The 56330-nt window shown below is 61.8% G+C and carries 57 protein-coding genes and 1 pseudogene (1 of these 58 running past the window's edge); 18 read left to right on the top strand and 40 right to left on the bottom strand.

Annotated features, from left to right (window positions below):
• From NKJ81_RS18330 to NKJ81_RS18300, 7 genes are all read right to left on the bottom strand, one after another.
• Nucleotides 1-635: the 5' end (the start) of a TadA family conjugal transfer-associated ATPase gene (locus NKJ81_RS18330; protein ID WP_352541281.1), read on the bottom strand. The gene continues 874 nt to the left of window position 1, outside the view; the window shows 635 of its 1509 coding nt (coding positions 1-635); it begins with the start codon at nt 633-635; its stop codon lies beyond the left edge, outside the window.
• A 29-nt stretch (nt 636-664) separates the two neighbouring features.
• Complete coding sequence (locus NKJ81_RS18325) at nt 665-1948, bottom strand: CpaE/TadZ family protein (protein ID WP_352541280.1); 1284 nt, start codon at nt 1946-1948, stop codon at nt 665-667.
• Nucleotides 1949-2003: 55 nt separating this feature from the next.
• On the bottom strand, nt 2004-2738 hold the full coding sequence (locus tag NKJ81_RS18320) for a CpaD family pilus assembly protein (protein WP_352541279.1): 735 nt from the start codon (nt 2736-2738) through the stop codon (nt 2004-2006).
• Nucleotides 2739-2752: 14 nt separating this feature from the next.
• On the bottom strand, nt 2753-4279 hold the full coding sequence (locus NKJ81_RS18315; RefSeq protein WP_352448619.1) for a type II and III secretion system protein family protein: 1527 nt from the start codon (nt 4277-4279) through the stop codon (nt 2753-2755).
• Nucleotides 4276-5091, bottom strand: coding sequence for a Flp pilus assembly protein CpaB (gene cpaB / locus NKJ81_RS18310; RefSeq protein ID WP_023676931.1), 816 nt, complete (start codon nt 5089-5091; stop codon nt 4276-4278). The genes NKJ81_RS18315 and cpaB overlap by 4 nt, the downstream gene beginning before the upstream one ends.
• Before the next feature lie 189 nt (nt 5092-5280).
• Nucleotides 5281-5799 carry an A24 family peptidase gene (locus tag NKJ81_RS18305; RefSeq protein WP_352541278.1) on the bottom strand — a complete coding sequence of 173 codons (519 nt, stop codon included), beginning with the start codon at nt 5797-5799 and terminating at the stop codon, nt 5281-5283.
• A gap of 149 nt (nt 5800-5948) precedes the next feature.
• The gene (locus tag NKJ81_RS18300) at nt 5949-6119 is read right to left on the bottom strand and encodes a Flp family type IVb pilin (RefSeq protein WP_023676929.1); all 171 of its coding nucleotides are present in this window, start codon (nt 6117-6119) and stop codon (nt 5949-5951) included.
• Nucleotides 6120-6460: 341 nt separating this feature from the next.
• Between NKJ81_RS18300 and NKJ81_RS18295 the strand changes: the two genes are divergently transcribed.
• From NKJ81_RS18295 to NKJ81_RS18285, 3 genes are all read left to right on the top strand, one after another.
• Complete coding sequence (locus tag NKJ81_RS18295) at nt 6461-6883, top strand: pilus assembly protein N-terminal domain-containing protein (protein ID WP_352541277.1); 423 nt, start codon at nt 6461-6463, stop codon at nt 6881-6883.
• A gap of 151 nt (nt 6884-7034) precedes the next feature.
• Complete coding sequence (locus NKJ81_RS18290) at nt 7035-7595, top strand: TadE/TadG family type IV pilus assembly protein (protein ID WP_352541276.1); 561 nt, start codon at nt 7035-7037, stop codon at nt 7593-7595.
• Between the two features lie 30 nt (nt 7596-7625).
• Nucleotides 7626-8246: a TadE/TadG family type IV pilus assembly protein gene (locus tag NKJ81_RS18285; protein WP_023676926.1), complete on the top strand. Its 621-nt coding sequence runs from the start codon at nt 7626-7628 to the stop codon at nt 8244-8246.
• A 102-nt stretch (nt 8247-8348) separates the two neighbouring features.
• On the opposite strand, the pseudogene NKJ81_RS32655 reads toward NKJ81_RS18285, so the two are convergent.
• A pseudogene (locus NKJ81_RS32655) lies at nt 8349-8477 on the bottom strand (phosphate/phosphite/phosphonate ABC transporter substrate-binding protein); the annotation flags it as partial.
• 160 nt (nt 8478-8637) lie between these two features.
• On the opposite strand from NKJ81_RS32655, the gene NKJ81_RS18280 reads away from it, so the two are divergent.
• The 9 genes from NKJ81_RS18280 to NKJ81_RS18240 all read left to right on the top strand — a co-directional run bounded on the left by NKJ81_RS18280 (nt 8638) and on the right by NKJ81_RS18240 (nt 18201).
• Complete coding sequence (locus tag NKJ81_RS18280; protein ID WP_352541275.1) at nt 8638-9879, top strand: phosphopentomutase; 1242 nt, start codon at nt 8638-8640, stop codon at nt 9877-9879.
• Nucleotides 9872-10762 carry a bifunctional DNA-formamidopyrimidine glycosylase/DNA-(apurinic or apyrimidinic site) lyase gene (gene mutM, locus NKJ81_RS18275; RefSeq protein ID WP_352541274.1) on the top strand — a complete coding sequence of 297 codons (891 nt, stop codon included), beginning with the start codon at nt 9872-9874 and terminating at the stop codon, nt 10760-10762. The genes NKJ81_RS18280 and mutM overlap by 8 nt, the downstream gene beginning before the upstream one ends.
• Nucleotides 10763-10786: 24 nt before the next feature.
• Nucleotides 10787-11560: an enoyl-CoA hydratase gene (locus NKJ81_RS18270; RefSeq protein ID WP_352541273.1), complete on the top strand. Its 774-nt coding sequence runs from the start codon at nt 10787-10789 to the stop codon at nt 11558-11560.
• Nucleotides 11561-11720: 160 nt separating this feature from the next.
• A complete protein-coding gene (rpsT, locus tag NKJ81_RS18265) occupies nt 11721-11987 on the top strand; it encodes a 30S ribosomal protein S20 (RefSeq protein WP_023676922.1) in 267 nt (88 codons plus the stop codon).
• A gap of 916 nt (nt 11988-12903) precedes the next feature.
• Complete coding sequence (gene dnaA, locus NKJ81_RS18260; protein WP_023676921.1) at nt 12904-14376, top strand: chromosomal replication initiator protein DnaA; 1473 nt, start codon at nt 12904-12906, stop codon at nt 14374-14376.
• A 208-nt stretch (nt 14377-14584) separates the two neighbouring features.
• On the top strand, nt 14585-15703 hold the full coding sequence (dnaN, locus tag NKJ81_RS18255) for a DNA polymerase III subunit beta (protein ID WP_023676920.1): 1119 nt from the start codon (nt 14585-14587) through the stop codon (nt 15701-15703).
• 26 nt (nt 15704-15729) lie between these two features.
• Nucleotides 15730-16878: a DNA replication/repair protein RecF gene (gene recF / locus NKJ81_RS18250; protein ID WP_352455124.1), complete on the top strand. Its 1149-nt coding sequence runs from the start codon at nt 15730-15732 to the stop codon at nt 16876-16878.
• Between the two features lie 76 nt (nt 16879-16954).
• Nucleotides 16955-17716 carry a molybdopterin-synthase adenylyltransferase MoeB gene (locus tag NKJ81_RS18245; RefSeq protein ID WP_352541272.1) on the top strand — a complete coding sequence of 254 codons (762 nt, stop codon included), beginning with the start codon at nt 16955-16957 and terminating at the stop codon, nt 17714-17716.
• The gene (locus NKJ81_RS18240) at nt 17713-18201 is read left to right on the top strand and encodes a GNAT family N-acetyltransferase (RefSeq protein WP_352541271.1); all 489 of its coding nucleotides are present in this window, start codon (nt 17713-17715) and stop codon (nt 18199-18201) included. The genes NKJ81_RS18245 and NKJ81_RS18240 overlap by 4 nt, the downstream gene beginning before the upstream one ends.
• 64 nt (nt 18202-18265) lie before the next feature.
• Here the strand turns inward: NKJ81_RS18240 and NKJ81_RS18235 are convergent, their stop codons facing one another.
• Entirely contained in the window at nt 18266-19267 is a 1002-nt protein-coding gene (locus NKJ81_RS18235; protein ID WP_352470076.1) for a 2-hydroxyacid dehydrogenase, read from the bottom strand.
• 156 nt (nt 19268-19423) lie between these two features.
• Between NKJ81_RS18235 and NKJ81_RS18230 the strand changes: the two genes are divergently transcribed.
• On the top strand, nt 19424-19981 hold the full coding sequence (locus tag NKJ81_RS18230; protein WP_352541270.1) for an SH3 domain-containing protein: 558 nt from the start codon (nt 19424-19426) through the stop codon (nt 19979-19981).
• Between the two features lie 79 nt (nt 19982-20060).
• Here NKJ81_RS18230 and NKJ81_RS18225 read toward each other — a convergent pair whose 3' ends face one another.
• Both NKJ81_RS18225 and irrA read right to left on the bottom strand, forming a co-directional pair.
• Nucleotides 20061-20420 (bottom strand): DUF4260 domain-containing protein, encoded by a 360-nt coding sequence (locus NKJ81_RS18225; RefSeq protein ID WP_352541269.1) that lies wholly within the window; start codon nt 20418-20420, stop codon nt 20061-20063.
• Between the two features lie 9 nt (nt 20421-20429).
• Nucleotides 20430-20861, bottom strand: coding sequence for an iron response transcriptional regulator IrrA (gene irrA / locus NKJ81_RS18220; protein WP_023676913.1), 432 nt, complete (start codon nt 20859-20861; stop codon nt 20430-20432).
• A 240-nt stretch (nt 20862-21101) separates the two neighbouring features.
• Here irrA and fabA point away from each other — a divergent pair, with 240 nt between their 5' ends.
• From fabA to fabI, 3 genes are all read left to right on the top strand, one after another.
• A complete protein-coding gene (gene fabA / locus NKJ81_RS18215; protein ID WP_352541268.1) occupies nt 21102-21620 on the top strand; it encodes a 3-hydroxyacyl-[acyl-carrier-protein] dehydratase FabA in 519 nt (172 codons plus the stop codon).
• A 120-nt stretch (nt 21621-21740) separates the two neighbouring features.
• Complete coding sequence (gene fabB, locus NKJ81_RS18210) at nt 21741-22961, top strand: beta-ketoacyl-ACP synthase I (RefSeq protein ID WP_023676911.1); 1221 nt, start codon at nt 21741-21743, stop codon at nt 22959-22961.
• 13 nt (nt 22962-22974) lie between these two features.
• Entirely contained in the window at nt 22975-23787 is an 813-nt protein-coding gene (fabI, locus tag NKJ81_RS18205) for an enoyl-ACP reductase FabI (RefSeq protein WP_023676910.1), read from the top strand.
• A 36-nt stretch (nt 23788-23823) separates the two neighbouring features.
• On the opposite strand, the gene NKJ81_RS18200 is transcribed toward fabI, so the two are convergent.
• From NKJ81_RS18200 to rimP, 11 genes are all read right to left on the bottom strand, one after another.
• Nucleotides 23824-24837 (bottom strand): class I SAM-dependent methyltransferase, encoded by a 1014-nt coding sequence (locus NKJ81_RS18200; protein ID WP_352541267.1) that lies wholly within the window; start codon nt 24835-24837, stop codon nt 23824-23826.
• Nucleotides 24838-24926: 89 nt separating this feature from the next.
• The gene (gene pnp, locus NKJ81_RS18195) at nt 24927-27074 is read right to left on the bottom strand and encodes a polyribonucleotide nucleotidyltransferase (protein WP_023676908.1); all 2148 of its coding nucleotides are present in this window, start codon (nt 27072-27074) and stop codon (nt 24927-24929) included.
• 408 nt (nt 27075-27482) lie between these two features.
• On the bottom strand, nt 27483-27794 hold the full coding sequence (gene rpsO / locus NKJ81_RS18190; protein ID WP_280940423.1) for a 30S ribosomal protein S15: 312 nt from the start codon (nt 27792-27794) through the stop codon (nt 27483-27485).
• Nucleotides 27795-27934: 140 nt separating this feature from the next.
• Nucleotides 27935-29029, bottom strand: a complete 1095-nt coding sequence (gene corA, locus NKJ81_RS18185) for a magnesium/cobalt transporter CorA (protein WP_352541266.1) — start codon at nt 29027-29029, stop codon at nt 27935-27937.
• A gap of 146 nt (nt 29030-29175) precedes the next feature.
• The gene (gene truB, locus NKJ81_RS18180) at nt 29176-30129 is read right to left on the bottom strand and encodes a tRNA pseudouridine(55) synthase TruB (protein ID WP_352541265.1); all 954 of its coding nucleotides are present in this window, start codon (nt 30127-30129) and stop codon (nt 29176-29178) included.
• Nucleotides 30129-30554 (bottom strand): 30S ribosome-binding factor RbfA, encoded by a 426-nt coding sequence (gene rbfA / locus NKJ81_RS18175; RefSeq protein WP_352541264.1) that lies wholly within the window; start codon nt 30552-30554, stop codon nt 30129-30131. Before rbfA ends, truB begins: the two co-directional genes overlap by 1 nt.
• A 104-nt stretch (nt 30555-30658) precedes the next feature.
• A complete protein-coding gene (locus NKJ81_RS18170; protein ID WP_352541263.1) occupies nt 30659-31231 on the bottom strand; it encodes a hypothetical protein in 573 nt (190 codons plus the stop codon).
• A 16-nt stretch (nt 31232-31247) separates the two neighbouring features.
• A complete protein-coding gene (gene infB, locus NKJ81_RS18165; protein WP_352470067.1) occupies nt 31248-33815 on the bottom strand; it encodes a translation initiation factor IF-2 in 2568 nt (855 codons plus the stop codon).
• Complete coding sequence (locus NKJ81_RS18160; protein ID WP_352541262.1) at nt 33812-34462, bottom strand: RNA-binding protein; 651 nt, start codon at nt 34460-34462, stop codon at nt 33812-33814. Before NKJ81_RS18160 ends, infB begins: the two co-directional genes overlap by 4 nt.
• A 38-nt stretch (nt 34463-34500) precedes the next feature.
• The gene (gene nusA, locus NKJ81_RS18155) at nt 34501-36096 is read right to left on the bottom strand and encodes a transcription termination factor NusA (protein WP_023676901.1); all 1596 of its coding nucleotides are present in this window, start codon (nt 36094-36096) and stop codon (nt 34501-34503) included.
• Between the two features lie 47 nt (nt 36097-36143).
• Complete coding sequence (gene rimP / locus NKJ81_RS18150; RefSeq protein WP_352541261.1) at nt 36144-36776, bottom strand: ribosome maturation factor RimP; 633 nt, start codon at nt 36774-36776, stop codon at nt 36144-36146.
• Nucleotides 36777-37057: 281 nt separating this feature from the next.
• On the opposite strand from rimP, the gene NKJ81_RS18145 reads away from it, so the two are divergent.
• Nucleotides 37058-37222, top strand: a complete 165-nt coding sequence (locus tag NKJ81_RS18145) for a hypothetical protein (RefSeq protein WP_352541260.1) — start codon at nt 37058-37060, stop codon at nt 37220-37222.
• A gap of 60 nt (nt 37223-37282) precedes the next feature.
• Here NKJ81_RS18145 and trmB read toward each other — a convergent pair whose 3' ends face one another.
• The 18 genes from trmB to NKJ81_RS18055 form a co-directional block, all read right to left on the bottom strand.
• Nucleotides 37283-37984, bottom strand: a complete 702-nt coding sequence (gene trmB, locus NKJ81_RS18140; protein WP_352541259.1) for a tRNA (guanine(46)-N(7))-methyltransferase TrmB — start codon at nt 37982-37984, stop codon at nt 37283-37285.
• 11 nt (nt 37985-37995) lie between these two features.
• Nucleotides 37996-39285, bottom strand: a complete 1290-nt coding sequence (gene metK, locus NKJ81_RS18135) for a methionine adenosyltransferase (RefSeq protein WP_352541258.1) — start codon at nt 39283-39285, stop codon at nt 37996-37998.
• A 330-nt stretch (nt 39286-39615) separates the two neighbouring features.
• Entirely contained in the window at nt 39616-40035 is a 420-nt protein-coding gene (locus tag NKJ81_RS18130) for a helix-turn-helix domain-containing protein (protein ID WP_023676895.1), read from the bottom strand.
• Nucleotides 40036-40172: 137 nt separating this feature from the next.
• Entirely contained in the window at nt 40173-41759 is a 1587-nt protein-coding gene (gene lnt, locus NKJ81_RS18125; protein WP_352541257.1) for an apolipoprotein N-acyltransferase, read from the bottom strand.
• A gap of 110 nt (nt 41760-41869) precedes the next feature.
• Nucleotides 41870-42196, bottom strand: a complete 327-nt coding sequence (locus tag NKJ81_RS18120; protein WP_352541256.1) for a VOC family protein — start codon at nt 42194-42196, stop codon at nt 41870-41872.
• A gap of 17 nt (nt 42197-42213) precedes the next feature.
• Nucleotides 42214-43287, bottom strand: a complete 1074-nt coding sequence (locus tag NKJ81_RS18115) for a hemolysin family protein (protein WP_352541255.1) — start codon at nt 43285-43287, stop codon at nt 42214-42216.
• 28 nt (nt 43288-43315) lie between these two features.
• Nucleotides 43316-43813 carry an rRNA maturation RNase YbeY gene (ybeY, locus tag NKJ81_RS18110; RefSeq protein ID WP_352541254.1) on the bottom strand — a complete coding sequence of 166 codons (498 nt, stop codon included), beginning with the start codon at nt 43811-43813 and terminating at the stop codon, nt 43316-43318.
• 17 nt (nt 43814-43830) lie between these two features.
• Nucleotides 43831-44880, bottom strand: coding sequence for a PhoH family protein (locus tag NKJ81_RS18105; protein ID WP_352541253.1), 1050 nt, complete (start codon nt 44878-44880; stop codon nt 43831-43833).
• A 26-nt stretch (nt 44881-44906) separates the two neighbouring features.
• Nucleotides 44907-46316 (bottom strand): tRNA (N6-isopentenyl adenosine(37)-C2)-methylthiotransferase MiaB, encoded by a 1410-nt coding sequence (gene miaB / locus NKJ81_RS18100; protein WP_352541252.1) that lies wholly within the window; start codon nt 46314-46316, stop codon nt 44907-44909.
• A gap of 63 nt (nt 46317-46379) precedes the next feature.
• A complete protein-coding gene (olsA, locus tag NKJ81_RS18095) occupies nt 46380-47180 on the bottom strand; it encodes a lyso-ornithine lipid O-acyltransferase (protein WP_352470058.1) in 801 nt (266 codons plus the stop codon).
• A 21-nt stretch (nt 47181-47201) separates the two neighbouring features.
• Nucleotides 47202-47696: a ribosomal protein S18-alanine N-acetyltransferase gene (gene rimI / locus NKJ81_RS18090; protein ID WP_352541251.1), complete on the bottom strand. Its 495-nt coding sequence runs from the start codon at nt 47694-47696 to the stop codon at nt 47202-47204.
• Nucleotides 47696-48388 carry a tRNA (adenosine(37)-N6)-threonylcarbamoyltransferase complex dimerization subunit type 1 TsaB gene (gene tsaB, locus NKJ81_RS18085; protein ID WP_352541250.1) on the bottom strand — a complete coding sequence of 231 codons (693 nt, stop codon included), beginning with the start codon at nt 48386-48388 and terminating at the stop codon, nt 47696-47698. The genes rimI and tsaB overlap by 1 nt, the downstream gene beginning before the upstream one ends.
• Before the next feature lie 159 nt (nt 48389-48547).
• Nucleotides 48548-49654, bottom strand: coding sequence for a DUF1513 domain-containing protein (locus NKJ81_RS18080; protein WP_352470055.1), 1107 nt, complete (start codon nt 49652-49654; stop codon nt 48548-48550).
• Between the two features lie 2 nt (nt 49655-49656).
• Nucleotides 49657-50730 carry an imelysin family protein gene (locus NKJ81_RS18075; protein WP_352541249.1) on the bottom strand — a complete coding sequence of 358 codons (1074 nt, stop codon included), beginning with the start codon at nt 50728-50730 and terminating at the stop codon, nt 49657-49659.
• A complete protein-coding gene (locus tag NKJ81_RS18070; protein WP_352541248.1) occupies nt 50730-52337 on the bottom strand; it encodes a di-heme oxidoreductase family protein in 1608 nt (535 codons plus the stop codon). Before NKJ81_RS18070 ends, NKJ81_RS18075 begins: the two co-directional genes overlap by 1 nt.
• 12 nt (nt 52338-52349) lie before the next feature.
• Complete coding sequence (gene bfr, locus NKJ81_RS18065; RefSeq protein ID WP_023676883.1) at nt 52350-52835, bottom strand: bacterioferritin; 486 nt, start codon at nt 52833-52835, stop codon at nt 52350-52352.
• On the bottom strand, nt 52801-53112 hold the full coding sequence (locus NKJ81_RS18060; RefSeq protein ID WP_023676882.1) for a (2Fe-2S)-binding protein: 312 nt from the start codon (nt 53110-53112) through the stop codon (nt 52801-52803). Before NKJ81_RS18060 ends, bfr begins: the two co-directional genes overlap by 35 nt.
• 56 nt (nt 53113-53168) lie before the next feature.
• A complete protein-coding gene (locus NKJ81_RS18055) occupies nt 53169-54461 on the bottom strand; it encodes an imelysin family protein (protein WP_502904300.1) in 1293 nt (430 codons plus the stop codon).
• Between the two features lie 423 nt (nt 54462-54884).
• Here NKJ81_RS18055 and NKJ81_RS18050 point away from each other — a divergent pair, with 423 nt between their 5' ends.
• Complete coding sequence (locus NKJ81_RS18050) at nt 54885-56138, top strand: NAD(P)/FAD-dependent oxidoreductase (RefSeq protein WP_352541247.1); 1254 nt, start codon at nt 54885-54887, stop codon at nt 56136-56138.
• Nucleotides 56139-56330 lie beyond the last annotated feature (192 nt).

The raw sequence follows: 56330 nt of genomic DNA, 5'->3' as shown, positions 1-56330 counted from the left end.
TCGCAGATCGGGCTTGATTCATCGACGCGGCGGCCAACCTGGCTGACGATACGCTGGCAGATGTTGAGGAGCTGCTGGTTGTCGCGGAAACGGATGCCGGTCTGCTCGACCTTGCCGTTGACTTCGATGTAGACGTTCTTGGAGCCATTAACCATGATGTCGGCAATATCGTCGCGGGCAAGCAGTGGCTCCAGCGGCCCGTAGCCCAAAACGTCGTTGCAGATATCCTCGAGAAGCTCTTCCTGCTCGGCGATGGACATCGCGAAATTCTTGATCGCGATGATGTCGTTGACAATGTCGCGGATTTCCTCGCGCGCGCTTTCGGGATCGAGTTTGGCGAGCTGCGACAGATCTATCGTATCGATGAGTGCGGCGAAGACCTGGCTTTTGGTGTCGTAGTAGGTTTCGCTCTTTTGGCGCTGGATACTTTTCGGCTCCGGCGCCAATGGCGGCGGCTCGACCGCACGGCGAACCGCCGGCGCGGCAGGCGCGCCGGATGGCGGCAGCGCCGCCGGCCTGGCAGCTACAGCCACTTCCACAGGGTTCGCGGCCGCCGGCGCGGCAGGCGCGGGTGCTGGCTGACGGAATTCCGGAATGGTCCGGTTGCCGTCGTCGCTGCCTCTTTTACCAAACATGATCGCTTACCAATTCCACCGCTGAGGCATCACTTCTTGTTGCGCGAAAGCTTGCCGATCAGACTGCCGAGGCCAGCCTTCTTCTTCACCTTGATTTCGCTGCGCCCTGTCAGCACATGGGCGATCTCGTTGATCGTGGCGACAACCGGACTCTTGGCATCCATCTCACCGAGCATACGTCCGTTGTTGGCAGCATTTCCGAACAAAAGCGGCTCGAACGGGATGACCGACATCGGCGAAAGGCCGAGCGATTCGGAGAAGTCGGACGGCGTAATCTCAGGACGTTTCGGCACACCGGCCTGGTTGATCACAAGCTTTGGCGCTGGGTCGTTCGGACGAAGCCGCTTCAGCATGTCGACCAGGTTCTTCGTGTTGCGCAGATTGGCAAGTTCGGGCGTCGCCGTGATGACGATCTCGTCGGCCTTGACCAGCGTGTTCTTGGTCCAGCCGGCCCACACGTGGGGAACATCGAGCACGAGGAGCGGCGCGCTACGCTGGGCTATGTCGATAAGCTGGGTGAAGGCGTCGGGATCGAAATCGTACACCCGCTCCAGGGTCGAAGGGGCCGCAAGCAGCGACAGGTGCTCGGCGCATTGGGCGAGCAGCCGGTCGAGATAGACCTCATCGACGCGTTCCGGCGAGAAGACTGCCTCGGCAATGCCTTGCGCCGGATCCTGGTCGAAATTGATATTGGCCGTTCCGAAGGCGAGGTCGAGATCGGCGACAACCACTTCGGATTTGAAAAGGGACGACATGGCCCAGGCCACATTATGGGCTATGGTCGAGGAGCCGACGCCGCCTTTGGCGCCGATGAAGGCAATCGAGCGGCCGATCGGCTCAGCTTCCGGATCAACGAAGATCGAAGACACCACGCTGACTATGTCGGCCATCGATACGGGCGCGATGACATACTCGGAAATGCCCGAACGGATGAGTTCGCGATACAGGCCGACATCGTTGTAGTGGCCGACAACCACCACCTTGGAGGTCGGGTCGCAATGCTCGGAGAGCTGGGCGAGTTGTTCCAGCAACAGCTTCGGCTCGCTGCGCGATTCAAGCAGGATCAGGTTCGGCGTCGGCGCCGACTGATAGAATTCGATAGCGGTGGGGATGCCCCCCATATGCACCTTCAAATGGGCCTTGGCCATGCGGCGATCCTCGCCGGCGCGCTCGACCGGATTGGCTACGCCTTCGGTCTCGCAAAATGCCTGGATCGAAATGCGCGGGATCGGCCGCAACGCCTGCATCGCGGCAATATCCTGCTCCGAGGTTTCGCCGCCCGGTACCTCTGTGTCATAGGCAAGATTGCTCATTGTCATCACTTTCCGTGACTTGCGCGGCTTAGGGTTTGTTGAGCCTCAACACTCGTTAATATTCGACTTCCGAATTGCCGAGGAATTCGTCCGAAATACCTCTGTCACGATAGACGTCGATCACCGCGCCGCGATTTTCCGCGTCGATCGGCGTCGGCTTGCGTGGCCCGATCAGATCGGACGGATTGGCCATCTGGGCAGCCAGGTTGTTCTGATACGAACAGCCGAAATCGGCATAGTGCTTGTTTTCCGAAGTCTGCAGCAGGTCTTCGGGCCAGCGCCCGCATTTATCCGTCTGAGCCTTCACCGAGACGTAGGCAACACGAACCGGTGCAGACGCTTCGGCCGAAACAGACTGATAGGACCGCATGTCGATCCGCTTCCGGCTGATGCCGCTGGCTATGGCCAGCCTGGCGAAATCGCGGCCGGCCGCGGCCGCTGCGATTTCGTTGGCTGAGCCGCTCGGAATCTCGATCGTCAGCACCGGAGCCGCGCTCCTGTCGTATCCGTCCAGGAAGCCCAGGAGCGTGTCACGTTGGGATCTGGTCATGCCACGGTCGCCGGCGCCGACCGGAAGGTCGATCTTCTGTACCTTCTCGGCTATGACGATCGGATGGGTGGTGCGATAATCGTCCGGTATGGCACCCACCGTGACGCTGTCGCGATTGGCGCAGCCGGCCAGCAATGCCGCCATCGCGATCGCCATAATGGGAACGGCCGGCCGCCAGATTCGCGAATGGACTGACCGCGTCGCGGTGATCGCCCGTGCCTTCGATGTTGCCTTAGACATGACCGCTTCCCCGCTTACTTGTAGATAAAGCCGACAACGCCGTGGTAACGGCCGTTGGGCTTGTCGGTCTGCATGGTGCCGTAGACACGGTTGACGCGGCCAAGGAAAATGCCGGCGCCATCGCTGGCGGCGTTGAAATTGTCATCCGGCTTGGCAAGATCGTTGCGCGCCACCGGCTTCACCAGATAGGGCGTAATGATGATGACGAGCTCGGTCTCGTTGCGAACGAAATCCCTGCTGCGGAACAGCGCGCCAAGCACTGGAATCTTTGTCAGACCGGGCAAGCCGTTGACAGCTTGCCTGAGATCATCGCGGACAAGGCCGGCAATCATCATCGAGCCGCCCGAAGGCAGTTCCACTGTTGTGTCGGCCAAGCGCTTGCGGAGCGACAGGGCATTCATGCCCGGGCTCGTTACGCCTTCGGACAAAGACACAGATCCCTCCGTTGTCGGCTCGGAAACCGAGGTTCTGACTTTCAGGCTGATACGGCCGGGAGACAGCACCACAGGCTGGAATTCCAGGCCAATGCCGTATTCGATCTTCTCGACCGAATACGTCTTCAGACCGGTCTGGTTATCGTTTGATACGGCTTGGGAAACGCTGGTCACCATGTTGTATTCGCCGCCAACCTTGAAGGTCGCCTTCTCGCCGGATACGGCCGTCAATGTTGGTTCGGCGAGGGTTTTCATGACACCGGACTGTTCCATGGCATTGATGTAGGCCTGCAGCGTCGAGCTCCCGATAGAGAGGCCCGAGTTCGACAGCGACTTGCCCAAACCAGTGAAATTGTCGCTTACCGCGCCCCAGCTGATGCCGTTGCTGCTGCCGTTGCCCACCATGTTGACGCCGAGCTGCTTCATCACCGAGCGGCTGACTTCCGCGACCGTCACCTTCAGCGTCACCTGGTCGTCGCCGATGATCTGCAGCAGGTTGACGATCTTGCTGACGCGGCGCTCGGCATCCGGGTTATCGATCGCGACGCCGGCTTCAGCCGAACCGCCGGCAGCGGTCTGCGAATATTGACCCGTGGTTGCCTCGCCGCCGGACACGAAAATAGTTGCCAGATCGGCCGCGCGCTTGGCGTCCAGAGGAGTGTCCACGGTTCCGGTCAGAACGACGTTGTCGTTCAGCAACTCGACCTTGACCTCCGATGACGGGATGAAGCGCTTGATATAATCCTCCAGCCCGGCGACGTCACGTTCGACCGCTAGGTCAAGGCTGACGATCTGCTCGCCATTCGGGCCAAAGACGAAGATATTTGTCTCGCCGACCGCCTTTCCAAACAGATAGATGCGCCTGGCGGTGCGGGTCACCGCGTCGGCTACAGCGGGGTTGGCGACGAGAATGTCGTAGGCATCGCTCGGGAGGTCGATGACCACCGACTTGTTCAGTCCGAGCTTAACCCGCTGGGTGGCGGTCGAAGCCGTCACCCTGGCATTGCCTGCCGCACTGGCATCGACAATGCCATATGCATTCGTTCCAAGGAGAAACAGGCCGATCGCCGCAGCCAGGATGAGCGGCAGTTTGGTTTTTAGCCTCATTTCCTTGCCCCCACTTCGGAAACTTCGCCCGACTTGATCAACCGCACTGTTCCGCGCCGGCCATTGCCGGAAACCAGGTAATCGGCTTCGCCCACATTCTTGTCCTGGCTGTCCTTGATCGAGCGCAGCGCCAATGTCAGGCGATCCGCCATCTGCTGTGCGACGGTGATGATCTCGGACTGCTGCGGCGTCAGTTCCAGGGTGGCGGTCTGGCCAACCCTGGTCTTCTTACCTTCCTCGTCCTCCTGAATGGTCTGGTCGATCGCCAGGACGCGAATGTTCTTCAGGATAGTTTCGGTAGTGAAGCCCGGACCACCGCCATTGGCGGGATCGGCTCGGCGGGTCATGATGACGTCGACGAAATCGTTGGGAAGAATAAAGCCACCGGCCGAGGTGTCGGCCGAGATGCTTGTGGCAACGGCCCGCATGCCGGAGGGCAGGATCGACGACATGAAGCTTTGCCCTTCACCGATCAGCTTCGAGCGCCGCAGCGGCTCGCCGGCGTAGAGCGCCACGCGAGCGACGGCGCCCTTCAGCTTGTCCAGCGCTTCAGGCTCGGCGGCGCGGGTGATGAAATTTGCGTTGATGCCTGCGGACGGCCATGACTCCCAGGAAATGTTGTTTTCAAGCGGACTGCCCATCGGAACGTCGCCGGAAAGAACAAGCACATCCTGCAGCGCGATCGCCGGCGCCTGAGGACCGGAATCGACAACCGGAGGCGGCGGAGCCACGACCATGTTCTTCGCTACATAGCCTGCACCACCGGCCGCGGCTATCGCCACGCTCAGAATAATCAATCGGGATGCTGGCATCTGTCCGAACCTCGCCTTGGCAAACCACGTAGCCAAGCGGGACTTTGCAGCGGCAATCGTCAAAACAAGGTTAATGTTATACTTACGATCGTGATTAATTTAACGTTTATATAAATTGGACCGACAAGCCCGGCCCGAAGGAAAACGTGGCCAACTCGCCTGCTCGGCGCCAACCGCGTAAAGTGAAATTCAGCCCGCCAGCCTGGTAAGTCCCCAGGCCATCAATGGCGAGTCGGAATAGGTGAGCAGACCGCCAATGCCAAGCGCGATGCCGTACGGAACGCCGGTCGCCTCATCGGCGAAATGGCGCAGGAACGGATTATGGCTTGTGACGGCGGCAAGCGGCGATTTTCGATAGGCGAGGATGGCTAGCGTCAGCAGGCCGCCGATGAATGTCGAGGCGACGAGGTATTCGATGAGATGGATGTTCAGTCCCATCCACATGGCAGTGGCAGCCAGAAGCTTGGCGTCGCCGCCGCCCATGCCGCCCAGCGCGAACAGGCCGAACGTCACCGCGAGAACCAGGCCGGCGGCGGCGAAATGCCAGCCATAGGTGGCCCAGTCCATACCGGTCAAAGGCGCAACCAAGGCGAAGACGACCACAAGCAACACCGGCACGCGATTGGCGATCGTCATCGAAAGCATGTCGGAGATCGCGGCAAAAAGCATGCAGAACGGAAATACGACGAAGATCACGGCTTCAAGCATCGGCGCGCCTATGACCCAATTGCATCTGGCCCCCAACCCAATCCTATTCGACTAACGACTGATGAGGCCTAAATTTCAATTCATACCAGGACTAAATAAGGGCCGCCAGTGCGGCGGCCCTTATTTCAGAACAACCGAACCCGTTACGGTCAGCTACCGTTCACCTTGGTGGAGATGGCGGTGAACTTGGCGTTCAGCGAGTTGCCGAGCTGGCCGGCGCCGACCATGATGGCGAGTGCGATAAGAGCGGCGATCAGACCGTATTCGATAGCGGTCGCGCCGGATTCGTCCTTCACAAAACGTGCGATGAGGTTAGACATTCGAGCTCCTACTCCAATTGTTACAGCACTTCCGTCAACTTCTCTTGGTGGCTGATCGGATACTGCGAATCTAAGGAGAAGCTGTTTCAATCGGCTTAATAAACAGGCTTACCGATTCCTTTCCCGCTTCGACGACATTGCGTGGTTAACCCAGAACTAAAATACCCGCCGCCAGGGCCCCGGCCGACAAAAGGCGCAACAGGCGCAATTCGGCAAAGACGTTTCAGCCGTGCCGCTAGGCCCAATGCCGGTTCCGGCTTGATCCTGAATTCCAGCCGCTTAACGGTTGGTTCACCAATCTCGTTCATGTTCCGTTGAACAGTTTGCCAGGGGGCGCCTCAATGGCCGGGCCGAGATCATCATTTCCAGTTGCCGTGCTTTTTGCCGCAGCGGCTTTCGCCTTTCCAGCCAAGGCCGGCGCCGGCATCGAGGTGACGATGAACCAGGCAAAGATCATCAAATTGTCGCGCGCCGCCGATACGATTGTCGTCGGCAATCCGGCGATCGCCGACGCCTCCGTGCAGGACGCATCGACGATCGTACTGACCGGCAAGGGATTTGGCGTCACCAATCTCGTCGTCCTCGACCAGGAGGGCAATCCGATCGTCGATGAGCAAATAACCGTCGTCCGCCAGGCAGCGTCGTCGGTGCGCATCTATCGGCGTTCCGAAGTACAGACCATGTCCTGCGCGCCATATTGCGAAAGCTCGTATAAGAGCGATGCCGAGAAGGCCTCTGAAGCCGAAATGAGCGCCGTGCATTAGCTAGCCGACGTCTCCGTCTTTGGCGGGAACGTGCTTCGGTTATCGCCGGGTTAAGGCCTTCCCGTTGAATTTAACGGTCATTCCAACCGGACTTCAATCGGTTCCGACTAAGGGTGGACCGATACAGAAGCGGCATCGGCGGGCAGCGGACATGAGCAAGGCAGGACGAGCAGGCTCTCCAAGACGGTTTTTGGGCGACCGCCGCGGAAGCACGGCGATCGAATTCGCCATGCTTGCAATTCCTTTCGCGCTTCTTGTCTTCGCCATCCTGGAGAGCTGCATTTCTTTTGCCGCACAGGAAGTGATGGCAAACGCAACCGACGACATCGCGCGCCAGCTGCGTACCGGCCAATTAAGACCGACCGATGTGTCCGGCACCAAGCTGCGGGATATGATCTGCACCAAATTGGAGATCATGGTCGCCAAGACCTGTCCCGGATTGCTGGTGGACTTGCGCGAATATCCGACCTTCGCCGATGCGGCGCTGGCCGGTTTCAAGATCCAGGATGGCGACGTCGTGCTGACCAAAGGCACGAGCACACAGACCTTCACCGTCGCACCTGGCCTGGCGGAGTCGAGAAACATGCTGCGTGTTTTTTACAAATGGCCGGTGATGACCGACTTCATGGCCAAATCGATGGCCAACCTGAAGGACGGCAAAACGCTGCATTTTGCTTCGATCACTTGGCAGAACGAGCCGTTCGACAACTGAACCACGTAGTCGCTTGAAAAGGGCAAAGCCATGATTCGTGCGGGGGCACAGCTGGGCATCGCAGGGATTTGTACAAGAGCAGTCCGGCTTTGCTCGGACCGCCGCGGTATTGCGGCTGTCGAGTTTGCCCTCATCGTGCCTGTCCTGTTGATCATGTACTTTATGACAATGGAGGCCTCGCAAGCCATCGAGACCAGCAAGAAGGTCAGCCGCATCGGCAGCATGGTAGCGGACCTCGTCACGCAGCAGCAGACCGTCAAGGCGGCCGATGTCGATGCCATCATGGCGATCGGCAGTTCCACGCTCCAGCCCTACAACCGCTCGAAACCGAAGATCATTATCACGGCGATACAGGTGACCAACGAGACGACGCCGAAAGTCCTGGTCGTGTGGTCGCGCAAACTGGTCGATGGCGTCTCTAGCGTCGACGCTGTCAAGGATTCCACCACAACGGTCCCGAGCGCGCTCAAGATCAAAGGCACGTTCCTCATCCGGGTCGAAAGCGATCTCGCCTACAAGCCAATCATTACCTGGTCGGCGGACGGCCAAAGCCGGTTCGGGTTGAGCTCGGTCTTCAATTCGATATCGATGGCGGAAACATATTATCTGCGGCCGCGCAGGAGCCCGACCATTCCGTGCAGCGATTGCTGACGCCTGAAGCCCGCTAACCGGTCTGTTGCTATTGCTTGCGACCGCGGGCCGAGACTAGACGCACGATGGCTGCAGCCAGCACATAGTCCCTCGGACCGGCAACGGTTCGGCGACGATACCGATACAGAACGTTCCGATAACATCGCGCCAATCGGCTCGCGCCAGGTTTGTGCAAGACGCATCCAGCAGCAAAGCCAGTACGGTGGCGAATGCTGTCAGGGCAAGCCTCATGCGAGCTCCGCGCCGCGCATTTCCATCCGCAGATCGACCATGCTGCGATTCGTCTCTCCGGGACCAGCACGCCAAGCCGTGCTGTTTGGGTTTCCGAATTGCCAATGGCGGCGCGGAACCCTATGTCTGAGCCAACACACAGGCAATGATGAACCTTTCGATGGCACGCGCCTTCCTTTTTGTCCTCGACTCCTTCGGCATCGGCGGCGCGGCCGATGCCGAACGTTATGGCGACACCGGCTCCAATACGTTCGCACACATCGCGCGGGCCTGCGCAGAAGGCCGCGCCGATCGCGAAGGCCTGCGTGCCGGACCCCTTCTTGTACCAAACATGCTCGCGCTCGGTCTCGGCCAGGCCGCGGCAACGGCAACGGGTTTCAGGTTTGAGAATGCCGGCAGTGCACCGCTTGCCGCCGCCTTTCACGGCGCGGCCCAAGAGGTTTCGAGCGGCAAGGACACGCCATCGGGCCATTGGGAAATAGCCGGCCTGCCGGTCCGTTTCGACTGGGGTTACTTCCCAGACAAGATTCCCGCCTTTCCGGCCGAGTTGACCGAAGCAATGGTGCGTGAAGGGAAGGTGCCTGGCATCCTCGGCAATTGCCATGCTCCGGGCACCGAGATTATCGAACGGTTCGGCGAAGACCATATCCGCACCGGCAAGCCGATCTGCTACACCTCGATCGACTCCGTCCTGCAGATCGCCGCGCATGAGGTTCATTTCGGCCTGGAACGGCTTTACGAGTTCTGCAAAGTGGTGCGCAGGCTCGTCGATCCGCTGAATATCGGCCGCGTCATCGCGCGGCCGTTTATCGGTGAAACCGCCGCCACGTTCGAGCGAACGCATAATCGTCGCGACTATGCCGTACCGCCACCGGAACCGACGCTGCTCGACCGGCTGACGGCGCGCGGCAGCCGGGTTATCGCGATCGGCAAGATCGGCGACATTTTCGCCCATCGGGGGATCTCGGAAGTCCGCAAGGCTGCCGGCAACATGGCGATGTTCGACAAAACGCTTGGTGCCATGGAAGACGCCCGCGACGGCGACCTCGTCTTCGCAAACTTTGTCGACTTCGACACCGAGTTCGGGCATCGGCGCGACGTTGCGGGATATGCCGCCGCACTCGAAGCTTTCGACCGGCGCCTGCCCGAGGCATTCGCACGGCTGAAGCCAGGCGATCTGCTCATCTTGACCGCCGATCACGGCAATGATCCGACGTGGCGCGGCACCGACCACACGCGCGAGCGTATTCCGATTATCGGGACACGGCCGGGTTTCAAAGGCGCAGACATCGGACTGAGGACAACATTTGCCGACATCGGCGAAACCGTGGCCGAACATCTCGGGCTGGCGCGCGGCCGTCACGGCACCTCCTTCCATGCCACGATAGGTGGCCATGCCTGAGTTGCCGGAGGTAGAGACAGTCAGGCGCGGTCTGCAGCCGGCCCTTGAAGGTGCCCGCATTGTCGGTGTCGAGGCACGCCGGCCGGATTTGCGGTTTCCGTTCCCCGAGAGATTTTCGGAGCGGCTGACCGGCAAGACGATTGCGGCGCTCGGCCGCCGTGCCAAATATCTGACAATGCACATGGACAACGGCCCGGTTCTGATCTGCCATCTCGGCATGTCGGGTTCGTTTCGCATCGAAACGGCCGACGAGAGCGCAACGCCTAGCGTGTTCCACCACGAACGTTCGAAAAACACTGCTCACGATCACGTCGTCTTCGACATCGCATCCCCTGCCGGCGTCCGCTCTCGCGTGATCTTCAACGACCCGCGCCGCTTCGGGTTCATGCTGTTTTCGGAAGGCGAGCCCGACATGCATCCGATGCTGGCGGGATTAGGCGTCGAGCCTACAGGCAACGCACTGGACGGCGCGCTGCTCGCTTCGTTGCTGAAAGGTCGCAAGTCACCGCTGAAAGCGGCACTTCTGGACCAGAGGCTGATTGCCGGGCTAGGCAATATCTACGTCTCGGAAGCGCTTTGGCGGGCCGGCCTGTCGCCGCTGCGCGAAGCGGGCACCCTCGCGAGAGCCGGCAAGAAAGCCAAAGAGCAGAGCGAACGCCTGGCCGAAGCAATCCGCTCGGTCGTCGCCGATGCGATCGCCGCCGGCGGCTCGTCGTTGCGCGATCATATGAAGACCGATGGATCACTGGGCTACTTCCAGCATTCCTTCGCGGTTTACGATCGCGAGGGGGAAGGCTGCTCCAAGCCTGGTTGTGGCGGCCACATCGAGCGTATCGTGCAAAGCGGTCGTTCGACCTTCCACTGCCGGGCCTGTCAGGCTTGAACCAGAACCGAGGAGGAGCAAAGTATGGGCTATGAAACCATCATCGTCGAAACCCGCGGCAAGGTCGGGCTGATTACGCTGAACCGGCCGCAGGCGCTCAACGCGCTGAATTCACAAGTGCTGGCGGAACTGGTCGCGTCGGTGAATAGCATGGCCGCCAATGCCGACATCGGCGCCATGGTCATCACTGGTTCGGAAAAGGCTTTCGCGGCAGGTGCCGATATCAAGGAAATGCAGTCCATCTCCTATGTGGATGCCTATCTGCAGGATTTCTTCGTCGGCTGGGAAGAATTTACGCGGGCACGAAAGCCGATCATCGCGGCGGTGGCGGGCTATGCGCTGGGGGGCGGCTGCGAACTGGCGATGATGTGCGACTTCATCATCGCCGCCGACACTGCCAAGTTTGGCCAACCCGAGATCACGCTGGGCGTCATGCCCGGCATGGGCGGATCGCAGCGCCTGGCCCGCTTTGTCGGCAAGTCGAAGGCGATGGATATGTGCCTGACGGGTCGAATGATGGACGCAGCCGAGGCCGAGCGTTCCGGCCTTGTCTCGCGCGTGGTGCCAGCCGGCGAGTTGATCGAGGAAGCGCTTAAGGCAGCGGCCAAGATCGCTGGTTTTTCCTTGCCGTCGGTGATGATGGCAAAGGAGGCCGTCAACCGCGCCTATGAGACGACGCTCACCGAGGGTCTGCGGTTCGAGCGCCGGCTGTTTCATTCGCTGTTTGCGCTGGATGACCAGAAGGAAGGCATGGCGGCCTTCAGCGGCAAGCGGAAGCCGAATTTCACGAACCGATGAGATGACGAAGGCGCCGGTCAAAAAGAAAGCGCTGCAGCGTTGACGCGCCGGAAAAGCTGAACTATAAGCCGCACCAACCGAGGCGGCCCTGTGGCTGCCCGTTTGTTTTTTGCGCCCTGCGGTATCCCGCAAGCGCCCACCAGATCAGAAGAGAGGCACCATGGCCAATACCTCCTCGGCCAAAAAGGCAACGCGCAAGATCGCCCGTCGCGCAGCGATCAACAAGAACCGCCGCTCCCGCGTCCGGACCTACATCCGCCAGGTCGAAGAGGCGCTCGCGGCCGGCGATAAGGCGGCCGCACAGGCTGCCTTCAAGGTGGCCGAGCCGGAATTGATGCGCGCCGCGACCAAGGGCGTGGTGCACAAGAACACGGCATCGCGTAAGGTGTCGCGGCTGGCCCAACGGGTCAAGGTGCTGTCGGCCTAATATATCTTTTCCTGAACTGCGCTTCTTCAAACCCGGCCAATCGCGCCGGGTTTTTTTCGTTTGCCGGCAAGTACTTAAAAGAAAGCCCGCAAAATGGCGCTCCGCGTGCATTTCAAAGTTCGAAATGCTTTGCCGGCGTATACATACCCGCTGATATTCGCAGCCTTCGAAACTGCCAATGCGAAAATTTCCGAGCGTCACAGATTACTGTTTTTTTTCAGAGGTTTACCGATGGTGATCCACAGCTTGTTCACATCGGCTGCGGCCGATAGGCGGCAATTGGCTGTCAAGCGAATTATTTCAGAAAATTTCGCATTTGTGTGGCCTTTTTCACATTCGCCGGAAAAGGGTTTGAATCACAATGGCTTTGTCAAAATCAACTGTTGCGGCATCGCGTTCGAAACGTGCCTTCCTAGTCAGATTCCTTAAAAATCCGTTAGGGGTGGCCTTGCCCTATCCACAGCGATTTCGGTAATGTCTGTCCATCGAAGGGACGGGCCCTTGGCCCTTGACCAGCCTGAAACCGGCCAGCTCAAATTGGCAGAGTTTACACCGCGGATTTAACTCCGCGGACGGGGTTGGTTTGTCTTTTCGATACGGTAGGGGACTGGCGTAATTGTACATGGCAGGTCGACGGTGCGCCGGCGGTTTTTCGCCGGACGGCATTTTGTTGCCCTGACATGACCAAAGCGGATCGGCTCTTCGGCGCCGGACCGACAACGAGGCGATTCATCAGCCGGCGGCGGCGATGGTGTCGCAGCGAAGACACGGTCGCCGGAAACATGGATGCAGGAGGCGCATCCCCGGCGGAAAACAGGTACAAGAGACAAGGAACTCGATCATGCAGAGCGGCGGCATCGAAAGGGAGGTTACAGGCGACCTCCCATTTCCTGGAACGTTAATCGGAAGGAACGACATGGCGGCTTCCAATGAAGCTGAACAGAAGTTCGATCGGGTCAAGGCCCAGTTGAAGGCGCGACTGGGAACCGAGGTCTATTCGAGCTGGTTCGGGCGCATGAAGGTCGCTGAATCCTCTAAGGGCATTGTCCGCATCTCAGTGCCAACCGCATTCCTGCGTTCATGGATCAACGGCCACTATCTCGATCTCATCACCGAGTTGTGGAAGCACGAGGATCCGGAGATCCTCAAGATCGAGATCGTGGTTCGCACCGCCACACGGCAGGGCCGCAACAGCGTCGAGCCAGAAGTGGCCCCGGCGCGCAAGATGACCAGGCAGACGCAAACCGCGCTCTCTGCGGGCACGGCGAGCCCCAGCAGGGTCGAACGGGTCCCGGTACCCCGCCCGGGGATGCCGGCAGAAACCGAGTTCCGGCACAATGTTCTCGGTTCGCCACTCGATCCACGCTACACTTTCACCTCCTTCATCGAAGGACCATCGAACCGAGTGGCTTTTGCCGCCGCCAAGGCGGTCGCGGAATCGCAGTCGAGCGCGGTGCGTTTCAATCCGCTCTTTCTGCACGCGACGGTCGGGCTGGGCAAAACGCACCTGTTGCAGGCGATCGCCGCAGAATCGCTGAAGCAGAATCCGAAATCGCGGGTCGTCTATCTGACGGCTGAGTATTTCATGTGGCGGTTCGCCACCGCGATCCGCGACAACAACGCACTGACGCTGAAAGAACAGCTGCGCGACATCGACCTCCTCATCATCGACGACATGCAGTTCCTGCAGGGCAAGTCGATCCAGCACGAATTCTGCCATTTAATCAACATGCTGCTCGACAGCGCCAAGCAAGTGGTGGTCGCTGCCGACCGGCCGCCGTCGGAATTGGAGTCGCTGGAGCCACGCGTCCGCTCGCGCCTCAACGGCGGCGTCGCGCTGGAAATGTCAGCCCCGGATTTCGCCATGCGTATCGGTATGCTCAAGCTCAGGCTTGCCACCGCCAAGCTCGACGATGCGTCGCTCGATATTTCCGAAGAGATCCTCAACCACGTCGCCCGCACGGTGACCGGCAGCGGACGCGAGCTCGAAGGTGCCTTCAACCAGCTTTTGTTTCGCCAATCCTTCGAACCGCAGATCACCATCGACCGCATCGACGAGATCCTTGGCCACATCTATCGTTCGGGCGAACCCAAGCGGGTGCGTATCGAGGACATCCAGCGCATCGTCGCGCGCCACTACAACGTGTCGAAGACCGAACTTCTGTCCAACCGGCGCACACGCACCATCGTCAAGCCACGGCAGGTCGCCATGTATCTGTCGAAGGTGATGACGCCGCGCTCGCTGCCGGAGATCGGGCGGCGGTTCGGCGGTCGTGACCATACGACCGTGCTGCATGCGGTGCGCAAGATCGAGGATCTTTCCGGTGCCGACAACACACTGGCGCAGGAACTCGAATTGCTGAGAAGGCTGATCAACGACCAGGCCTGACGGCCCGAAAAACGCCGGCTCGCGGACTCCGGCCTTTTTATCCCCTTTATCCCCGGAAAGCCCGTGCAGCCGGTCCGAACCGGTGGCGCGGGCTTGCGTTTGCCGGGTTTTTCCTGTCAGTTTACGCAGATTCTGAGCCTGTTCAGACCTTTCGCGGGGCGCCGCTTGCCGGAGACCCGTTCATTCATTCAAGCGAGCCTGTTTTGTCATGCGTGTTATCCTGGAACGGTCAAATCTCCTGAAGTCGCTCAACCATGTTCACCGCGTGGTCGAGCGGCGCAATACCATTCCGATCCTGTCGAACGTGCTGCTCAGCGCCGAGGGGGCCAGCCTTGAAATGAAGGCGACCGACCTCGACCTGGAGGTGACCGAAGCAACGCCGGCAAAGGTCGAACGTGGCGGGGCGACGACGGTCCCGGCACATCTGCTCTACGACATCGTGCGCAAGCTTGCCGACGGCGCGGAGGTGGCGCTGAAGACCGACGAAGACGGCAACGCCATGACGGTGACGTCGGGGCGCTCGAGCTTCCGCCTGCAATGCCTGCCGCAGTCCGACTTTCCCGAGCTTTCAGCCGGGTCGTTCTCGCATATTTTCCGGCTCGATTCCGTCGGACTAAAGGGCCTCATCGAAAAGACCCAGTTTGCCATCTCGACCGAGGAGACGCGCTATTATCTGAACGGCATTTATCTGCACACGCACGAGGCCGGCGGCAAGCTGAAGCTGCGCTCTGTCGCGACCGACGGCCACCGGCTGGCGCGCGCCGAGATCGATGCGCCGGCAGGCTCGGAGGGCATGCCTGGCGTCATAATCCCGCGAAAGACGGTCAGCGAGCTGCAAAAGCTGGTCGACGATCCCGATGTTGCAGTCACCACCGAGTTGTCCGACACCAAGATCCGTTTCACCATCGGCAGCGTTATCTTGACCTCCAAGCTGATCGACGGCACTTTCCCGGACTACCAGCGCGTCATTCCGACCGGCAACGACAAGAAGCTGATTATCGATCGCCAGAGTTTCGCCGCTGCCGTCGATCGCGTTTCGACCATTTCGTCCGAACGCGGCCGGGCGGTGAAGCTTTCGATCGCCGAAGGGCAGGTCACGCTTGCGGTCAACAACCCGGATTCGGGCAGTGCCACCGAGGAACTGGCGGCCGACTATTCGTCCGATCCGATTGAAATCGGCTTCAACGCCAAATACCTGCTCGACGTTGCCGCGCAACTGACCGGCACGGAGGCGAAGTTCATGCTGGCGGATGCCGGTTCCCCGACGCTGATCCACGACATGGCCGACGAGACCGCGCTCTACGTGCTGATGCCGATGCGGGTGTAGGGCCCGAACGGGGCCATCTTGCTGTCGTGACCAGATCTGCAAAACCGCAGCAGACGCACATAAGTAAGCTCACACTTACGAATTTCCGCAACTATGCGGCGTTGGCAATAGACCTTGATCCCGGCGCTGTCGTTTTCTCCGGCGACAATGGCGCCGGCAAGACCAATCTGCTTGAAGCGATCTCGCTGCTCACGCCGGGCCGCGGCCTGCGCCGCGCACCCTATTCCGAGGTGGCGCGCGAAGGCGGCGACGGTGGCTTTGCGCTGCATGCCCGGCTTGACGGGCCGGAAGGCCAGGTCGAGATCGGTACCGGAATATCGGGCAGCGACGGCGAAGCCGGCCGGCGGGTGCGGATCAACGGCGCGACGGCACGCTCAGCCGAAGACATGCTGGAATGGCTGCGCGTGGTCTGGCTGACACCGGCCATGGACGGCCTGTTCCCCGGGCCGGCTGCCGACCGCCGACGCTTCCTAGACCGGCTGGTGCTGGCGATCGATCCTGGCCACGGCCAGCGCGCGCTTGACTACGAAAAGGCAATGCGCGGCCGCAACAGACTGCTCGCCGACGGTTCACGCGACGGTGCCTGGTTCGATGCGATCGAGATGCAAATGGCCGAGACCGGCGTGGCGATTGCCGCGGCGCGTGCCGAACTGGTGCGCCTGCTCGCCGCCATGATCGACCGGCTGCCCGGCGACGGACCGTTTCCGCAAGCCGACATCGGCATCTCTGGCGAACTGGAAGGCGAACTCGGTATTTTGCCGGCCGTCGACGTAGAGGAACGGTTCCGTCGTGCGCTTGCCCAGGGGCGCGACCGCGACCGCACCGCCGGACGCACGCTCGACGGCCCGCACCGTTCCGACCTCGTGGTGCGCCACCGGCCCAAGGCGATGCCGGCCGAGCTCTGTTCGACCGGCGAGCAGAAGGCGCTGCTGGTCGGCATTGTCTTGTCGCATGCGCGGCTAACCGGTGAGATGTCGGGCATGACACCGATCCTGCTGCTCGACGAGATCGCCGCCCATCTCGACGGCGGTCGACGGGCGGCCTTGTTCTCGATCCTGGAGGAACTAAACTGCCAGGCCTTCATGACCGGGACCGATGCCGCGTTGTTTGACAGCCTCAAGGGACGCGCGCAATTCCTGACCGTCGATCACGGCACGGTCAGGCCGACCATTTGAACTTGGTTCATGGCGCACTTCTGAGCGGCATGCATTGATACCTGACAAGCTTTTTCCTCCGCTATATGGTCCGGCGATGATCACAGCCGCCCTCACCGATGAAGAGCTCGAACGCTACGCCCGCCACATCGTGCTGCCCGAGATCGGCGGCGCCGGCCAGCAGCGGCTGAAGCGGGCGCGGGTGCTCGTCATTGGCGCCGGCGGATTGGGAGCGCCTGTGCTCGAATATCTCGCCGCCGCAGGGATTGGCACTCTCGGTATCGTCGACGACGACATCGTTTCGCTTTCCAACCTGCAACGACAAGTGATCCACGGCACGGACATGGTCGGCATGGCAAAAACCGACAGTGCCAGAGCGGCGATCATCCGCATCAATCCAAACGTCGTCGTGGAAGAGCACAATTTCAGGCTGACCGTCGACAACGCCCCTACCCTCATTGCCCGTTATGACATCGTCGTTGACGGCTCCGACAATTTCGAGACACGCTACGCGGTGGCCGACGCCTGCGCCGCGGAAAGCCGGCCGCTCGTGCATGCCGCCGTTGGCCGCTTCGACGGCTCGGTCACCGTACTGAAGCCATTCGAAACCGGCCCGGACGGCAAGTTGAACCCAAGCTACCGCGATCTCTTTCCCGAGGCGCCGCCGCCGGGACTTGTGCCATCCTGCGCGGTGGCCGGCATTGTCGGCGCGCTGACCGGGGTCATCGGCACGCTGCAAGCCATGGAAGCGATCAAGCTGATCACCGGGATTGGCAAGCCGCTGGTCGGACGACTGCTGCTCTACGATGCGCTGGCGGCACGCTTCGACACGATCCGCTACAAGCGAACCAGCCCATGAGCCTGCCTGCCGACGTTTCCATCGTGCAGCTTGCGGCCGATTTCGACCGTTGGGACGAGGTGCTGGCGCTGGTCATGCGCGCCTTCGCCTTTATGGTCGAGGTTGTTGACCCGCCGTCCTCGGCGCATCGGCTCACCGTTGAAAATCTCAGGGCTAGAGCGCTGGAGGAGACAGCATTCCTGGCACTGAAGGGAAACGAGATCGTCGGTTGCGTCTTCGTCCTGAAGCGCGCAGACGACCTCTATATTGGAAAGCTCGCGGTCGAGCCGACGCTTCAGGGACAAGGCATTGGAAAACAGCTGATGCAGGCCGTCGAAGATCTTGCCCGCAGCCGCAACAGGACCGCCATCGAGCTCCAGACCCGGGTCGAACTGACTGGAAACCACGCTGCCTTCGCCCGCCTCGGCTTTCGCGAAACCGAACGGACAGCACACAAAGGTTACGACCGGCCGACCTCAATCACCATGCGCAAGGTGCTTTTGTAAGCAAACGCTATCCAAAAGCGAGCAGGCAGCTGCCGCGACCAGAATTCGCTGCCACGATGGCCGGTCACGCCCGCAGCGGCAGCACGCGGTCGGGCGGGCGATGACCGTCGAAGAAGGCGCGGATGTTGATGATTACCTTCTCGCCCATGTCGATACGGCCTTCGAGCGTCGCCGAGCCCATATGCGGCAACAGCACGACCTTGCCTTTGTGGGCGAGTTTCAGCAGCTTGCTGTTCAGCGCCGGCTCGTGCTCGTAGACGTCGAGGCCGGCGCCGGCGATCTTGCCGTCATGGATGAGCTTGACCAGCGATTCCTCATCGATGATATCGCCGCGCGCGGTGTTGACTATGTAAGCTGACGGTTGCAGAAGCGCCAGCCGCCGCGCCGAAAGCAGGTGGAAGGTTGCCGGTGTCGATGGACAATTGACCGAGATAATGTCCATGCGGGCGAGCATCTGGTCAAGGCTTTCCCAATACGTGGCTTCCAACTCGTCCTCGATTGCCGGCAGTACGCGGTGGCGGTTGTGGTAGTGGATCGAGAGGCCAAACGCCTTGGCACGCCTGGCGACGGCGGTGCCGATGCGACCCATGCCGACAATGCCGAGCCGTTTGCCCCAAATGCGCCGGCCGAGCATCCAGGTCGGCGACCAGCCCGCCCATTTCTTATCGCCGGTCAGCACGTTGGCGCCTTCGGCCAGCCGCCGCGGTACGGCCAGCATCAGCGCCATGGTCATGTCGGCCGTATCTTCGGTCAGCACGTTCGGCGTGTTGGTCACGGTGATGCCTTTCTTGGCCGCTGCCGCAACGTCGATCTTGTCTACCCCATTGCCGAAATTGGCGATCAGCTTGAGGTTGTCGCCGGCCTGGGCAATCAGCGCCGCGTCGATATTATCGGTGACGGTCGGCACCAGCACATCGGCCTCCTTGACCGCAGCCACCAGTTCCGGCTGCGTCATCGGCCTGTCCTCCACATTCAAGCGGGCGTCGAACAACTCGCGCATGCGGGTCTCGACCGGGTCGGGCAATTTGCGCGTGATGACGACGAGGGGCTTCTTTTTGCCTGCCATTGTTTTCCTCGAACCCGATCTCGTTGAGACCTCTTTAACCAAGAACGGCGAAACTGAGAGCCGATCGCGGTACCGGTCATTCATGTAACAAGCGGTTCCGCCGAAGACAAAGAAAAAGGGGCGAAGGCCGATGGGCCGGTGCCGAAAGGAACGAAAGTGTCTGGTTTCGCGTCGCTCCGCCTGACCCTCAGTGCAGCATTCCTCGGCGCTCTCATCCATAGCCCACTGGTGATGGCGCAAAGTGCCGCCGCACCCGCCCAGAGCATCACGCTCGGACCAAGCGGCTTGCCGCTGCCGCGCTTCGTCAGCCTGAAATCCGGCCGCGTCAACTCGCGCGTTGGGCCGGGCGTCAATTATTCCGTCGACTGGATGTATATGAAGCCAGGCCTGCCGATGGAGATCATCCAGGAGTTCGATACGTGGCGCCGTGTGCGTGATGCCGACGGCTCGGAAGGCTGGATCAATCAGTCGCTGCTTTCGGGCCGTCGCACGGCGATCGTCGCCCCCTGGCAGCGCGGCAAGGACGCTCGCGTCAACCTCCTTGACGACCCGGCAAAAGACGCAGGCGTCATCGCGATCCTCGAACCGGGGGTGATGGGCACGATCAAGTCCTGCGATGGCCAGTGGTGCGAAATGACCTTCGACGGCCATACTGGCTGGCTCGCGCAGTCGCTGGTCTGGGGTGCCTATCCCGGCGAAAAGGTCAAGAACTGACTTTCCGAACCGCAGGTCGGGCGGCGCTGCAAGCACCGGATCCGGCATTTGTTTCGCTGATCTTCGGTTCGGGGATGGTTTAGCGGCCGATGCGGCCGAGATGGGTATCCTGGAAACTGCTTGACAGCTTCAAACCATAGCCCAGAGCGCGGTCGATGGCGATGTGGGCGATCCAGATCAGCGCGACAGCTACCGCCATTGCATTGTCAAAGACGCTGCCGACAAGCGCCAGCAGAACGGGGAAGATCAGTATGTGCAAGGCGTTGTAGGCGACGGCCCCGACGCGCGGCCCGGCCATGTAACCCAGCATCGACAGGTCGGGCGCCAGAATGAGCACGGCAAACAGCCACCAGGAAACACCGGCGATTGCATAGAAGATAAGAGCCGCCACCGCGACGGCGACCCATTCGAGCCGGAGCGTCAAATCCAGGAATTTCATAAGTGCCGGTCAGTCGCAGCGTTTCGGACGCAGTCTCACCACGATATCGACATTGGCGATCTCCATGCCCTCCGGCGGCTCCGGCAGGTTGGAAACCGTCACCGGGCCGCTGTCAATATCGAAGATCCTGTTTTCGCCCTCGATATAGAAATGATGGTGATCGGAGGTGTTGGTGTCGAAATAAGTCTTCGATCCCTCGACGGCAAGGATGCGCAGAAGACCGGCCTGGGTAAACTGGTGCAGAGCATTGTAGACGGTGGCCAGAGACACCGGCACGCCGGCGGCAAGCGCCTCCTCGTGCAGTTCCTCGGCCGAAAGATGGCGGTCGCCCTTGGCGAAAAGCAGATCGGCCAGCGCGATGCGCTGGCGTGTCGGCCTCAGACCGGCCTCACGAACCCGCTTGTCCACAGCGACATTATCCTTCCGGCAACCCAGATCCATCTATCCGTCGCGCTCACAGTTCCGCCTCAGACAGGTCCAAAATGGCAGAAATTGAGCATCTGCCGAAACTGGACGTGTCCTGACATATATTCTGTCGACCGAATGCGATCAATAGCGCGCATTGACCCGGGCAGACGGGCAGGTTAAGCGCAAACGCCGGTTTCCGGCCTGAAACAGATTGTGTTAGGAAACCACCGACAAGGGCTCCTTTCGCGCGGGACGATCACGGGGACGAGATTGATGGCGGATCCGAAATCCAGCTACGGTTACGAGGAATTGCTTGCCTGCGCCCGCGGCGAGCTGTTCGGACCGGGAAATGCGCAGTTGCCCTATCCGCCGATGCTGATGTTCGACCGCATCACCGAGATCAGCGAGACCGGCGGTGCGTTCGACAAGGGTTTCATCCGCGCGGAATTCGACATCAAGCCGGATTTGTGGTTTTTCGCCTGCCATTTCATCGGTAATCCGATCATGCCGGGATGCCTGGGCCTGGACGCCATGTGGCAGTTGACGGGGTTCTATCTCGGATGGCTCGGTGAACCCGGCAAGGGGATGGCGCTGTCGACCGGTGAGGTGAAGTTCAAAGGCATGGTCACGCCTTCGGTCAAGAAGGTGGAGTATGGCGTCGACTTCAAGCGCGTGATGCGCGGTCGGCTTGTGCTTGGCATCGCCGATGGCTGGCTGAAGGCAGATGGCGAGCCCATATACGCGGCAACGGATCTGAAGGTCGGTCTGTCCAAGCAATCGGCCGCCGTCTGAACGAAGACCCTGCAGTACGACGTCTTGGACGTCTGATGAACGCTGTAGCACTTTAATTTTGCGCATGGTTCCATTCCGGAAATTGATTTCAGGTTCGGGGTCCGCTGGAAGGAGTTGCGAATGAGACGGGTCGTAGTCACAGGTCTCGGCATCGTGTCGTCGATAGGCAACAATGCCAACGAGGTGCAGACCTCGCTGCACGATGCCAGATCCGGCATCAGCTTCTCCGACTCTTTCGCCGAGCATGGCTTCCGTTGCCGGGTGTGGGGTGCGCCGACGCTGGACCCATCGGGCATGATCGACCGTCGCGCCATGCGCTTCCTGTCGCAGGGTGCTGCCTGGAACCATGTCGCAATGGACCAGGCGATCGCAGACGCCGGCCTCGACGAGGCCGACATCACCAATGAGCGCACCGGTATCGTGATGGGCTCCGGCGGACCGTCGACCCGTGCAATCGTCGAGGCGGCCGAGACCACGATCAAAAACGGCAGCCCCAAGCGGATCGGGCCGTTCGCGGTGCCAAAAGCGATGTCGTCGACCGCGTCGGCGACGCTTGCCACCTGGTTCAAGATCCACGGCGTCAACTATTCGATCTCATCGGCCTGCTCGACGTCTGCGCATTGCATCGGCAATGGCTACGAGCTGATTCAGTGGGGCAAGCAGGACATCGTCTTCGCCGGCGGCCATGAGGATCTCGACTGGACGATGTCGGATCTCTTCGATGCCATGGGCGCCATGTCGTCCAAGTTCAACGACAGGGCGTCGGTCGCCTCACGCGCCTACGACGTCGATCGCGACGGTTTCGTCATTGCCGGCGGCGCCGGCGTGCTGATTCTTGAAGAGCTCGAGCATGCCAAGGCACGCGGCGCCAAGATCTATGCCGAGATCGTCGGCTATGGCGCGACATCGGACGGCTACGACATGGTGGCGCCGTCGGGCGAAGGCGCGGCGCGCTGCATGAAGCAGGCGCTCGCAACGGTGTCCTCGCCGGTCGACTACATCAATACGCACGGCACCTCGACGCCGGTCGGCGACTCCAAGGAAATGGGCGCCATCCGCGAGGTGTTCGGCGAGAAGATGCCTTTCATCACGTCGACCAAATCGTTAACCGGCCATTCTCTGGGCGCCGCCGGCGTGCAGGAATCGATCTACTCGATCCTGATGATGCAAGGCGGCTTCATCGGCGAGAGCGCCCACATTGAGAACCTCGATCCGGAATTCGAGGGCATGCCGATCGTGCGCAAGCGCATCGACGATGCAAGGATCGACACCGTTTTGTCCAATTCGTTCGGTTTCGGTGGCACCAACGCAACGCTGATTTTCCAGCGCTATTCCGCATAAGGATTTGCCGACCATGGACGGATTGATGAAGGGCAAGCGCGGGCTTGTCATGGGTGTTGCCAACGATCATTCGATCGCCTGGGGTATCGCCCGCAAACTGTCCGAACATGGCGCGGACCTCGCCTTCACCTATCAGGGCGAGGCCTTCGGGCGCCGGGTCAAGCCGCTCGCCGAGAAATTGGGCGCATCCCTGGTGGTGCCTTGCGACGTCGAGGACAGCGTGTCGGTCGCCGCGACTTTCGAGACTTTGGGGAAGGCATGGGGCGGGCTGGATTTCGTCGTCCATGCCATCGGCTTTTCCGACAAGAACGAGCTGAAAGGCCTCTACGCCGACACGAGCCGCGACAACTTCATCCGCACAATGGTGATCTCCTGCTACTCCTTCACCGAGATCGCCCGTCACGCCGCCACATTGATGAAGGACAGCGGTTCGATGATCACGCTGACCTATGCCGGTTCGGTCCGTGTCATGCCGAACTACAACGTTATGGGTGTCGCCAAGGCGGGGCTGGAGGCCAGCGTCCGCTATCTCGCCAACGACTACGGCCCGCGCGGCATCAGGGTGAACGGCATATCGGCGGGACCGGTACGGACGCTTGCGGGCGCCGGGATTTCCGACGCACGCCACATGTTCTCCTACCAGCAGCGCAACTCGCCGCTACGCCGTACAGTAACGATCGATGAAGTCGGCGGCTCCGCGCTCTATTTGCTGTCCGACCTGTCCTCCGGCGTCACCGGCGAAATCCATTATGTCGATTCCGGCTATCACATCGTTTCCATGCCGACGCTTGACGAATTGAAGCAGACCGACGGCGGGCGGGAATAGCGCGAGCGACGTATCGCCGGCTTGCCCCGCAGGATTTCAGCGTCGCGCCGATAAGACCTTGAACATGCCGTCGCGGGCGAGCTCCGCATGGCTGGAGAAGGCGGCCGCCAGCACCGGTTCGTAGGGAAGCTGGCGGTTTGCCACCATGAACAGCCGGCCGCCGGGCTTCAGCGCCTTGCCTGCCGCGCGGATCATGCCGGCACCGATTTCCGGCTCAGTCGCCCGGCTGCGGTGAAAGGGCGGGTTCATGACGACCACGTCGTAGCGGCGCTCGACCGGTTCGCTCAACAGATCTATCCAGAAGAAACGTGGCTCCACGCCTATGTTGCCGACATTGGCCTTGGCCGCCTCCAGCGCCTCGAAGTCCGCTTCGTAAAGGTCAAGCGCCGATATGCCGGGTGAGCGGGCGGCGACTTCGGCGGCGACATAGCCCCAACCGGCACAGAAGTCCGCAACGCTGCCACGCAGATCGTTGGGCAGATTTTCGACTAGCAGCTTCGATCCGGCATCGATCTTGTCGAAGGAAAACATGCCTGGGGCCGTGCGGAAGCGGTCCTCGACCACCAAGTCCGGATTGGCGGCGCGAAGCGTTGCCGCGGCAACGGTATCGGCCGGCCGGCGAAACCAGAAGGCAATGCCGTGATGCTTCGGCAGGTGGCCTTCGAGCGGCACAAGGGCGCCGACATGCTTGCGCAGGCTGGCGATTCCATCGTCCTTGCTGCCGGCGACGACGATCAACCCGCCTGGTGCTGCGCGTTCGACCGCTTCGGCAACGCGCAACTCGTTTTGGCCGCGATGGCGGCCAGCGAGCACAAATGCCGCGTCGAAAGCCTCGCCTTCGACCTGCGGCGTGACCGCGAAGCCGGACGCCTGCAAGGCGCGAAAGTGCGGCCTGAAGCCTTGGACAAGATGAAGCTTGGCATCAAAACTTTCGGGCAAGCGAAAGCCGGGCTCGGCACCGAGAAAGAGTATGCGTTCATCCTTTCGTGGCAGGGAGACAGCACCGGCCTCGAACGGATGGAAAAGCGTTTTCAGCGGCTCGGCGGACATTCACCACTCTTGAACTGCAAGGCTGTTGTTGAAACGCAAACGGGCGCGACCTTCCGGCGCGCCCGCTTCGATTGCATAGTTAGATCAGCTTAGGCGGCGTTTTCTTCGCCTTCGCTCTTCTTGTCGCGCACGATTTCCTTGCCGGTGGCCTGGTCGACGACCTTCATCGACAGGCGGACCTTGCCGCGCTCGTCGAAACCCATCAGCTTGACCCAGACCTTGTCGCCTTCCTTGACCACATCGGAGGTCTTGGCGACGCGGTCATTGGCGAGTTGCGAGATGTGGACGAGGCCGTCACGCGGACCGAAGAAATTGACGAAAGCGCCGAAGTCGGCGGTCTTGACGACCGTGCCTTCGTAGATTTCACCGACTTCCGGCTCGGCGACGATGGTGTGTATCCACTTCTTCGCCGCCTCGATCTCCTTGGCATTGGCCGAGGCGATCTTGACGGTGCCGTCGTCCTCGATGTTGATCTTGGCGCCGGTCTTTTCGACGATCTCGCGGATGACCTTGCCGCCCGAGCCGATCACGTCGCGGATCTTGTCGGTCGGGATGTGCATGACCTCGATGCGCGGCGCGAACTCGCCGAGCTCGGCACGTGCGCCGGACAGCGCGTGGGCCATTTCGCCGAGAATGTACTGACGGCCATCCTTGGCCTGGTCGAGGGCGATCTTCATGATCTCCTCGGTGATGCCCTCGATCTTGATGTCCATCTGCAGCGAGGTGATGCCGTAGGCGGTGCCGGCAACCTTGAAGTCCATGTCGCCGAGGTGGTCCTCGTCGCCAAGGATGTCGGAGAGCACGGCGAAGCGCTCGCCTTCCTTGATCAGGCCCATCGCAATGCCGGCGACCGGCTTGGCAAGCGGCACGCCCGCGTCCATCAGAGCCAGCGAGGTGCCGCAGACGGTAGCCATCGACGACGAGCCGTTGGACTCGGTGATCTCCGAAACGACGCGCAACGTATAGGGGAACTGGTCGGCGGTCGGCAGCATCGGCCGGATGGCGCGCCAGGCGAGCTTGCCATGGCCGATTTCGCGGCGGCCCGGCGAACCCATGCGGCCGGTTTCACCGACCGAATAGGGAGGGAAGTTGTAGTGCAGGAGGAACTTCTCCTTGTACATGCCGGTCAACGAATCGACATACTGCTCGTCCTCGCCGGTGCCGAGCGTGGCGACGACCAGCGCCTGGGTCTCGCCGCGAGTGAACAGCGCCGAGCCGTGCGTGCGCGGCAGGACGCCGACTTCCGAGACGATCTTGCGGACCGTCTTCAGGTCGCGGCCGTCGATGCGCGAGCCGGTGTCGAGGATGTTCCAGCGCACGACCTTGGCCTGGAGCTCCTTGAACACGGTGCCGATCTGTTCGGACGTGTATTTGGCCTCTTCGCCTTCTGCCGGCGCGAACGCGGCCTTGACCTTCGCCTTGACGGCGTCGACGGCGGCATAGCGCTTCTGCTTGTCGGTGATCTTGTAGGCGTCGCGAAGCTCGCCTTCGACGATCTTGAGCATCTCGGCTTCAAGTGCGGAATAGTCCGGCGCGTTGAAGTCGCGCGGGTCCTTTGCCGCGACTTCAGCCAGCTTGATGATCGCGTCGATCACCGGCTGGAAGCCCCTGTGGCCGAACATGACGGCGCCGAGCATAAGGTCCTCGCCGAGTTCCTTGGCTTCGGACTCGACCATCAGCACGGCGTCGGCGGTGCCGGCGACGACTAGGTCGAGCTTCGATTCCTGCATCTCGTCGACATGCGGGTTGAGCACGTATTCGCCGTTGATGTAGCCGACGCGGGCGCCGCCAACCGGACCCATGAACGGCACGCCGGACAAGGTCAGGGCGGCGGAGGTGGCGACGATCGACAGGATGTCCGGGTCATTTTCGAGATCGTGCTGGACGACGGTGACGACGATCTGGGTGTCGTTCTTGTAGCCTTCGGCGAAGAGCGGCCGGATCGGGCGGTCGATCAGGCGGGAAACCAGCGTTTCCTTCTCGCTCGGACGGCCTTCACGCTTGAAATAGCCACCCGGGATCTTGCCGGCGGCGTAAGTCTTCTCCTGGTAGTTGACCGTCAGCGGGAAGAAATCGAGGCCGGGTTTCGGCTCTTTCATCGAGACTACGGTGGCGAGAACCTTGGTTTCGCCGTAGGTGGCCAGCACCGCGCCATCAGCCTGACGCGCGATCTTGCCGGTTTCGAGAATGAGCGGACGGCCGCCCCATTCGATTTCGACTTTGTGGTAATTGAACATGTCTTGTCCTTCGTATGCGGAAAGGGCCGCGCCGTTTCAGCGTGCGCGGATGCCCCTTTCCCTTGGCTTCCTTTCTCGGGCAGCCACGGGCAAGACAACGGGAGGCTCGGCTTATTCGGCGCGGTGCCGCACGAGCGTCCTGCAATCCTGCCCCATGACCGTCCATGGGCGGTTTCGAGTAGCCCTCTGCTGTTTCGAAACCGGGTTGGCCAATCGATCCGACTGGCCTTGCGCGTGAACCCGAAAACCAGGTTTTCGGAAAGTATCCTGCGCAAATCTAAACTTCAGAGCGTCCTTTGCGCGTCCAAACCGGTGCGCGGCGCTCTGCTTTCTTCATTGGAGCCTTGGATGATCCGATGCTCCAATGCGCGACCGGCGGGCTCTCGAAAGAACCCGCCGGTCAATTCGTCAACGGCGCAGACCGAGCTTCTCGATCAGTGTCTGATAGCGCGCGTCGTCCTTGCGCTTGAGATAATCAAGCAGGCTGCGGCGCTGGGAAACGAGAGCGAGCAGACCACGGCGGGAATGGTTATCCTTCTTGTGGTCCTTGAAATGGTCGGTCAGGTTCTTGATGCGCTCCGAAAGGATGGCCACCTGGACTTCCGGAGACCCGGTATCGCCCTTGGCGGTTGCGAATTCGCCCATCAATTCCTTCTTGCGTTCGGCAGTAATCGACATCGTGTTTTTCCTTGTCTGTTTGAGGAAACGGGACGCCCTCAGCCGGGATGTCGTCCAGCAGGGGCCGGTGCAAGCAACGCGTCAAAGCGCGAAGCTGCGGCGCATATAGTGCAATTCCGACAAAAAGGCCAGCCTAATTCACAAGCCGGCTTTTTGCTGCATAAACGGGCACTTCCGCCTAGTCAGAGCCATTTCTTCCATTTGAAGTACGCAAAGAGCCCGACCGCAACAAGCGCCATGAAGACGAGCGACAGGGGATAGCCGTAATAGGCTTTCAGCTCCGGCATGTTCCAGGGCGAGGTGTCGGGGTCGAAATTCATGCCCCATACGCCGACGAGAAAGGTAAGCGGCATGAAGATCACCGAGACGATCGTCAGATAGCTGATGACGTCGTTGGTGCGCGCCTGGCTGAGCGACAAGTGCATCTCGATCAGGCCGGTCAGCATGTCGCGCTGGGTTTCGACCAGTTCGATCAATCGCAGCGAATGATCGAGCGTGTCGTTCAGAAATATCTTGGTTTCGGCCTTCACATAAGAGACGTCGTTGCGGATCATGGTCGCCAGCGCGTCGCGCATCGGCCAAAGCACGCCCTTCAGCACATTGGCATCGCGCCGCAATTCGTGAAGCTGCCGCATCTGATGCTTGTGTGCCTGGTTCAGCATCTGCTCCTCAATGCTGTCGACCAATTCGCCGGCAGCCTCGATCGGCGGGAAATGGCTGTCGACGATAGCGTCGATCAAAGCATAGGCGAGATAGTCGGCGCCGCGCGAGCGCAAGCGGTTGGGCACCGAGCTTGCGATCCGCTTGCGCACGGGATCAAACGGGTCGCCTTCGCGCTCCTGGAAGGTGACGACGAAGGTCTTGCCGAAGAAGATGGCGATCTGTTCGTAACGGTGCGCGGTGACGTCGTCGATCATCCTGACGACGACAAAGGCGTGGTCCTCGAAGAAATCCACCTTCGGCCGCTGACCGGTGTTGACGACATCTTCCAGCGCAAGCGGATGCAGGTTGAAGATCCGCCCGATCTCCTCGATCAGCTGGATGTTGGCGAGGCCTGTGCAATCGAGCCAGATAACCGGCCAATTGTGGCAATGGGTGTTGACGTCGTCGATGCTGGCATTGTCGATGGTCTTGAACTTTTCGGGCGAGATCAACGTCAGCCTGAGCTCCGAGCGGCGCGCCGCCGGGTCGGCGATCAGCGTGCCCGGCGAAGCCCCGACCGGCGGCCTCCGTGTTTTGAGCGCCGCTCGTTTGTTGACCGTGTCAGCCTTTGCCATGTGCCCCCTCGAGTGCAGCGTCGAACGGCACTACAGCGCAGCGCATCCTTTCGGACGGCAAACGACGCCGTAGGCCTGTTGATTTAGCGCATGATCCTTTCCCAAAATAGAATCCGGTTTGTAGATCATGCGCCGGGCGACAGCTGTTACCCGACAAAGACCCGCTTTGGCTTGAACATGCCTTGCTCGATGGCGCCGATGGCGACCAGCTTGCCGCGCGCGGTGGCGCAGGCCTCCTCAGCTTCTACCGGCGCGTCACGGCCGCGAATGATGACCGGATTGCCGAGGCGGATTTTGGTTGCCGCATCGTCGCTGATCGCAACCTGCGGCAAGCATTCGAGCGCCGCGGCGGTGTCGAGCAGAAGGGCATCGATGGTACCGAAGTCGATCGGCGCGTCTGCTGCTTGCGGCTCGCCCTGCTCGCCGAAGCGGGCGGCCTCCAACTCGGCCAAGGTGACGAAATCTTCCTGCGTGAACGGCTCGACCTCGACCCGCCGCAGCTCGGCGATGTGACCAAAACAGCCAAGGTCGCGCCCCATGTCGCGCGCCAGCGAGCGGACATAGGTGCCCTTGCCGCATTCGACCTCGAAGATGGTGCGATCTGCCATGTGCTCGACCAGGTCGAGCCGGCCGATCTCAACCTCGCGTGGCGGAATGTCGATCGTCTCGCCATCGCGGGCAAGGTCGTAGGCGCGCTCGCCGGCGATCTTGATCGCCGAAAATTGCGGCGGCGTCTGCATGATGACGCCGGTATATTTCGAAAGCAGCGCCCGTACGTCGGCTTCCGCCGGACGGCGGTCCGAGCTTTTGGTCGCCGGGCCTTCGAGGTCGTCGGTCGAACGCTCCTCGCCCCAGGCAACCGTGAAGCGGTAGACCTTGGCGCCGTCCTGGACGTATGGCACGGTCTTGGTCGCTTCGCCGAGCGCGATCGGCAGCATGCCGGACGCCAGCGGGTCGAGCGTGCCGGCATGGCCGGCCTTTTCCGCCTGGAACAGCCATTTGATCTTGGCGACGGCTTCAGTCGAGCCCATGCCGACCGGCTTGTCCAGTACCAGCCAGCCCGAGATCGGCCGGCCCTTCTTCTTGCCGCGACGCGCCACTATTCGCTGTCCTTCCGGTCGTCTTTGTCTTTGTCGTCGGCGCTGAGATCGCGCGCCACTTCGGGCGAGTGCAGCAATTCGTTGATCTTCTGGAAATTGTCGTAGCTGGTGTCGAGCCGGAAGCGGAATTCCGGCATGTACTTCATCTGCCGCAGCGCGCCGGAGACACGGCCGCGGACGAACTTCGCATGCTTGTTGAGCGCTTCGACCACCACGCCGGCATCCTTGGCGCCAAGCGGCGAGACGAAGGCGGTGGCGATCTTCAGATCGGGCGACATGCGCACTTCCGAGACCGACACCACGGCATTCTCGATCAACGGATCGAGGATCTCGCCACGTTGCAAGGTTTCCGACAGAGCATGGCGCACCTGCTCGCCGACGCGAAGCATACGCTGGGATGGGCCAGCCGATGGTGGTCTTGGCATGAAAATTCTTCCTTCGCGCGGGTTCGAACCGCCTCAAACCGCTGACTTAACGCCGTTGGGCAGGTTTGGCTACCCTGGGCAACTGACCTTAATAGGTCTTCGTTCTACGACCGAGCCTGAGTTGCCCAGATTTTTATTTTCTCGAGCGCATCGGCGGGAACGACATCCCTTGGGATAAAAACGAAACGGGTACCGTTATCTATGAGGAAAAACAGGTAGTCGTTGCTCAGTTGCACCCGTTCTATCCTTCGATTCTTTATCGAGTTCTCGTCCAAAAACTGAATAATATACCCATCGAAGATCTTTACCGGTTCGGTGATATTGCCAATTTTCTTATTATTTACTTTCCTTTTAAAGAAACCAAAAAAACTACGAGCTACTATAATATATATAGTCCCCATCGCAATTGGGGTGAGAACGTAAATTGTCTCACTGGAGACCACGCCCTTTGAAAGGTACTCCAGCAGAGCGACGGCCAACGCAGATGTCCAGATAATCAAAAGAACTGAGGCTATCAAAATCAGCCAAGCAAGACCTGTGAGAATCCAACGCCTGGATCGACCATACCGCAGGTCGGAAAACGAACGCGCAGCACGTTTAAGCTGCGTATCATTTGTTTGGAAGGTATATTCCCATAGAGGGAACATACCTTCCAGATTTGAAGCGTCCTGGCCCATATCGGTGCCAAGCGCTTTACAGCGTCCTGGTCACCATCTCGACGCGGAAGCACTCGATGACGTCGCCGACGCGCATGTCCTCGTAGTTCTGGAAGGCCATGCCGCATTCCTGGCCGCCCGGAACTTCCGAAACCTCGTCCTTGAAGCGCTTCAGGGTCTTCAGCGTGCCTTCGTGGATGACGACGTTGTCGCGGATCAGGCGGACGCCCGCACCACGCTCGACCTTGCCTTCGGTGACACGGCAGCCGGCGATCTTGCCGACCTTGGTGATGTCGAAGATCTCGAGGATCTCGGCATTGCCGATGAAGGTCTCGCGACGCTCCGGCGAGAGCAGGCCGGAGAGCGCCGCTTTCACATCATCGACCAGATTGTAGATGATCGAATAGTAGCGGATCTCGATGCCTGCCGCAGCCGCGGCTGCGCGGGCCTGCGCATTGGCGCGAACGTTGAAGCCGATGATCGCAGCCCCCGAAGTTTCCGCCAGCGACACGTCGCTTTCGGTAATGCCGCCAGCCCCCGCATGGACGATGCGGGCGCGCACCTCGTCGGTGCCGAGATTGTCGAGCGCGGCGTTGATCGCCTCGATCGAGCCCTGCACGTCGCCCTTGATGACCAGCGGGAATTCCTTCAATCCGCTGGTCTGCAACTGCGACATCATCTGTTCAAGCGAGCCGCGCTGGCCGGCATGCCTGGCCACCGCCTTCTCACGCGCCAGACGCTGGCGATATTCGGTGATCTCGCGGGCGCGGGCTTCGTTGTTGACCACGGCGAAGCGGTCGCCGGCCTGCGGCGTGCCTTGCAGGCCGAGCACCTCCACCGGCATTGCCGGCGGCGCTTCCTTGACCTGCTCGCCGCGATCATTGACGAGTGCGCGTACCCGGCCCCATTCGTTGCCGGCGACGAGAATGTCGCCCGGCATCAACGTGCCGGTCTGCACCAGCACGGTAGCGACTGGGCCGCGGCCCTTGTCGAGCTGGGCTTCGATGACCACGCCTTCGGCGGTGCGGTCCGGATTGGCCTTCAGGTCGAGGATTTCGGCCTGCAGCAGGATCGCTTCGAGCAACTTGTCGAGATTGATGCCCTTGGTCGCCGACACCTCGACATCCAGCACCTCACCGCCCATGGATTCGACGAACACCTCGTGGCGCAGCAGTTCCGAACGCACCTTCTGCGGGTCGGCGTCATGCTTGTCGATCTTGTTGATCGCCACAATGATCGGAACGCCGGCCGCCTTGGCGTGATTGATCGATTCGATCGTCTGCGGCATGACGCTGTCGTCGGCTGCCACCACGAGGATGGCGATATCGGTCGCCTGGGCACCGCGGGCACGCATTGCCGTGAAGGCGGCGTGGCCGGGCGTGTCGATGAAGGTAACCTTGTGAGCGTTCTTCTCGACCTGATAGGCGCCGATATGCTGGGTAATGCCGCCGGCCTCGCCGGAGACGACGTTGGCATTGCGGATGGCATCGAGCAACGAGGTCTTGCCGTGATCGACATGACCCATGATCGTTACCACCGGCGGACGCGGCTGCAGGTCCTCGGGACGATCGGCGATGTTGAACAAGCCCTCTTCGATGTCGGACTCGGCGACGCGGCGGACCGTGTGGCCAAATTCGGTGGCGACGAGTTCGGCCGTGTCGGCGTCGATGACGTCACCAGGCTTCAGGATCTGGCCCTGCTTCATGAAGAACTTGACCACGTCGACAGCGCGCTCGGACATGCGCTGCGCCAGCTCCTGGATGGTGATGGTTTCGGGCAGGATCACTTCACGCATGACTTTCTCGCGTGGCTCGTTATGCAACGCGCGCTTGAATTTCTCCTGACGGCGGCGCATCGACGAGAGCGAGCGGGCGCGCGCATCCTCGTCGGAAAGCGCCGAATTCAGAGTCAGCTTGCCGCGGCGGCGGTCTTCCTCGCCCTTGGTCGGTTTGGCCGGACGCGCCACTTCCGGCGTAACCAGACGGCGCACTGGTGCGCCGGCACCGGTCCGCTTCGGTTTGACCTCTTCCTCGTCATCGACTGTTGCCAGTTCGGCGGCGAGCGGCGCACGGCGGCGCGCCTCTTCCTCGGCACGGCGGCGGGATTCGGCCTCGGCTTGCAGCCGTGCCTCTTCCTCGGCCTGACGGCGAGCCGATTCCTCGCGCTCGCGGCGGCGGCGCTCTTCGTCCTCGCTGCGGCGCTTGGCTTCCTCGATGGCGCGCTGGCGATCCTCGACATCGCGGACCTTCGAGCCCTCGAGAGCCCGGCGGCGTGCTTCCATTTCCTGGCGCGACAACTCGTTCAGCACCATGCCGCCGCGTTCGACCGGCGGCGGAGGGGGAGGCGCCTTGGGAGCTTCCTGCACGGCAGGCGCTGCCGCGACCGGCTTCGGCGTGAAGACGGACACAGGCGCTGCCGCCGGCTCCGGCTTGTCGCCGGGCAGCGAGAACTTGCGCTTCTTGGTCTCGACGACCACCGACTTGGTGCGGCCGTGCGAGAAGTTCTGGCGCACCGTGCCCTGTTCCATACCGGGGCGCTTCAGCGTCAAGGTCTTCTTCGGCGTAACACTCAGCGTCTTGTCGTCGCCCGATTTCGTATCGCTCATTCCATATCCTCTGCGGCATCATCTTCGTCAGCAACGGCCGCAAGCATTGCCAGATCGTCCGGGGAACCGCCCCGATATCGGTCGAGCGCAACCATGCGCTTCTGGACCGCCCTGCCCGCGTCTCCCGCGAGAACGGCAGCATGTATCACATTTGTACCCCCCAATGCCAAGCTCAACTCGGCCTCGGAGAAAAGTTTGTAAGCGCGGATCGCAGGCCCGCCAAGGTGGACGGTTGCCCGTCGCGCCTGGCTTATCTTGCGGACGCCATCGTCGGAAGCCTCGGTCGCGTGGAGCACGAAAAGTGCAAGTCCGCCGCGCACGGCGCTCTCGACCTTGGTCGCTCCGAGCGCTATGGCGCCCGCCTTGCGGGCCAGGCCAAGCATGCCCAGAGCGGACCTGGAAAGTAGCGCGTCGACCATGCCGCCAAGATCGGCCGGCACGCTCACCTGCGCCTTAAAAGCACGGGCAAACAGATTTTTGGCCGCTGCCTTTTCTATATGTAGGCGGTCGGCCGTCACCCAGCAACCGCGGCCGGGCAGGTTTCTCTTGATGTCCGGAACGACGGCCGAACCCGGGCCGACGACGAAACGGATCAGTTCATCCGGTTCGGCTTGCCTGCGGGTGACGATGCAGGTGCGATCGTTCATCTCGTCCAAGGGCGGGTTCGGTGCGATGCGGTTTCACCTCACGCACCGACGGTTTCGTCAGCCGGCACGCCCTCGGCGGCAAGCTCGTCTTCGGTGATCCAGCCAGCCTTCAGGCGAGCGGCCAGGACCATCTGCTCGGCATCGGCGCGTGATACGCCGTGGTTGGCGAGCACACCCGGGAATACCTTCGTCTCGCCGTCCTTGCGTTCCTTCCAACCGGTCAGGTCGTCGGCGGCGTAGCCGGCGAAATCCTCGATCGTCTTCACGCCGTCCTCGCCGAGCGTCACCATCATGGCGGTGGTGATGCCGGGAATCTCGCGCAGCTCGTCCTTGACGCCGAGCGCCTTGCGCTTCTCGTCATGCTCGGCTTCGATCTTCTCCAGATATTCGCGGGCGCGGGTCTGGATTTCCGAAGCCGTGTCCTCGTCGAAGCCGTCGATCGACGCGATTTCGCCGGAGTCGACATACGCGACCTCCTCGACGCTGGTGAAGCCTTCGGAAGCGAGCACCTGGCCGACCATCTCGTCGACGTCGAGGGCTTCCATGAACAGCGACGACCGTTCGACGAATTCCTTCTGGCGGCGTTCGCTCTCTTCCTGCTCGGTCAGGATGTCGATATCCCAGCCGGTGAGCTGCGAGGCAAGACGGACGTTCTGGCCGCGGCGGCCGATGGCCAGCGACAGCTGATCGTCGGGAACGACGACCTCGATGCGCTCGGCATCCTCGTCGAGCACGACCTTGGCGACTTCCGCCGGCTGCAATGCATTGACAATGAAGGACGCCGCCGAAGGCGACCACGGAATGATGTCGATCTTCTCGCCCTGCAATTCACCGACGACCGCCTGGACGCGGCTGCCGCGCATACCGACGCAGGCACCGACCGGATCGATGGAGCTGTCGCGCGAGATGACAGCGATCTTGGCGCGCGAACCCGGATCGCGGGCGACCGACTTGATCTCGATGATGCCGTCGTAGATTTCCGGCACTTCCATGGTGAACAGCTTCGCCATGAACTGCGGATGGGTGCGCGACAGGAAGATCTGCGGGCCGCGCTGTTCGCGGCGCACGTCATAGACATAGGCACGGACGCGATCGCCATACTTGTAGTTTTCGCGCGGAATCAGCTCGTCGCGGCGGATGATCGCTTCGCCGCGGCCGAGATCGACGATGACGTTGCCGTATTCGACGCGCTTGACGGTACCGTTGACGATCTCGCCGATACGGTCCTTGTATTCGTCGTATTGCCGGTCGCGCTCGGCCTCGCGCACCTTCTGCACGATGACCTGCTTGGCGGACTGGGCGGCGATGCGGCCAAAATCCATCGGCGGTAGCTGTTCTGCAATGAAATCGCCGAGCTGGGCGTCCGGATTGCGCTCGCGCGCCGAGGAAATGGCAATCTGCGTCGCGTAGTCATCGACCTTCTCGACCACTTCCATCAGCCGCTGCAGCTTCATCTCGCCGGTGTTGGCATTGATGTCGGCGCGGATATTGGTTTCCTGGCCGTAGCGCGAGCGCGCGGCCTTCTGGATCGCATCGGCCATGGCGGCGATGACGATCGACTTGTCGATCGACTTTTCACGCGCGACCGCATCGGCGATCTGCAGCAGTTCAAGCCTGTTGGCGCTTACAACCATCTTCTTTCTCCCGAGCTTGTTGCCGACCTTTACGGCCGGCAGCCCAATCACATTTCCTGTTCGGTTTCGTCTTCCGCACCCTCTGGTGCGTCTTCGGGTTCGCCGCGGCGTTTCTTGGCTTCCTTGCGCGCCCGATTGTCCTTCGACAGCGCATCGCGGATAAGGTCGTCGGTCAGAATCAGCCGCGCTTCGGCAATCGCATCGTAGGGAACACGTACCGTCGGCTCCTCGCCGTAAGCGGCCTTGTCACGCTCGATCAGCACACCGTCCGCGTCGCTTTCGGCGATCTTGCCCTTGAAGCGCTTACGGTCGGCGACGAGAACCGACGTTTCCATCTTCACCAGATGGCCGGTCCAGGCTGCAAAGTCCGATTTGCGGACCAGCGGCCGGTCGATGCCCGGCGACGACACTTCGAGATGATAAGCCTTCTCGATCGGATCATCGACATCGAGCGCCGGCGATACCGCCCGGCTGACCTCTTCACAATCCTCGACCGTCATGGTGCCGTCCTCGCGCTCGGCCATGATCTGCAGCGTCAGCCCGTTCTGGCCCGACAGGTGCACACGTACCAAGCGGAAGCCAATGGCGCGCAGTACCGGCTGAACGATCAGCGCGATGCGCGCATCGATGCCGCTTTCGCGGATGATGCGGTCGTCGCCTTCGCTTGCCGTCACTGTCATTCGGTCCTGTCACTCGATTTCTGTTGGTCGGCAGGTAATAAAAAAGAGCGGGACCGGGTGGACCCACTCTTCGTCATACCGACCAAGAATTTGAAGCTGATATAGACGATCGTGGTCCTCGTTTCAAGCCCGTCCTGCATGACGGCAAGGCTCCGAGTCCGCAGCACTGCGCCAAATGCATGGCGCCCATGCAGTGATCACCGTTTGAGCACCGGCCACGCACGACTATCTACGTTGCATTGCACAATTGGAGCGCTCACTGCGCTCGATAGGGTCCCATCATGAACAATCGTGGATTTTTTTCAGCCATAGGCAATGTCTTTAGCGTGTTCGGCAGCGCCGTAGCCGCGTCGCGGGCTGTGGAATGCGGTCGCAAGCCGCGTGCGCATGATCTGCGCAATCTCGGCATGGAGCCGGCAGCCTTCAACAAGATCCGTCGCTTCTGAGCCAGGTGGGCGCCGAGAGCCTTCGGCCCGCTCGCCTTGTGCTCAGCTCTAATTTCCCGCTTATTTCCGCACGAAGGTGAGATAGGCGGGCCGTCGGCCTTCGCGAATGGCCTTGGCCTCATAGCGCGTCCCCGGCCAGCCATCATAGGGCCGGTGCCAGTCGGCTGCTTCGCTTGCCTGCCACGTGAAGGCGTCGTGCGCCCGGCAATGCAGGAGCGTCCAGTTCACATAGCTGTCGATATCGGACGCAAAGTGGAACTTTCCGCCGTGCTTCAGGACGCGCGCGAAGCGGTCGAGATTGACCGGGCTGACGAAGCGCCGCTTCCAGTGCTTCTTCTTCGGCCACGGATCCGGATAGAGAAGGTCAATGCCGTCAAGCGAAGCCTGCGGCAGCCAGTCCAGCAGACGTGTGGCGTCGTCGTCATAGACGCGCAGATTGGCAAGCGGCCGCTCCCGGACCGCCATCATCATCTTGGCCATGCCGTTGACGAAAGGCTCGACGCCGATAAAGCCGGTCGCCTGGCTGGCCGTAGCACGGTGCAGAAGATGTTCGCCGCCGCCAAAACCGATTTCGAGCTGGACAGCCGAAACTTCGGCTTCGAAAAGGCTGCGCAAGTCGGCCGGCGGTTCAACCGTCAGATCGAGCCTGTAGACGGCGAAGCCGCTCTCCAGCGCCGCTGCCTGTTGTGGTCGAATGGTCTTGCCGCGCCGGCGACCGAAAAAGGCCTCGGTCGCGCGGCTTGGCCGGTCCTTCGGATCCATAGGCGCCGCGGTTAGGCGGCGACTGCTTCGGCGACCGGTTCGGCGAGAGCGTCCTTGAGCGCCTTGGCGAGGTCGGTCTTCTCCCAGGAGAAGGATCCGTCGCGGCCGGCCTTGCGGCCAAAATGGCCGTAGGACGACGTCTTGGCATAGATCGGCTTGTTGAGATCGAGGTGGCGGCGGATGCCGGACGGCGACAGGTCCATCACGGCGCGCAGTGCACGCTCGAGTTTTGCCTCGTCGACCTTGCCGGTGCCGTGCAGGTCGACGTAGATCGACAGCGGCTGGGCGACACCGATCGCATAGGAAAGCTGGATGGTGCAGCGATCGGCGAGCTTTGCGGCAACCACGTTCTTGGCGAGATAACGCGCCGCATAGGCCGCCGAGCGGTCGACCTTGGTGGTGTCCTTGCCAGAAAAAGCGCCGCCGCCATGAGGCGCAGCCCCGCCATAAGTGTCGACGATGATCTTGCGGCCGGTCAGGCCGGCGTCGCCATCAGGCCCGCCGATGACGAACTTGCCGGTCGGATTGATGTACCAGTTGCAATTGTCGGCAATCTTCAGGTCGCCCAGTGCTTCGCGAATATAGGGCTCGACGACGTTGCGCACCTTCTTCGAATCCCACGTCTCATCGAGATGCTGGGTCGACAGCACGATCTGCGTCACTTCCGCCGCTTTGCCGTCGACATAGCGGACGGTGACCTGGCTCTTGGCATCCGGCCCGAGCCTGCCGGCATCACCGCTGCCTTCATGGCGCGCAGCCGCCAGCAATTCGAGGATCTTGTGGCTGTAATAGATCGGCGCCGGCATCAGGTCCGGAGTTTCGCGGCAGGCATAGCCAAACATGATGCCCTGGTCGCCGGCTCCCTCCTCGCCTTGCCGGTCGGAGGCGTTGTCGACGCCTTGGCCGATATCCGGCGACTGGCCGTGCAGCAGGACCTCGATCTTGGCTGTCTTCCAGTGGAAGCCGGCCTGCTCGTAGCCGATTTCGCGGATCGCCTTGCGAGCGACCGACTTGAACTTGGCCGGGTTGACGATCGGATGGCCGACCGCATCCTTCAGGACGTTGCCCTCCTTGTCCTTCTTGAGCAGCGTCTCGGGGACGCGCACCTCGCCGGCGATGACAACGCGATTGGTCGTCGCAAGCGTCTCGCAGGCAACGCGGACCTTCCACGGGTCCATGCCGGTCTTTCTGGCTTCGCGATAGACGAGATCGACAATCTCGTCGGAGATGCGGTCGCAGACCTTGTCGGGATGGCCCTCGGCAACGGATTCCGAGGTGAAGAAGTAATTGTGCCGCGTCACGGGTGTCCCCTCTTGAAAAAAATATCGGCAGGCCGCCGATTTTGGCGCGCCAGTTGTTAACGGTGCCGGGCGTCGCTCGTCAAGCCATGCAGCCGTTCTGGCATGAATTTTGACGTTATTATCTTCGCATCCAGAGACGGCGGCAGGGCGCACTGCGATCAGCCCTTGCACCAACAGATAGAGGAAAACGGCTTCGAGGAAGCGAGTCGAGCGAAATCGATCTGCGCTTTAGCGCATCTGCGGAATGAACATCCCTCAATGCGCGCAGCCGCGAGAAATTGCATGCCCAGCTACGACGAGCCCTTCCTTGTTGAACTCTTCACGGGCCAGTCAATCGACTTCGTCGGTGGAAAGCGACTTCACCAGCTCGATGATCTTGCGGCGCACTTTCACATCGGCGATCTTGACGAAGGCGCGATTCAGCTGGAGGCCTTCCGGGCTGCCGCAGAATTCGACGGCGGAGGTCATCGAAGCATCCTCGGCAAATCCACGGTTGCCCACGGGCTCCTGACCGGGCGCATCCTCGAAAAAGAAGGCGACGGGGACGCCGAGTATGGAGGCGATTGCCTGCAAACGGCTGGCGCCGACGCGATTGGTGCCCTTTTCGTACTTTTGGATCTGCTGGAACGTTATGCCGAGGTTTTCACCCAGTTTTTCCTGGCTCATTCCCAGCATATTGCGGCGAAGCCGGATGCGGCTTCCGACGTGGATGTCGATCGGATTCGGCTTTTTCTTGTTTTCTTCTGTCATTTTTTCCTCGCCGAATTTTTCCGGCTTTTTCTATTTTGCTGCCCAAACGACGCCGCGGCCCGTGCCCCAACAGAACGACCTTATCGACTTCGAAAATTTTCAGGCGCTTACAGTATGAGTTTCTAATGTGTCGGCTGTCAATTCGCCCGTAGCCTTTGCCTTACGTTCAAAATGCATGCCGCAACGGCAAGCAAAAACATGATCAGCATTCCGTTAATGCGTCGTTGGCCGGAGGAAACGATGGCTTGGTCGGAGATCGGCACACGCACATCGATCGCGCCGCGTGCATCGATTGCCAGCGCGTCGACGATGCGACCGCGCGGGTCGACAACGGCCGAAATGCCGTTATTAGCCGCGCGCAACAGGGGCACCCCATTCTCCACCGCCCGGATCTGCGCCTGCCTGAAGTGCTGGTACGGCCCCGGCGTGTCGCCGAACCAGGCGTCATTGGTGACGTTCACAATAAGCTCGGCTGACGTTGCGTCAACTGCGACCAGATCGGGAAAGATGACCTCATAGCAAATAAACGGCAGCGCCCGGATACCGCCGGGCAGCGCGATCGGATGCCGCTCATTGCCCGCCGCGAAGGTCATTGGACCGGCAACAAGCTGCTCAAGCCCGAAGCGGCCGAGCAGATCGGCGAAAGGCAGGTATTCGCCGAAGGGTACCAGGTGGACCTTGTCGACGGCATCGACGATTTCGCCCCTTTCGTCGATCGCCACCACAGAGTTGTAGTAACGGCTGCCGGCCGCCGAGCCGCCTTCTTCGCGAACGACGCCGGCGACCAGCATCTGGCCATCGCCAAGCATCTCTCCGATCGCAGGCAGGGCATCCGGACGTTCGGTGAACAGAAACGGCACGGAGGTCTCCGGCCACAGAATCAATTGCGGCCTGTCATGGCCGGGTTCCGGCGCCTTGGCCGAAAGCCCCATCATGGTGGCGAAGATACGGTCACGCACCGAGGTATCCCATTTTTCGGTAAGGTCGACGGCAGGCTGCACGATACGGACGTCAAGGCTGCGGGCGGCCGGCTTTTCGGGGGCGGCGAGCCGGATATAGCCGAAGCCGGCATGGGCGGCGACGAGCACGACAAGCAATGCCGCGCCGAGGCGGAGATGCCGGCGCGCCGCAAGCAGCGCCGGCAGCGCAAAGACGAAGACCGCAAGCGCGTCCATGCCGACCATGCCGGTCACCGAGACGCTCTGCATCAGCAAAGGTACCGGCATCGCCGCATAGCCGACGGCATTCCACGGAAAGCCGGTGAACAGGAAGCCGCGCAGCCATTCCGCCAGCGCAAAGCCGAAGGCGAGCGCGGCGATGCGTCCGATGTCGTTGCTCCACAACAGCCGGGCGACCACGGCGGCGAAACCATAGAAGAAGGCGAGCGCGAGGGGGATGCCGACCACCGCGAACGGCAAGGCCCAGGCAAAGCTGTCGGCCTCGACCAGAAGCGCCGAGCCGACCCACCAGAGACCGGCAAGAAAGTAGCCGAAACCGAACCACCAGCCGATGGCGAAAGCCGGACGCAAGCGCCGCAGAAAACCGTCCGAGGCTTCGCCGGTCGCGCCGTCGAGGAGCCACACCAGCAGGGGAAACGAAACGAAACAGACGGCGAAGAAATCGTACGGCGCCTGGGCAAGAACCGCCAGCGCGCCGGCAAGAAACGCCACCAGCGCGCGCCGCCAGCCCCAAAGCAGAATTATCCGGCCGGCCTGGCGCTCCATCTATGCTTCCGAGTCGTGCGAATCAGGAAGCAAGATTTATCAGGCCGCGGCCTTGGCTCCAAACCGGGCGACGTAGTCCGCTCATAGCTATCGATGCCAGCCTTGTATCTTCAGCCCGCCCAGCCGCTCAGCCTCTTCGCGTGGGACAGCGCCGACAGTCTGGGAAAAGGTCCAGACATGGCCTTCAGGATCGCGCGCGTCTTCTTGCCTGCAACTGAAGCCGGGCTGGCTATATGGTCGGCCCATTCGGAATCGACGATGATATAGCCGTCGCCGAACCGCATCTCGGAATGGACGAGCCTGCCATTAGCATCGCTGACCACCATGCTCGGCTCGAAGCCGAAAGCCTTTTCAAGCCATGTCAATGCGGCCCGCGGATTCTGGTAGAAGACACCCGAGCCCAAGGTTGAGTGCTTGAACGGGTCCTCAACCGGCATCGGGCAAGCCGCGTCCTTCAAGCCTGCTCGGTGCGGACGGCGCGGCGGCGGCGCTCGCCCTTCAGTGTCTCGACGATGCGTACGCGCTTGACGCGGCGCGGATCGGCGTCAAGCACATGGAACTCGAAGCCGGGTATGGCCTGCACCACTTCGCCGCGCGCCGGCACCCGGCCAAGCGTGTTGAAGATCATGCCGCCGATCGTGTCGACATATTCGCCGTGCTCGCCGGCGGCGAAATCCTCGCCGATCATCTTGGCGACATCGTCGATCTCGGCCTTGCCGTCGACGATGAAGACGCCTTCACCGGCCTGGGTGATCATCGGCTCGTCTTCGTCGTGCTCGTCCTCGATGTCGCCGACCACCATCTCGACGATGTCCTCGAGCGAGACGAGACCGTCAGTACCGCCATATTCGTCGATGACCAAAGCCATCTGGGTCCGCGTCGTCTGCATCCGCCCCATCAGGTCGGAGGCGAGCATCGAGGGCGGCACGAACAGCACCGGTCGGATCAGGTTGAGATCGCCGATGGTGCGCGCCAGATCGACCTGGGCGAGATCGAGAAGCGTCGCGACCGGAGTTTTCCTGGTCGTCCTGCCCTTTCTGACGCGGGCGACCTTGGTGATATGCGCCAGCACGTCGCGGATATGGACCATGCCGCGCGGATCGTCGAGCGTCTCCGAATAGACCGGCATGCGGGAATGGCCGGACTGCTCGAACAACCCCAGAAGGTCGCCGAGCTTCGTGGTGATCTCGACCGCCTCGATGTCGGCGCGCGGCACCATGACGTCCTCGACCCGCACTTCGCGCAGGCGCAGGATGTTGTTGAGCATGGCGCGTTCGCCGGGCGAGAAGGATTCTGCATCGCTCGCCGTTTCGGCAAGCGCACCGGCAATCTCCTCGCGCAGGCTGGTGCCGTTGCGGTGCCTGAAAAGCCCGAGCACGCGATCGAACAGGGAAGGACCGGCAGGCGATGCCTCGCTGGCGAAGCTGCCGGTCGTGGTACTCGGACTCGAGCCCTCTTCCGTCGTTTCGGAAGGCTTGATCACACTGCCGGCGTCGGAGCGGGCGGCAGTCTCTGGTTTGTCGTTCATCATCGTCCGGTCAATTGGTCTTTTGTAATTACGTGTAGGGATCGGGAATGGCAAGCCTCGCAAGTGCTGCGCGCTCTGTCGCTTCCATCAGTTCCGCTTCGGCATCCGTTTCGTGATCATAGCCCAGCAAATGCAGCAGGCCATGGATGACGAGATGGGAGATATGGTCCTCGATGGGCTTGTCTTCCAGTGCCGCCTCGCGCGCGACAGTCTCGGCGGCCAGCACGATGTCGCCGAGCATCGGCGGCAGAGGCCCTCCCCTGGCAAACGGAAAAGCTGGAAAAGACAGGACGTTGGTCGGCTTGTCCTTGCCGCGCCAGCCGGCATTGAGCGTGCGGATACGGGCATCGTCGGAAAAGACGATGCTGAGCTCGGAACGGCCGTCGGCACCGGTTTCGGCAAAGGCGGCCGAGACGGCGTGGTCGACCAGCCGCATCAGCACCGCCTCGTCGGGCCAGTCGCCCGCCTCGATCGCGATATCGATTTCGACGGGAAGCGGTCCCCCCGCCTTTTGCTCCTCAGCCATGCGGCCGCATAATCGTATCAGCTTTCGACACCCAAACCCCTGGCCAGCTTGCCGTCACGGTCGTAGGCCTTGACGATCTCGGCGACCAGCGGATGCCTGACGACGTCGCCTTCATTGAAGCGTACGGTCACCATGCCGGTGACGCCGTCGAGGATTCTCAGCGCCTCGACCAGGCCGGATTTGGTGTTTGGCGGCAGATCGATCTGGGTCGGATCGCCGGTGACGATCATGCGCGAGTTCTCGCCGAGCCGGGTCAGGAACATCTTCATCTGCATCGGCGTGGTGTTCTGCGCCTCGTCGAGGATGACGGCAGCGTGCGCCAGCGTACGGCCGCGCATGAATGCCAGCGGCGCGATCTCGATGACCTCAGCAGCAATCGCCCGCTCGACCTTGTCGGCCGGCATCATGTCGTAGAGCGCGTCATAGAGCGGCCGCAGATAGGGATCGACCTTCTCCTTCATGTCACCCGGCAGAAAGCCAAGCCGTTCACCGGCCTCGACCGCGGGGCGCGACAGCACGATCCGTTCGACCATGCCACGTTCGAGCAGCATTGCCGCATGCGCCACCGCCAGATAGGTCTTTCCGGTGCCGGCCGGGCCGATGCCGAAGACGAGTTCCGACCGCTCCAGCGCGCGCATATAGGCGTCCTGGTTGAGCGAGCGGGCATAGATGGTCTTCTTGCGCGTCGATATCTGGGCGGCGGACACCTTGCCCTTGCGCTCCAGCGTCGGCAGCGTCAGCTGGTCGTCGGTGGCGATCGCCATGCGCACGGCGCCGTCGACATCGGACTGGCCGATATCGGTGCCTTTCTGCAGAATGCCGTAAAGATTGTCCAAGGCGCGGCGCGCCTGCTCGGCGGCCGAGGAAGAGCCCTTGATGGTCAATTGGTTGCCACGCGAGCGGATGTCAACGCCGAGCTTCTGCTCGAGCCTGGCCAGATTCTCGTCGAACTGGCCGTAAAGGGCGCTGGCAAGCTTGTTATTGTCGAAAGTCAGTACGATGTGCGCGATATCCGAGGCCCCGGAGGGTAGGTTCTGGGGCAGGTTCTTGACTTCAGCAGCGCTCAACCGTCTCTCCTCATCTGCCGAGGCCTTCAGGCCAATTCGGCGAACAGGCTGTTGTAGCCCGTCTTCGTGATTCGTACCTGGATAATGTCACCGATTTCGCCGGCCTTTTCATCAACAATAACCGGCTGCAGCCACGGCGAGCGGCCAACCTTCTGGCCGGCCTGGCGGCCCGGCTTTTCGATCAGCGTGTCGATAGTCCTGCCGACCAGGCTTGCGCCGAAATGCTGCTGCTGTTTCAGAAGCAGCGCCTGCAGCCGCTGCAGGCGCTCGTCCTTGACGGCCTCCGGCACGTGATCGCCCATCTCCGCGCCCGGCGTGCCGGGGCGCGGAGAATATTTGAACGAGAAGGCCGAGGCATAGTTGACGTCTTCGACCAACTGCATCGTCGCCTCGAAATCCGCTTCCGTCTCACCGGGAAAGCCGACAATAAAATCGCCGGACAGTGCGATGTCGTTCCGTGCGGCACGGATGCGGTCGATCAACGTCAGATAGTCCTTGGCCATATGCCTGCGGTTCATCGCCTTGAGTATGCGGTCGGAGCCGGATTGCACCGGTAAATGTAGATAGGGCATCAGCGTCGGCAAATCACGATGGGCGGCGATCAATTCATCGTCCATGTCGCGCGGATGGCTGGTCGTGTAGCGCAGCCGCGCCAGACCTGGAATCTCTGCCAGCCTGAACAGCAGCCGGCCAAGGCCCCATTCCTCGCCGTCTTCACCTCTTCCGTGCCAGGCGTTGACATTCTGGCCGAGCAGCGTCACCTCGCGCACGCCGGCATCCGCCAGGCGCTCGGCTTCGGCGACGATCTGTGCCACCGGCCGCGAGACTTCCGAGCCGCGCGTATAGGGCACGACACAGAAGGTGCAGAACTTGTCGCAGCCTTCCTGAACGGTCAAGAACGCCGTCACGCCGCGCCTGATCAGTTCGGCGCGCTTCGGCTGCGGCAGATGCTCGAACTTGTCTTCGACGGCATAATCGGTCTCGACGATCTTTTCGCCGCTCCGCGCCCTCGCCAGCACCCCGGGCAGCCGGTGGTAGGTCTGCGGACCGATGACCAGATCGACAGCCGGCGAGCGGCGGATGATCTCGGCACCCTCGGCCTGCGCCACGCAGCCGGCGACGCCGACCAGCATTTCGCGCCCGGCCTTGGCACGCTCCGCCTTCAGCTCACGGATGCGCCCAAGTTCGGAATAGACCTTTTCCGCCGCTTTCTCGCGGATGTGACAGGTGTTGAGCAGCACCAGATCGGCCTCGCCGATGGCGTCTGTCGCGGCATAGCCGTCGGCCGCCAGAGCATCGGTCATGCGCTGCGAATCGTAGACGTTCATCTGGCAGCCATAGGTCTTGACGAAGACCTTTCTGGTCGCGGCAGGCGGAACGACCAGGTTTTCGGCGGCAGCGCCGATGTCGTCGCGTTCTATCGTGTTCAATTCCATTTCGCGGCTTCTAGCGCCTTTCCCCGACAAAAAACAGACGAATCTGGCCGGAACCTGCTCAGCCTACCGGCTCGGACGCGGTTCGGCGAGCGCCGCTTGTACCATCTCGCGAACCTGGCGTTCCATCTGCTTTGCCGTCTCCTTGCGGCTCGAGCCCCTGGAGAAAGCAATCGCCTCGCCAAAATGCACCTCGACGTCGAGGGCGCCCTCGGCCATCAGCACCTTGAGGTGCGGCATCAGCTCCTCATCGCCGATCCAGGCGGCAACCGGCCGATGCCGGCGGCCGAGCGGCACGCCATGCAGGCGCGTATAGACGATCGCCACCGGTTGGATGAAGACCTGTTCGGCCGCCCCTTCCGCAATCGCCATTGTAGCGGCGCCGAACAGCGTGCTCTTGAACGGCAGGATCATGTTCCCGTCGCCGGTCGAGCCTTCGGCAAACAGCACCATGGCGTCGCCCTTGGCCATCCGGCGGGCGATCTCGCTCGCCTGGTCGCCCGACGAGCGTTTGCGCTCACGTTCAATGAAGACGGTGCGTTGCAGCTTCGACAGCATGCCGATCAGCGGCCAGCCTGCCATATCGGCCCTGGCGATGAACGTCACGTCGACCATCGACCCCAGCACCATGATGTCGGTCCAGGAGATGTGGTTGGCAGCAATCAGCAATGGGCGCTGGCCGGACAGCGCTCCCTTGACATGGATGCGCAGCCCCAGCGCCCTGACGATCATCCTGTGCCAGATCTTCAGGATGAAGGTCTCGCGCCAGAGTCCGGTCCTCATCGACAGTATCTGCAAAGGCACAAGCACCAATGAGCCGACGACAACCAGCCCCAGGGCCAGGAAAATCCTGATTTTTCCTATCATCCCCACCACCCCGGCGTTTGGCTAACGAAGATCGCGGCGCATGACAAGCGCGCCGGTCGGGCCGAGCTCCGGCGACTTGTAATAGTTGGCGCGCTTGCCGACCTCGCGGAAGCCGAACCGTCGGTAGAGCGCGATCGCGGCGACATTGGTCTCGTCGACCTCGAGGAAAAGTGCCTCGGCGCGCTGTGCGTGCAGTTCACGCAGCACCGCATCCATCAATTGCCAGCCGAGCCCCCGGCGCCGATGCGAGCGTGCCACCGCGACCGTCAGGATCTCCCCCTCGCCGGCCGCCAGCCGAGCCAGCACGAAGCCGACCGGCGGCTTGGCACCCTGTCCGGTCTCGCGCGCGGCATAGCCGAACACCGTGTCCTGCTCGAGCAGCGCGGCGAATTCGTCGTCGGTCCACGGCCGCGCGAAATCCTCGCGATGCAGCACCGACATGGCCGCGCTGTCGGCAACCGTCAGCGGCTCGATCGCATAGTCCCTGCGACGCGGCTGGAGGAATGGAATGCGCATCAGTTTTTTTGCCTAGATAGAATAAAGCCGGCCTGCGGCTTGGCGTCGGCGCCGCGCAGATAGAGCGGTTTCGGCTTTTCGCCCTCGCCCTTTTTACCGGCACGTTGGGCGGCGGCCAGCCGGGCATAGACGGCGATGTCGGCGGTGGCCGCCGTCCCGCCGAGATCGAAGCTGCGCCCGGCCGCCGCGGCAATTTGGGTTGCCGCCGTGCCGGCGAGAACCGCAGATCTGTCGACCGCGATGGCGGCTGCTTGCGAGAGCGTGGTCACGGCCGGACCAAAGATCAGAACCGACCTCTCATCGTAAAGTGCCGCATGGATCTCCTCGCGACCTGCATCGAGCGCGGCGAGCACGGCGCGACCGGGAAATGCCGCTCTCGCTTGCGCCGCCAGGGCCTCCAGAGTCGTCACGCCGATCGCCGGGATTTTCAGCGCCAGCGCAAGGCCGCGCGCCGCCGAGACGCCGACGCGCAGACCGGTGAAGGAGCCCGGACCCGTCGAAACGGCAATGGCGCCGAGGCCGGAATAGTCGGTTCTGCTGGTCCCCAACGCCTTTTCGATGACACCCATCAGATGCTCGGCATGACCCTTACCGAGATCGAGCACCGAACGGCCGAGTTCTTTCCCGGCCGCCGCGTCGTAGACGCAGGCGGCGCAGAGATTGGCGGCACAGTCGATGGCAAGCAATTTCATGAAGCGGCCGGTTGAGACAGTTTCGAAAACAGCTTCCCTCTGCCCGCCAGGGCTGATCCCCGCAAGGGAATAATGGATAAATCGTCAGGCGACTTGGCTTCGGCGCGGGTCCAAGAATGTAAGTTCCAACGCACGCAATCGCCACAATAGGTATCGGGACTAGCCGACCTGCTCGATACGCAGCACGTGATTGTCCCAGACATAGTCAGGCTCGGAATGTATCGAGCCACCGGACTCGACGATATCGCCGGCGCCGGTCGTCGCCATGAAGCTTTCCCCATCGGCTGCAACGCCGCAAACCTCGACCAGCGCCTTGGTGGCGACGATACGGCCGCTGGCCGCGTCGATCACGGCAAGCGAATTGCCCTCAGGCGAAGACACCGCGATGGTGCCGGCGGCAGGGTTGGCGGCGACCGAGCCGATATAGTTCCTGAAGGCGGAGAGCACGTCCTGCGACATGTCGAGTAATTTCAGGTCCATGCCGCGCGCCGCGCGGCCGAGCAGTGGGGGACGATCGGTACCGGGCCCCCTGTATTGACAGCCGAACCAGACGGTGCCGGAGCGGTCGGCATCCATATGGCGGATCGACAGTTGGTGTAGCGCCGGCGGTAATTCGTGCTTTTCGGTGAGATCGCCGGTAAGGCGGTCGACCAGAACATAGGAAGGCTTCATCGTTGCGATATTGAGCTCGGCGCGGCCATAATCCGGATGCGTTTCGATGCCGCCATTGGCGACAGCGATTGTCCTGCCGTCGGAGAGAAGCAGAAGTTCGTGCGGGCCCACGCCGTAGGTCGGGAACTCGCCGATGCGCTTGAATTTCGCATGCGCGTCATAGACGCCGACGACGCCGGCGGCATTGTCGAAATCGTTCTCGGTTGCGTAGAGCAGCGTGCCATCGGCCGAGAACACACCATGGCCGAAGAAATGCCGGCCGGCAACGCTGGCAATGGTGTGCGGTTTATAGCGGCCGGTATGGTCGAAGACGACAGCAAAGGTGCCCGGCTGCCTGGCAAACACCACCGAACGATTGGACACCGGGTCGAAGGTAACGTCGTGGCCCCGATCGGGCAGATCGATCGTGTGCAACAACTTGCCGGCCTCGGACAGGACGGCCGCGCCATAGCTGCCGTCGCGCTTGACGAAAGCGGTGGCGAAGACCGCGTCGGCGTCGATTGTCTTTGCCCAGGCCGACGGCGCCATCGCCGCTACGAAACCAGCGCCTGCGGCCCTCAGGAAATCGCGCCGATCGATCAGCGGCGTCCTCATGATCAGTCACCATCCAATGACGAGAACCCGGCGGTCAGGCCGAATTCGGCGGTCAGCCTGGTGCCGATCAGGGTCGTCAGGCTGGATGTCACCAGCGAGAAATAGTCGAGCTTCTGGCGCAGCGCCGGATCGGCAAGTGCCTTGTCGATCGGTCCCCTGATCGCCTTGGCCGCCTCGATCCCGTTGGTGAGCTGGATGTGGACCGATTCTGCCATCCAGCGCGCATCGGGCGGCAGCGCGTCGCCAAGCTGCGAGGCCTGGAACAGCGTGTCCATGCCCGCCAGATTCCCGGTCAGCGAGCGGGCGGTGTTTTGCGAGCGCCAATAGATCGCCTGTTTCGGTTTGTCGGCCTCCGGCTTGGCGCCCAGGAAGCCTTTCAGGCGTACGTCGCGGACCATTTCCAGCTCGTTGATGAAGACGCCGACCAGTTCGGTCACCGCTTCGGTGCCGTCGTGGTAGAGCGCGTTCTGCGGACCCGGATTGGCCCAGAGCGCGGCAAAGCCGTTGGGCTCGTTCCAGGCATCGCCAACCTCGCCGGCAATCGTCTCGACATTGCCGGCAATGGCCGCACCGTAGGCGCAGCGATAGGCGTCGTCCCTGCCGACCAATTGACCGGCTCCGTCGCCGTAGAGGACGAATTCCAGTGCGCCGAGCCCTTGCATGGCGACGCTCTTTGTAGCCAGCTGGGCCGGATCGGCGGCTGTCGGATCCTTGCCGGCAAGTGCTGCCTGCACCTGCTTCAGGCCGATGCTCTTGCGATCCGGCCAAAACAGCATGCGCTCAAGCCGGTTGTTTTCCGCGATCGGCCCGAAACGGATGATTTCCACCACCGACCAGGCATCCACGACGCCTGAGAATTCGGCGCGTGCCGCATCGAGATTGTCTCGCGAGGGCGCTTGGCAAAGCGCGTGCATGGTCTTGGCCAAGCTGTCCGCATGGTCATGCAATCTGTCATAGGCCGGGCGGACGAAGCCGTCGATCGCCCGCTGGATCACATCCGAAGCCTTCACCGTCGCGGATGCCGGCAGCGCACCGGCGAGGACCAGCATCAGAGCGAATGCAAGACGCTTCCGCATCAGAGCGACTCCAGAAACTTGATCAGCGCGGCGCGGTCGGCCGCATCGGCAGCGGCAAAGCGGTCACGCGCCTTCTGACCCTCGCCGCCATGCCACAGAATCGCCTCGGCCAGGCTTCGTGCGCGCCCGTCATGCAGGAAGAAGGTGTTGCCGCTGACGGTCTGGGTGAGCCCGATGCCCCACAGTCGCGGCGTGCGCCATTCGCTTCCCGTGGCCTCGCCCACCGCCTGTCCGTCGGCAAGACCGGGTCCCATTTCATGCAGCAGGAAATCGGAATAGGGCCAGATCAGCTGGAAGGCCTGCGCCTTGTTCGGGGTGTCGCGACGGGTGACGAATTTCGGCGTATGGCAGGAGATGCAGCCCATATCGTAGAATAGTTTTTTGCCGGCGAGCACGTCCGGTCTGTCGAGATCGCGCCGGGCCGGCACGGCAAGGTTTTGCGAATAGAAGGTCACGAGGTCCATGACCGGCGGCGGCGCTTCGACCGGACCGAGGCGCTCCTGTACACCGTTAGGTAGGCCAAGGCAGGTCTTTTCCGCGGCGCTGCAATCGCCCCAGTGCTTCGGCACTTCAGGCGTCGAAATGCCAATATCGCCGGCAAAAGCGTCCGCCGATTGCTGGCGGATCGATGCCGCCTGCGCCTTCCAGCCGAAACGGCCGAGCGTCAGTTCACCGCTGCTGGCGTCGCGTATTATGTTTGGCCTGCCGGAAATCCCGTCACCATCGCGGTCGGCCGCATCGGCACGCGCAAGGATGTCGGCAGGAGCGATCTGCTCGACCAGGCCAAGGCCGATCATCGGCGGTGTCATGCGCGGCGACAGCGTGGTGTGCGGATCGAGCGGCCCGTAGGCGAGACCCTCGACCGAATAGCTCGGCTTGCGCAGCGACACGACGCTGCCGTCCGCCAGTTTTACTTTTTGCTCCTGATAATCGACATGCATCCTGCCTTCGCCCCGCAGGCCGGGAACGGCTAGCTCCTGAAGTTGTGTGCCATAGACCGGGTCGGGAAAGTTGAGCACCTTGTGATCGGCGAGCGCGGCTTTCTCCTCCTCGGTACTGGCTTCCCTTGCCAGGCGCAGGAACATCGAGGTGGTGCCGCTGTCGCCTTGGGGCGGATGGCCGCGACCGTCCTTCAGATGACAGTTCTGGCAGGCGCGCTCGTTGAACAACGGACCGAGCCCATCCGAGGCTTGTGTCGAGGATGGCGAGGACACCCAGTTCTTGCGGAAAATGGCGTTGCCGAGCTTGAAGGTGCCCTCTTCCTCGAAGCTGATGTTGGCGGAGGATTGCGAGAAGGCGTCCTTGTTGACGTCCTTCTTCGAGGTGCCGGCGCCGCCCTGCATCAGCTCGAATTGCTCGGGCTTGGAGAAATCGCTGGTCGGCCTGGTGATGGCGATGACGCGCGCCAGATCCTTCGGCGTCAGATCCGTGCGGCTGGTGGCAAGCCCCGCCGGTTGCGGCGCCCCGGCCAGCGCCGAGGCTGTGAGCGTCGCCACCACGGCAAGAAAGGCGCCGCGAAGGATACCGTATTGCGGCTTCTTCTGAGGCGGCAGGCCACAATGCTCGGCCGGCCGCAAGCGGCGCATGAAATCTAGGGGGCGCCGCATTCCGGCATGTCCTTATTCCGCCTCGTCGGCCGACGCTGCGTTGAGTTGACCGTACTTTTCTTCGCCGATCGAGGCGAGCAGGTCGAGTTGCGTCTCGAGAAAGTCGATGTGACCTTCCTCGTCAGCCAGCAATTCCTCGAACAGCTTCATCGTCACGTAGTCGCCTGCTTCGTTACAAACCTCGCGCGAACGCTTGTAGGCGGTGCGCGCGTCGTATTCGCCGGCAAGATCGGATTCGAGCACTTCCTTGACATTCTGCCCGATGCGCAGCGGCGCCACGGACTGCAGGTTCGGATGGCCCTCGAGGAAGATGATGCGCGCCACGAGCCGGTCGGCATGGTGCATTTCCTCGATCGATTCAGCGCGTTCCTTCTTCGCTAGCTTGGCGTATCCCCAGTCTTCCAGCAGCCGGAAATGCACCCAGTATTGATTGACCGCCCCAAGTTCCAGAAACAGAGCCTCGTTAAGCCGCTCTATGATCTGCTGTTCGCCTTTCATGGGTTCTGCTCCCGTATTGGACGCGCAGGCCTCTGACGCGATCCAGGTGTGAAACGATGTCCACGCCACTCGCCGCCGAGCGGGCATGGTAATTTTCGGTGACCCGAATGATCGTTTCGACCACATTTGGGAAGCAGCCGCAACAGCGACCGCGCTTGTGCATGGCGTGATAGACCTTCGCCGGCACGATCAGCTGCCAGGGGTCCTCATCCAGCAGTCCGACGATCGTCTGCTCTATCTCCTTTTCGGTGATGATGTTGCAATGGCAGATCAGCATTTGTCGCTCTGGCTAACGGCGCTTCGTTGCGTCGCGTGGCTGGTGGTTTCGATAGTCTATTGGAACACCTTGTCCGGTGAATCGAGGCTGTCCGAGCCCTCGAAGGCTATCGCATTGAGCTTCAGGGTACCGACGGCGCGTTCGATCGACTTGGTCTGATCGACCAGCGCGTCGATCGCCGCCTGCACAGTGGCATTGCCTTCCGTGTTGCCTTCTCCGATCTGCTGGTCATAGGCCTCGCCGGCAAGCGCCCGTGCCTTGATGGCCTCCATCTTGGCGACGGTGACGTCCAGTTTGTCCGACAATTCCTTGTCAACCGCCGGGTCGGCCGCCTTGACCATGTCGGCGACCGACGGCCCCTCGACGACAGTGCCGTCGAGCCGCTTGTAGCTGCCGTGATAGGCGGCACGGATGCCGATCGCATCGTAAAGATGGGAGTTGTAGGTATTGTCGGAGAAGCAATCGTGCTCCTCTTCCGGGTCGTGCAACAAGAGGCCGAGCTTCATCCGCTCTCCGGCGAGCTCGCCATAGGACAGCGAACCCATGCCGGTGAAGATGGTCGAAATGGCGGCGTTCGGCTCGCCATCGACAAGGTTCTTGCGGGCGGCGCCGCCTTCCTTCCAGTCGTCGGCCATATCCTTTAGATCGGAAACCAGAAGGTCGCTCGCCGATTTCAGATACTGTCCGCGGCGGTCGCAATTGCCGCCGGTGCAATTGGCGAGGTCGTAATCGGTGTAGGGCCGTTCGCCGGCGCCCGGACCGGTGCCGTGCAGGTCCTGACCCCAAAGCAGGAATTCGATCGCGTGATAGCCGGTCGCCACATTGGCCTCGATACCGCCGGCCTCCTGCAGGGTGCCGGAGAGGAACTCCGGCGTCAGGTCGGTGGCGTCGACCTTCTTGCCGTTGATCTCGATCGACTTGTTGGCGATCACATTGGCGGTGTAGAGCGCGTTGGCGTCCGACTCAGTGCCGTAGCTCTTGGCGACATAGTCGATCAAGCCTTCGTCGAGCGGCCAGGAGTTCACCTTGCCTTCCCAGTCGTCGACGATGGCATTGCCGAAGCGATAGACCTCGGTCTGCTGATAGGGAACGCGCGATGCCTTCCAGGCCTCGCGGGCGGCGTTCAGCGTTTCGGCAGATGGCTTGGCGAGCAGCGCATCGACAGCCTTGTCGAGCGCCTCGGCCGCGATCAGCGAATCCTCGTATTTGGCGAGCGCAATGTCGGAATAGGTCTTGATGACCGCCTTGGCATCGGTTTGCGCCTTGGCCGGCAGCACGAACACGGCCGCCGTCAGCATTGCGGTGGCGCCGATCGCCGCAAGCCTGCCGCCATACCGTGCCGTGATCATCGTTCTCATGATTGTCTCTCCTCGGGAATCAATGAAATGCCGGCGCCTCGGCGGGCAGCTGCCAGCGGGCAAAGAAGGGTCGCGTCATCGCGCGGTTCGCGGAAGAAAGACACCGAAATGCCTCCAATCGAAAGGGTTCAAGGCCCAGACATCAAAGGGATGCGCTGACGCGCGAGCTTCCATAAAACGGCGAAGACGCCGGATGTCAACTGGTGGCGTAGAAAAAATTCAATTGAAACAATAGTTTAGAATTATTCTAAACTAGAACTGTCAACTTTAACACCGACGTATGAGGAATGCCGGCGCATGACGCAGTTGACAGGCGGCCGTTCCGGGTGCGACCTGGATCGGCGCTCTTGCGGCGGCGCCGGACAATCGCCACCTGGCGAGACGTCCTAGATTTGGATGAGGAATCGGGCTGTTATGAAGAACGGGGTCGTCATTGTCGGTGCGGGTCATGCGGGCGTGCAAGCGGCCGCCAGCCTGCGCGAAGAAGGCTATGACGGCCCGGTGATCCTGGTCGGCGACGAAAACGAATTGCCCTACCACAAGCCGCCGCTGTCGAAGACCTTCATCAAGGATCAGCAAGCAAAGCCGCAGCCGTTGCGCGGCGAGGCTTTTTATACCGGCAGCGCCATCGACTTCCGGCCAGGCATCCGGGTCGAGCGGATCGACGTAGGCGGCCGCAGGCTAGAGATATCGGGCGGCGGTGTGTTGCCGTTTGACCGGCTGATCCTCGCCACCGGCGCGCGGCCGCGCCTGCTGCCGCTGCCGGGTTCGGAGCTTTCCGGCGTTGTGTCGCTGCGCTCGCTCGGCGATGCCCGCCTGATCCGCGAATTGAGCGCGCAAAGCGAGGAGGTCGTCATCCTCGGCGGCGGCTTCATCGGCCTGGAGATTGCCGCGACGCTCACCGCGGCAGGCCGCAAGGTTACGGTGGTCGAGGCGGTCGACCGGCTGCTCGGCCGCGCCGTGGCACCGGTGATCGCCGGCCATGTGCGCCAGCGGCTGGAGGCCTCCGGTGTGCGCATCCTTACCGGCACCACCATCGAACGGCTGGAGGACGAGAACGGCCGTGTTTCGGCTGCAATCACCTCATCCGGCGAGACATTGCCGGCGCAGATGGTCGTCATCGGTATCGGCGTCGTGCCGAATGTCGAACTGGCCGAAGCCGCCGGCATTGTCATCGCCAACGGCATCCGCGTCGACCAGCAGATGCGCACGTCGGTGCCGGAAATCCTCGCCATCGGCGACGCGGCGTCTTACCGGCACTGGTTCACCGGCGGCGACGTGCGGCTGGAATCGGTGCAGAACGCCACTGACCAGGCGCGGCTCGCCGCACGCACCATCGCCGGCCACACCGACAATTACTCGGCAGTGCCGTGGTTCTGGTCCGATATCGGTGACATGAAGCTGCAGATGGTCGGCCTGATTGCGGGCGGCGACAGCCATGTCGTGCTGGGCGACGTGGCCGAGAACAAATTCTCCATCTACCACTATGCCGGAAGCCGGCTGCTCGGCATCGAATCGGTCAACCGGCCCGGCGACCACATGCTTGGCCGCAAGATGCTCGGCGCCGGCTTTTCGCCGTCGCCGCAGATTGTCGCGACCGGGCCCGACGGGCTGAAGGCCGCGCTCGCCGCCTTCCAGGAAGGAGAGCCTGTCCGCGCTGCGGGATAAGATCAAACCCAATCACCCTGAATGACCGAGTTCGACCGATAGTGTTGAAGAAGTCGGCGATGAAGCCGTGGATCCACTCGCACCGAAGCGTCTTGATTAAGGTCGACGCGACCTCCTCGCCTTAAGTGGCTCGGACGTTTGTTCCGAGGGTGCAAATCTTGGCCAATTTCCTGAGGTTCTGGGCGATGGCTG

It is taken from the genome of Mesorhizobium sp. M0018 (assembly GCF_040323955.1).
GTDB lineage: Bacteria > Pseudomonadota > Alphaproteobacteria > Rhizobiales > Rhizobiaceae > Mesorhizobium.
This window is presented reverse-complemented; position numbering and strand designations above follow the sequence as displayed.

Bases quoted from the DNA above. Each gene is read 5' to 3' on its own strand.
- NKJ81_RS18325 (WP_352541280.1), bottom strand. From the start codon at position 1,948: ATGAGCAATCTTGCCTATGACACAGAGGTACCGGGCGGCGAAACCTCG.
- NKJ81_RS18320 (WP_352541279.1), bottom strand. From the start codon at position 2,738: ATGTCTAAGGCAACATCGAAGGCACGGGCGATCACCGCGACGCGGTCA.
- NKJ81_RS18315 (WP_352448619.1), bottom strand. From the start codon at position 4,279: ATGAGGCTAAAAACCAAACTGCCGCTCATCCTGGCTGCGGCGATCGGC.
- cpaB (WP_023676931.1), bottom strand. From the start codon at position 5,091: ATGCCAGCATCCCGATTGATTATTCTGAGCGTGGCGATAGCCGCGGCC.
- NKJ81_RS18305 (WP_352541278.1), bottom strand. From the start codon at position 5,799: ATGCTTGAAGCCGTGATCTTCGTCGTATTTCCGTTCTGCATGCTTTTT.
- NKJ81_RS18300 (WP_023676929.1), bottom strand. From the start codon at position 6,119: ATGTCTAACCTCATCGCACGTTTTGTGAAGGACGAATCCGGCGCGACC.
- NKJ81_RS18295 (WP_352541277.1), top strand. From the start codon at position 6,461: ATGGCCGGGCCGAGATCATCATTTCCAGTTGCCGTGCTTTTTGCCGCA.
- NKJ81_RS18290 (WP_352541276.1), top strand. From the start codon at position 7,035: ATGAGCAAGGCAGGACGAGCAGGCTCTCCAAGACGGTTTTTGGGCGAC.
- NKJ81_RS18285 (WP_023676926.1), top strand. From the start codon at position 7,626: ATGATTCGTGCGGGGGCACAGCTGGGCATCGCAGGGATTTGTACAAGA.
- NKJ81_RS18280 (WP_352541275.1), top strand. From the start codon at position 8,638: ATGGCACGCGCCTTCCTTTTTGTCCTCGACTCCTTCGGCATCGGCGGC.
- mutM (WP_352541274.1), top strand. From the start codon at position 9,872: ATGCCTGAGTTGCCGGAGGTAGAGACAGTCAGGCGCGGTCTGCAGCCG.
- NKJ81_RS18270 (WP_352541273.1), top strand. From the start codon at position 10,787: ATGGGCTATGAAACCATCATCGTCGAAACCCGCGGCAAGGTCGGGCTG.
- rpsT (WP_023676922.1), top strand. From the start codon at position 11,721: ATGGCCAATACCTCCTCGGCCAAAAAGGCAACGCGCAAGATCGCCCGT.
- dnaA (WP_023676921.1), top strand. From the start codon at position 12,904: ATGGCGGCTTCCAATGAAGCTGAACAGAAGTTCGATCGGGTCAAGGCC.
- dnaN (WP_023676920.1), top strand. From the start codon at position 14,585: ATGCGTGTTATCCTGGAACGGTCAAATCTCCTGAAGTCGCTCAACCAT.
- NKJ81_RS18245 (WP_352541272.1), top strand. From the start codon at position 16,955: ATGATCACAGCCGCCCTCACCGATGAAGAGCTCGAACGCTACGCCCGC.
- NKJ81_RS18240 (WP_352541271.1), top strand. From the start codon at position 17,713: ATGAGCCTGCCTGCCGACGTTTCCATCGTGCAGCTTGCGGCCGATTTC.
- NKJ81_RS18235 (WP_352470076.1), bottom strand. From the start codon at position 19,267: ATGGCAGGCAAAAAGAAGCCCCTCGTCGTCATCACGCGCAAATTGCCC.
- NKJ81_RS18225 (WP_352541269.1), bottom strand. From the start codon at position 20,420: ATGAAATTCCTGGATTTGACGCTCCGGCTCGAATGGGTCGCCGTCGCG.
- irrA (WP_023676913.1), bottom strand. From the start codon at position 20,861: ATGGATCTGGGTTGCCGGAAGGATAATGTCGCTGTGGACAAGCGGGTT.
- fabA (WP_352541268.1), top strand. From the start codon at position 21,102: ATGGCGGATCCGAAATCCAGCTACGGTTACGAGGAATTGCTTGCCTGC.
- fabB (WP_023676911.1), top strand. From the start codon at position 21,741: ATGAGACGGGTCGTAGTCACAGGTCTCGGCATCGTGTCGTCGATAGGC.
- fabI (WP_023676910.1), top strand. From the start codon at position 22,975: ATGGACGGATTGATGAAGGGCAAGCGCGGGCTTGTCATGGGTGTTGCC.
- NKJ81_RS18200 (WP_352541267.1), bottom strand. From the start codon at position 24,837: ATGTCCGCCGAGCCGCTGAAAACGCTTTTCCATCCGTTCGAGGCCGGT.
- pnp (WP_023676908.1), bottom strand. From the start codon at position 27,074: ATGTTCAATTACCACAAAGTCGAAATCGAATGGGGCGGCCGTCCGCTC.
- corA (WP_352541266.1), bottom strand. From the start codon at position 29,029: ATGGCAAAGGCTGACACGGTCAACAAACGAGCGGCGCTCAAAACACGG.
- rbfA (WP_352541264.1), bottom strand. From the start codon at position 30,554: ATGCCAAGACCACCATCGGCTGGCCCATCCCAGCGTATGCTTCGCGTC.
- NKJ81_RS18170 (WP_352541263.1), bottom strand. From the start codon at position 31,231: ATGGGCCAGGACGCTTCAAATCTGGAAGGTATGTTCCCTCTATGGGAA.
- infB (WP_352470067.1), bottom strand. From the start codon at position 33,815: ATGAGCGATACGAAATCGGGCGACGACAAGACGCTGAGTGTTACGCCG.
- NKJ81_RS18160 (WP_352541262.1), bottom strand. From the start codon at position 34,462: ATGAACGATCGCACCTGCATCGTCACCCGCAGGCAAGCCGAACCGGAT.
- nusA (WP_023676901.1), bottom strand. From the start codon at position 36,096: ATGGTTGTAAGCGCCAACAGGCTTGAACTGCTGCAGATCGCCGATGCG.
- rimP (WP_352541261.1), bottom strand. From the start codon at position 36,776: ATGACAGTGACGGCAAGCGAAGGCGACGACCGCATCATCCGCGAAAGC.
- NKJ81_RS18145 (WP_352541260.1), top strand. From the start codon at position 37,058: ATGAACAATCGTGGATTTTTTTCAGCCATAGGCAATGTCTTTAGCGTG.
- trmB (WP_352541259.1), bottom strand. From the start codon at position 37,984: ATGGATCCGAAGGACCGGCCAAGCCGCGCGACCGAGGCCTTTTTCGGT.
- NKJ81_RS18130 (WP_023676895.1), bottom strand. From the start codon at position 40,035: ATGACAGAAGAAAACAAGAAAAAGCCGAATCCGATCGACATCCACGTC.
- lnt (WP_352541257.1), bottom strand. From the start codon at position 41,759: ATGGAGCGCCAGGCCGGCCGGATAATTCTGCTTTGGGGCTGGCGGCGC.
- NKJ81_RS18120 (WP_352541256.1), bottom strand. From the start codon at position 42,196: ATGCCGGTTGAGGACCCGTTCAAGCACTCAACCTTGGGCTCGGGTGTC.
- NKJ81_RS18115 (WP_352541255.1), bottom strand. From the start codon at position 43,287: ATGAACGACAAACCAGAGACTGCCGCCCGCTCCGACGCCGGCAGTGTG.
- ybeY (WP_352541254.1), bottom strand. From the start codon at position 43,813: ATGGCTGAGGAGCAAAAGGCGGGGGGACCGCTTCCCGTCGAAATCGAT.
- miaB (WP_352541252.1), bottom strand. From the start codon at position 46,316: ATGGAATTGAACACGATAGAACGCGACGACATCGGCGCTGCCGCCGAA.
- olsA (WP_352470058.1), bottom strand. From the start codon at position 47,180: ATGATAGGAAAAATCAGGATTTTCCTGGCCCTGGGGCTGGTTGTCGTC.
- rimI (WP_352541251.1), bottom strand. From the start codon at position 47,696: ATGCGCATTCCATTCCTCCAGCCGCGTCGCAGGGACTATGCGATCGAG.
- tsaB (WP_352541250.1), bottom strand. From the start codon at position 48,388: ATGAAATTGCTTGCCATCGACTGTGCCGCCAATCTCTGCGCCGCCTGC.
- NKJ81_RS18080 (WP_352470055.1), bottom strand. From the start codon at position 49,654: ATGAGGACGCCGCTGATCGATCGGCGCGATTTCCTGAGGGCCGCAGGC.
- NKJ81_RS18075 (WP_352541249.1), bottom strand. From the start codon at position 50,730: ATGCGGAAGCGTCTTGCATTCGCTCTGATGCTGGTCCTCGCCGGTGCG.
- NKJ81_RS18070 (WP_352541248.1), bottom strand. From the start codon at position 52,337: ATGCGGCGCCCCCTAGATTTCATGCGCCGCTTGCGGCCGGCCGAGCAT.
- bfr (WP_023676883.1), bottom strand. From the start codon at position 52,835: ATGAAAGGCGAACAGCAGATCATAGAGCGGCTTAACGAGGCTCTGTTT.
- NKJ81_RS18060 (WP_023676882.1), bottom strand. From the start codon at position 53,112: ATGCTGATCTGCCATTGCAACATCATCACCGAAAAGGAGATAGAGCAG.
- NKJ81_RS18055 (WP_502904300.1), bottom strand. From the start codon at position 54,461: ATGATCACGGCACGGTATGGCGGCAGGCTTGCGGCGATCGGCGCCACC.
- NKJ81_RS18050 (WP_352541247.1), top strand. From the start codon at position 54,885: ATGAAGAACGGGGTCGTCATTGTCGGTGCGGGTCATGCGGGCGTGCAA.